The sequence below is a fragment of the Actinomadura montaniterrae genome (assembly GCF_008923365.1).
GTDB classification, from domain to species: domain Bacteria; phylum Actinomycetota; class Actinomycetes; order Streptosporangiales; family Streptosporangiaceae; genus Spirillospora; species Spirillospora montaniterrae.
Genome location: NZ_WBMR01000013.1, coordinates 1 through 55,779 on the forward strand (window position 1 = coordinate 1; position 55,779 = coordinate 55,779).

Consider the following 55,779-nt stretch of genomic DNA (forward strand, 5'->3'; position numbering starts at 1 on the left):
GCGGGCTCGCGTCGGTGGTCTCGGGCGGGGTCTTCACGAGTGCCTCCCGCGGGCCGCCTGCCCGGGCGCGCGGTCCGGTCGCCGTCACGTTCGGTCCCCGAGCAGTCACGCATTCAAGCGTCTCGTGAGATTCTCACGTACGCAAGCGGCTTCATGGAATTGCCCTGCCCTTCGTGCCGGGTTCGCCAATCGCGTTGTGGCGCGGCCCGAGAGCGGCGAGACTTCGCTCCCATGACCTACCGCCCCACCGTTCGTGGCCGCCGTCTGGCGCGGGAGCTCCGCAAGCTGCGCGAGGAGCAGGGACTCACCCTGCAGGAGGTGGCGGACCGCCTCGACTGGTCCCGGGCCACCGTCTCCCGGCTGGAGACCAGCCAGACCCGGCCGCGCCCCGGCGACATCGCCGACATCCTCGACCTGTACGGCGTTCCAAGCCCCGACCGCGACGCGCTGATCACGCTGGCCAGGCAGGCCGGGCAGCGCGGCTGGTGGACCGCCTACCAGGACGTCTTCGCGGGCAGCTACGTCGCGCTGGAGGACGAGGCGTCGCACATCCGCACCTGGGACCCGCAGCTCATCCACGGGCTGCTGCAGACCGAGGACTACTCCCGCGCCGTGATCACCGCGGGCCGGCTGCTGCCCGCGCAGGAGGACATCGAGCGCCGCATCGCGGCCCGCAAGATCCGCCAGGCGCTGCTCGACCGCGACACCGCTCCCCACCTGCAGGTCATCTTCGACGAGGCCGTGCTGCACCGGCACATCGGCGGCCCCGAGGTGATGCGCGCCCAGCTGGAGCATCTGGTCGAGGCGATGAACCGCCCAACGGTGACCGTTCAGGTACTCCCGTACACACAGGGGGGACATGCGGGCCTTGACGGACGTTTCACCATTTTGTCGTATCCGGACCCCGCAGACCCCGATATCGCCTACGTAGAGGGGACCATGGGTGACGTTTACCTTGAGAGCAGCGAGGCAATAGCAAAACATAGAGACCGCTTCGATCTGATCGAAGAGGCCGCACTGTCCCCCGAGGAATCCGCGCACCTCATAGCCGAGGCAGCAAGGAGCAGCCCGTGACCAACCTGCAGCGCGAACTCAACGGAGCCAGCTGGCGCAAGTCGTCCCACAGCGGGAGCGGCGACCAGTGCGTCGAGGTGGCCCCCCTCTCCAGCGATCTGCGCGCTGTTCGCGATTCGAAGGACCCCGGCGGACCGGCCCTCGTGCTGACGCCGGACGCCTGGCAGACCCTCCTCGACTCCATCCGGGAGGTCTGAGCACGACTCCGGAGGGCCGCGGCGCACGTCGCCGCGGCCCTCCCCCGTGCCCGCCGCCGCGCACCCACCGCCGCGCACCCGCCACCCGCCGCCGGGACGACGGCCCCGCCCTTCCCCAGAAAGTAGAACGTGTTCTAGTATCGCCCGTGCGCCGCAGACCCGGCGGCGCGCACCGCGACCGGAGGATGGCAACGTGACCGCGGACCTCAAGCTCGGCATCAACGTCGGCTACTGGCAGAGCGAACCCGAGGACCAGACCGAGACGGTGCTGGCCGCCGAGCGCTGCGGATACGACTCGGTCTTCACCGCCGAGGCCTACGGCTCCGACGCGTTCACCCCCCTCGCCTGGTACGCCGCCCGCACGTCCCGGATCAAGCTCGGCACCGCCGTCGTGCAGATGTCCGCGCGGACCCCCGCCGCCACCGCGATGCACGCGCTCACCCTCGACGCGCTGTCCGGCGGACGGATGATCCTCGGGCTCGGCGCGTCCGGCCCCCAGGTCGTCGAAGGCTGGTACGGGCAGCCGTTCCCCAAGCCGCTCGCCCGCACCCGCGAGTACCTCGACATCGTCCGGCAGGTCTGGCGCCGCGAGGAGCCCGTCACCAGCGAGGGCCCGCACTACCCGCTGCCGTACCCCGGCGGCGCGGGCCTCGGCAAGCCGCTGAAGTCGATCGTCCACCCCGTCCGGCCGGAGATCCCCGTGTACCTCGGCGCCGAGGGGCCGAAGAACGTCGCGCTGTCCACCGAGGTCGCGCAGGGCTGGCTGCCGCTGTTCGTCGACCCCGAGCAGCTCGAGCCGGTGTTCGGAGCGTCCCTCGCGAACCGCCCGGACGGCTTCGAGATCGCCGCGACCGTCACCACGATCGTCACCGACGACCTGGCCTCCGCGCTCGAGTTCGCCAAGATCCCGCTCGCCTTCTACATCGGCGGGATGGGCGCCAAGGACCGCAACTTCCACCTCGACCTCATCGGCCGGCTCGGCTTCGCCGAGCAGGCGCAGCGCGTCCAGGAGCTGTTCCTGGACGGCCGCCGCCCCGAGGCGATCAAGGCCGTCCCCGACGAGCTGGCCGACGCGATCTCGCTGCTCGGCCCGCTCGGCCGGATCAAGGAGCGGCTCCAGCTGTGGCGCGACAGCCCGGTCAGCACCGTGCTGATCGCCGGCGTGAAGGACGAGCCGACGCTGCGCGCGATCAGGGAGATGGTCGACGGCTGAGCAAGAGGTTTGTACCTTTTCGCCCAGAATTATCACGCAACGGAAAGTTCCCGCCGCCGACGCGCGGGTTCTACGTTCGTGATCAGGCCACCCCGAGTTACCGGGGCATGGGGAGGGGCGGTCCGGCGCACGCCGGGCCGCCCCTCCCCATTTCGGGGTGGGCCGCCCGTAACCGATCACACACGGCGCGATGGAATGGAGGCGGCGAACCGGGCGCTGCACCGAAGGCACCCGGAGATCACAGACTGGAGATGGGACACACGATGTCCACGCAGGAAGACGCCGCCCGGCTGCTCGTCAGGACCCTCGAGGCGGAGGGCGTCGAATACGTCTTCGGCATACCGGGCGAGGAGAACATCCACTTCGTCCACGCCCTGAACGACTCATCGATCCGCTACATCCTCGTCCGCCACGAGCAGGGCGCCGCGTTCATGGCCGAGATCTACGGCCGCCTCACCGGCAAGGCCGGCGTCGCCTCCGCCACGCTCGGCCCCGGCGCCATCAACCTGCAGCTCGGCGTCGCGGACGCCACCACCAACAGCACCCCCGTCGTCGCGATCTCCGCGCAGGTCGGCCTCGACCGCATCTACAAGGAGTCGCACCAGATCGTCGACCTGGTGTCGCTGTTCCGCCCCATCACCAAGTGGTCCGAGCTGGCCCCGACCGCCGAGGCGCTGCCGGAGATGGTCCGCAAGGCGTTCAAGACCGCGCAGACCGAACGTCCCGGCGCCGTCTACCTCGCCATCCCCGAGGACGTCGAGTCCGCGAAGGTGTCGGACGCGCTCAAGCCGCTGCCGGTCAACATCGTCCGGCCGCAGGAGCCGTCGCCGTCCCAGATCGCCCGCGCCGCCGACGTGATCGCCCTCGCCCGGCAGCCGATCGTCCTCGCCGGGCACGGCGCCACCCGCGACCGCGCGAGCGACGCGCTGATCCACTTCTCCGAGCGGCTCGGCCTGCCCGTCGCCACCACCTTCAACGGCAAGGGCGTCTTCCCCGACGACCACCGCAACGCCCTCGGCGCCGTCGGCTTCATGCGCCACGACTACGTGAACTTCGGCTTCGACGAGGCCGACGTCCTCATCGCCGTCGGCTACGAGCTCCAGGAGTTCGACCCCGTCAAAATCAACCCGAACGCCGACAAGAAGATCATCCACATCCACCAGTCGCCCGCCGAGGTCGACGACCACTACCCCGTCACCGTCGGCATCCAGGGCGACATCTCCCGCTCCCTGCGCGCCCTCGCCGACAGCGTCCACCGCCGCTGGGACGTCAACGGCACCGGCGAGAAGATCCGCCGCATGATGCGCGACGAGCTCGCCGAGGGCGCCACCGAGGACGGCTTCCCTCTCTCCCCCCGCCGCATCGTCGCCGACGTCCGCGCCGCCATGGGCCGCGCCGACATCGTCCTCGCCGACACCGGCGCGGTGAAGATGTGGATGGCCCGCATGTACCCGACGTACGAGCCGAACACCCTCCTCGTCTCCAACGGCCTGTCGTCCATGGGCTTCGCCGTCCCCGGCGCCCTCGCCGCCAAGCTCGCCCACCCCGACCGCCGGGTCCTCGCCGCGACCGGCGACGGCGCGTTCCTGATGAACTCCCAGGAACTGGAGACCGCCGTCCGCGAGAACATCCCGATCACCGTCCTGATCTGGGACGACTCCGCCTACGGCCTGATCGAGTGGAAGATGGACCTCGACATGGGCACGAGCTCCCACATCAAGTTCGGCAACCCCGACTTCGTCAAGTACGCCGAGAGCTTCGGCGCCCGCGGCTACCGCGTCGAATCCGCCGGCGAGCTGCTCCCCACCCTCCGCAAGGCCCTCGCCGAGGACGCCGTGTCCGTCATCACCGTCCCGGTGGACTACTCCCACAACCTCCAGCTAACGGACAAGCTGGGCGACCTGACCGGCCCCTTCTGACCACTCTCGAACGCGTTGATGGTCTCGAATAATCATTCGAGACCATCAACGCCCCGTGACCGTTCGATCACCGTTAGCTTGCGTTCCATGCCAACGAGCGCACACGAGCTCCCGCTGGAGATGGTCCGCAACCGGCCCGAGCTCGTCCCCACGATCCTGCGGACCGTCTTCGACCTGGACATACTCGGCGACCCCAGCATCACGTCCGAATCCTTCGCCGATCTCAACCCGGCCGAACTCCGATGCGACGCCACTGTCCTGTTCGACAATAGGGACGAACGCACCCACGGCGTCATCGTCGAGTCACAGCAGCGGTTCGACGGCGGCAAGCAGTACAGCTGGCCCGCCTACATCGCGCTGCTCCGGCTACGCCACAAGTGCGGAGCGACGCTGCTCGTCCTGTGCCCGGACGAGAACAGCGCCCGCAGATGCGCCGCCCCCATCGACATGGGACACCCGAACTGGGTGCTCGAACCCCTGACCGTCCACCCCGGCATGCTCCCCCCGATCACGGACCCCGCCGAAGCCGCCCGCATGCCCGAACTCGCCGTCCTCAGCGCCCCCGCGCACGCCGACGGCCCGCACGCAGTGGGGCCGCGGTTGGTCCATGTCGCGGCGGACTTCGCCGAGGTGGACGCGCCGGGACGGGTCGTCCGGCGGGCGGTGGAGGTGTTCGGGGCGGTCGACGTGGTGGTGGCGAACCATGCGCGCAGCGCCGAGCAGACGCTCGCGGAGGTGACGGCGGACGAGCTGGACCGGTGCTGGGCGGTGAACGCCCGGGCGAGCGCGTGCTGCTCGCCCAGGCGTTCGCGGAGGTTCACGACGACGCGCGGCCGGGCGGGCGGATCGTGCTGTTCACCTCGGGGCAGCATCTCGGGCCGATGGGGCGGGAGATCCCGTACGCGGTGAGCAAGGGCGCGATCCACCAGATGACGCTGACGCTCGCCGATGTGCTGGCCGACCGGGGCATCACGGTCAACGCGGTCAATCCGGGGCCGACGGACACCGGGTGGGCGGACGACGCGCTGACCGAGAAGGTCGTGGGGGCGTTGCCGTTTGGGCGGTGGGGGCGGCCGGGCGACGTGGCGCGGCTGGTGCGGTGGCTGGTGTCGGACGAGGGGCGGTGGATCACCGGGCAGGTGATCAACTCTGAGGGGGGTTTCCGGCGGTGGAGCCTCTGAGGAGGAGGCCGCCGGCGGCGAGCAGGGCGAGGACGATCACGGCGCCGCCGTAGATGTCGGCGGTGTCGCGCAGGCCGATGTGCGTGGTGGCGAAGCCCGCGGCGATGGCGGGGAGGCTGAAGGCGAGGTAGCTGAGGGTGTAGACGGTCGCGAAGAGGGCGGCGCGGCGGGCCGGTTCGGCGAGGGACGCGGCGATGCGGAAGGCGCCGAGGAACGCGGCGCCGAAGCCGAGGCCGGAGACCACGGTGGCGGTGAAGAACAGCGGCGTGGACGTGGTGGCGAGCGCGGTGAGGGTGAGGGCGAGGCCCGCGGCGAGGACGAGCGAGCCGCCGATCATCATGGGGCGGGGACGGCGGGCGCCGGTCGCGATGACGGCGGCGGCGCTGGCGGCCATCAGCGCGAAGACGACCAGGCCGCCGACGAGGTGGCTGCGGACGCCGAGGACGCCGGCGGCGAGCGACGGGCCGAGCGACATGTAGAGGCCGACGACGCCCCAGGTGGCGATGAGGCTCGGGACGATCAGCAGGAAGGTGCCGCGGGCGCCGCGGGGGACGCTGACCTGCGGGCGCAGCGAGGCGAGCGCGCCGGGCCGGCGGGCGGACGTCTCCGGCATGGCGAGGATGCCGGCGACGGCGAGGGCGCAGAGCGCGGCGAGCAGCCAGTAGACGAGGGTGGTCGGCGCGGGCGCGTACTGGACGAGCAGGCCGGAGCCGAGGGCGCCGGCGCCGAGGCCGATGCCGGGGGTGGCGCTGTTGACCAGGGACGCGAGGCGCTGGTCGTGCGGGGGCTGCAGGTCGACGAGGCCGGCGCTGATCGCGCCGGTGGCGGTGCCGGTCGCGAGGCCCTGCAGGATGCGGGCGGCGATGAGCCAGCCGACGCCGTCCGCGGTGACGAACAGCAGCATGGCGGCGACCTGGGCGATCAGTGCGGCGGCGAGGACGGGGCGGCGGCCGATGTGGTCGGAGAGGGCGCCGACGGTGACGAGGGCGGCGAGCAGCGCGAGCGCGTAGACGGCGAAGACGACGGTGAGGGTGGTCGCCGAGAACTTCCATTCGGCCTGGTAGACGACGTAGAGGGGGGACGGTGCGGCGGCCGCGGCCATGAAGGCGAGGAGGGTGGCGGCGAGGGTCCAGAAGGCGGCGGCGCGGGGCAGCCGGCGGGCGCGGGGGCCGGCGGCGGGTTCGGCGGCCGGGAGGGCGGTGGTCACGGCGGACTCCTAAAGCAAAAATATTGGCTTTAAGAGACCGTACCCTCCTCGCGACCCTAAAGCAAAGAATATTGCGTTAACCTGGGCGACATGAGCACCGGTACCCGTTCCGCGGCGGCGCGGCCCGGCGGGCGCAGCGCCCGCGTCCGGGACGCGGTGCACCACGCGGTCACCGAGCTGATCTGCGAGCGCGGCGCCGACCGGGTCACGATCCCGCTGGTCGCGGCGCGCGCGGGGGTCAATCCGACGACGGTCTACCGGCGCTGGGGCACCGTCCCCGCGCTGCTGGCCGAGGTGGCGGCCAAGGAGCTGGACGCCGACGCCCCTCCCCCGCCGACCGGCGACCTGCGCGCCGACCTCGCGGCGTACGCCGAGTGGGATCTCGCGCACCTGTCGCGTCCGGGCGGCATCGCGTTCTTCCGCGCGGAGGTCGCGGCGGATCTCGACGAGCGCAAGGCGGGCCTGCGCGAGTGCCTGCGGCAGGTGAACGACGCGCTGGAGGCGATCGTCGCCGCGGCGCGGGCGGCCGGCGAGGCCGACCCGCCGCCGGTCGAGGAGATCATCGACCGGGTGGTGGCGCCGCTGTACTTCCGGGTCGTCTTCTCGGTCCCGGGCACCGATCCCCGGTTCGCCCGGAGGCTGGCCGAGGAGTTCCTCGACGGGCGGTCCTGACCGGGACGCGGCCGCCCCCGGCGCCGCGTCCCGGGAACCGGGTCCGGGTCCGGGTCCGGGTCAGGCGCGGCAGATGATCTCGCCGTGCGTGACGGAGTACCAGCCGTCCTCCGCGGCGGCCCACTCCTTCCAGCCCTCGTAGACGCGCTGCAGCTCCTCGCGGGTGGCGTGGCCGCCGGCGACGGCCTTGTCCGCGACGGACGAGTCCCGCATCCGGCCGCCCCACGACTCGCTCCACCACTCGCGCTCCTCGGGGGTGGCGTAGCACCAGGCCGACGCGGACGCGGTGACGTCGGTGAACCCGGCCTGCCGCGCCCAGGAGACCAGCCGGCGTCCGGCGTGCGGCTCGCCGCCGTTGCCGCGCGCCACCCGGTAGTAGATGTCCAGCCAGGGGGCCATGGCCTCGGGTTCCGGGTACCAGATCATGGTGCCGAAGTCGGCCTCGCGGGCGGCGACGATGCCGCCGGGCTTGGCGACCCGGCGCATCTCGGCCAGCGCCCGGACGGGGTCCGCGATGTGCTGCAGGACCTGGTGTGCGTGGACGACGTCGAACGTGCCGTCGGGGAAGTCCAGGTCGTGGACGTCGGCGACGGCGAACTCGACGTTGGCCGCGCCCTTGGCCTCGACGTTCCGGCGCGCGTCGGCCAGCACGACCTCGGCGGCGTCGGTGGCGACGACGCGTCCGGGCGCGACCAGCTCGGCCATCCCGGCGGTGATCGTTCCCGGGCCGCACCCGACGTCCAGGACCGACGACCCGGGCCGCAGGTGCGGGACCAGGTAGGCGGCGGAGTTCTCGACGGTGCGCCACTGGTGCGCGCTCAGCACGTTCGCGTGGTGGCCGTGGGTGTAGGTCGCGTTCGCGGACATCGGGATCACCTCTCTGTCGGTGCCTGCACCCTACGCCGACTTCTCAAACTTTGAGAACTGAATCTCGGAATATGAGATAGCAGGACATGTGAAAGGGGGCCGGGGCGCGATGCCCCGGCCCCCTCTCGGAGCCGATCCGTCAGGCGGCCGCCGTCAGGCCGCCTTGGTCGTCATGCCGCCAGGGCGATGCGCCGGCCGGCCACGCGCCGCGCCGCGGGCACCGCCGGAACGGGCGCCGCCGGGACGGGCACCGGGGCGGGCAGCGGTTCGAGCACGGCCAGCGCCGGCGGAACCTCGGCGTAGGCGTTCAGCGTCGCGTGGGTGAGTTCGGTGAGCCACGGCTGCACGATGGTCCGCTCCGCGGGCCCGTCCAGCCGTGGGTGGGTGAGATGGAATGTGCCGGTCGCTTCGCTCACTGTCGACACCCCTTCCTTGACCCGGCGGCCCCGCGCCTGTGCGACGGCCACCGGTTGTCACATACCCCTAGGTACGTAGTCACAAGCCACTCGGTTCGGCGGCTGTTCCCAATCGCCCCAGGTTGTCCCCTAAGTCACATCCCAACCTAGAGCCCGCCTCGGACATTCTTCGAACGCTTATTCGGCTAGTCCGGCGTCGGCGCGGGGTCGGCGGTGACCGAGCGGAGGAGCGGCCGGCTCAGCGCGCTCGCGCCCGCGATCCCGCCGAACCCGACCGCCACGAACGCGGCGAGCGTCACCGCACCGGACGCGCCGAACCCGACCGCGAACGGCGCGGCGAAGAACAGCCCGGTCGCCAGCGAGCCGCCGCCCATCACCACGAGCGGGATGAGCGTCTCCTGCCGCCGCGCCCGGTCCAGCACCCGCAGCGGCGTGCCCGCGAGGCGCAGCATCGCGTAGGCCTGCCGCCGGTCCAGCACCGCCGACGCGCCGGTGATGCCCGCGCTGGTGATCGCGATGAGGAACGACACGACCAGCACGGTGAGCGCGCCCGTCCGCAGGTCGGCCAGCAGCTGGTCCCTGCCCCGCTCCTCGTCGGCCGGGGTGGTGGCGACGTGGCCGGGGACGGTCCCGGCGAGCGCCGTCCGAGCCCGGTCGACGGCGCTGGCCCCGCCCCGCACGGTGACCGTCACCACGGCGGCGTCCGCCGACGGCCCCCCGGTGGACGGCGGCCTCACCGCGACACCCGCGTCGATCCCGTCCAGCCTGCCCTTGACCTGCTCGGCGACGGCGGCGGCGCGCTCCGGCGGGACGCTCAGCTCCAGCCGGTCGGACGCCTTCGTCCCGGACGAGGCGCCGCCGAGCAGGGCGAGGAACCCGGCGACGAACCCGGTCAGCGCGACGCCCGCGACCGTCCGCCAGGCCGAGCGCGGGTCGTCGACCAGCCGGCGGCCGGCCAGCAGCCGCGCCGGGGTCCGGGCGAGGGCGACGGTGATCCGGCCGATCAGCGCGACCACCCACGGCCCGGCGAGGTTGATCGCGAGGAACGCCAGCATGAGGAACACCAGCATGATCACCAGGCCGAGCCGGCCGAGGCCGGTCAGCCCGCCGCTCGCCCCGGCGAACGCGGCCATGACCGCGGCGAGCAGCAGCACCCGGACCGCGCGCATCGCGGGCGGCGTCTCGCGGCGGGCGACGCCGAGCGGGCCGACCACGACGCGGCGCAGCCCGGCGACCGCGCTGGCGCCGACGAGGACGGGCACCGCCGCGAGCACCGCCGCGACGACGGGCAGGCCCGGCCACAGGTCGGAGGCGTACCAGCCGCCGCCCGCGATCGTGATGCGGGTGAGCGCCGGGATCGCCGCCGCGTACAGGACGGTCCCGGCGAGCGCGCCCGCCGCCGCGGTGATCACGGCCTCCGCCGTGGTGATCGCGACGACCTGCCCGGGTGTGGCGCCGACCAGCCGCAGCGCCGCGAGCCGGCGGTCGCGGCGCGCGACCGTCAGCCGGGCGGCGGCGCCGCCGAACACCAGCAGCGGCACGGCCATCAGCACCGACGCGATCGCGACGAGCGCCTGGTAAACGCCGGCGAACGCGGCGGCACCGGTGGAGTACCGGGCGATCCGGGTGGGCGCGGCGGTGTTCTCCACGCCGGCGAGGCGGTCGCGGCCGGCCGTCATCGCGGGGTCGCCGGGAGCGCGGCCGACCACGGCGACGAGCTCGTCCGGGTGGATCAGCGCGTCCCGTCCGAGGGTCCCGGCGCGGGCGGGGAAGCGGGCGGCGAGCTGGCCGGACGGCAGGTCCTTCATCAGCCGGGCGAGCGCGGGCGAGGTCCACGTCTCGCCCGGGTTCGGGAAGCGCGGCATGCCGGGCGGCGCGGGCGCGCCCGGCTTCAGCGCCGCGAGGTCCACGACGGTGATCGGCTCGCCGCGGACGTGGTCGGTCGCGAGCGCCTCGATCATCACCGGGTCCGCGCCGGCCTTCCCGGGGTGCCGCCAGGCGTCGGCGCGGGCGCGCTGCGCGAAGGCGAGGTTGGCCGTCACCGCGAACAGCAGCAGCCCCGTGGAGACGGCGACCGCGGCGAGCGCGAGCGCCGCGCCGAGCAGGTTGCGGCGGCCCCCGCCGCGCAGCAACCGCCAGGTCAGGTCCAGGGTCGTGCCCATCACGCGGCCCCGGGGACCGGCTGCTGGACGCGGCCGTCGCGGACCTGCACCGTCCGGTCGCACCAGCGCGCCACGGACGGGTCGTGCGTCACCACGACCAGCGACGCGTCGTTGTGCCGGGTCGCCTCGGTCAGCAGCCGCATCGTCTCGTGCCCGGTGGCCTGGTCGAGCGCGCCGGTCGGCTCGTCGGCGAAGACGACCGCGGGACGCGGCGCCAGCGCGCGGGCGATCGCGACCCGCTGCGCCTGCCCGCCGGACAGCTCGCCCGGCCGGCGCCTCTCCATCCCGCCGAGCCCGAGCGGGCCGAACCAGGTCCGGGCGGCCTTGACGGCGTCCCGGCGCGGCGTCCCGTTCAGCATGAGCGGGAGCGCGACGTTCTCCTCGGCGGGCAGTTCGGGGAGCAGCTGCCCGAACTGGAACACGAACCCGAACCGGGTGCGGCGCAGCGTGCTGCGGCGGCGCTCGCCGAGCGCGTCGATCCGCTGGCCGAGCAGGTGCACCTCCCCCGCGTCCGGGCGCATGATCCCGGCGAGGCAGTGCAGCAGGGTGGACTTTCCGGAACCGCTGGGTCCCATGATCGCGACGGTCTCGGTGCGGCCGACGGCGAGGTCCACGCCGTCGAGCGCGACGGCGGCGCCGAACCGCTTGGCCAGGCCGCGGCCCGTCAGGACCGGTTCCGGTCCGGCGGAGGGAGACGGCCCGCTCACGCCGCGGCCCTCCGCCGCTCCCCGGCGGACCGCAGCTCGACGACCTCGCCGGACGCCGGATCCGACCCGGCAGCGGGGTCCGACGGGCCTCGGGAGCGCCGGTCCCGGATCGACTCGGCGATCTCCCGGGCGGGCATCACCAGCCCGCCGTAGATCACGAAGACGGCGAACAGGACGAGGAGGGGCGTGTAGATCAGTTCCATGCCCCCAGCGTGCGCGCGGCGGGCCCGCGCGCACATCGGGCACAGGTCCGGTCCGCGGTGCCCGGCCCTCGGCCGAACGGCCGATCCGGGAGTCCGCTCAGGGTCGTAACCTGCGTAATCGTGAGCGATACGGGAACGGGGCTGGACCGCGTCCACTCGGTGGGCGGATGCCTCATGCGCGTCGCGTACGGCGGTTTCGCCGCGCTGTACCTGCTGGCCGGGCTGATCGCCGTCCACCACGAGCTGCCGCAGGTGTGGCTGATCGGGTTCGCCGCCGCCGCGAACGCCGCGGCGCTCGCGCCCGCCCGCTGGCAGCTCCGCGCGGCGGTGGCCGCCGGGGCGCTGTCCCTGCTCGGCACCGCCTACGTCAGCGCCGCCGTCGAGCTGCACCAGAGCAACCCCGGCGTGTTCGCCGAGATCGGCGGGCTGCTCATCGTCATCGCCCGGACGGTCTGGAAGGCGCCCCGGGACCGGCTCGTGCCGCTGGCGGTGCTGCTCGGCGCGGCGGTGCTGGCCGTCCCGCTGCGCTGGTCGCCGGTGGCCGCGCTGGTGTTCACCGCGCCGCTCGGCATCACGGTCGCGGTCGCGCTCGGCGTCGGGCTGTACCTGCGCGCGGTCGACGCCCGCCGGGCCCGGTCCCTCGCGGCGGCGCGCCGCGACGAGCGCCTGGAGCTGGCCCGCGACCTGCACGACTTCGTCGCCCACCACGTGACCGGCATCGTCGTCCAGGCGCAGGCGGCGCGGTTCGCGGCGCAGAGCGGCGCCGTGCAGTCGCCCGGGCAGCTCGACACCATGTTCGCCGGGATCGAGAAGGCGGGCACCGAGGCGCTGACGTCGATGCGGCAGATGGTCGGGCTGCTGCGGGACGCGCAGCACACCGGCGCCGCCGACGGCGAGGCGTTCGGCGCGGCGGGCACGACCGGCGGGACGGCGGGCGGGGCGGCCGGTGAGGCCGCGACCCGCCCCGTCGGCGACCTGACCCGGCTGCGCGACCTGGTCGCCGGGTTCACCGACCCGCCCGCCACCCTCACGCTCGCACCCGACCTCGGCCCGCTGCCGCCCGAGGTCGCCGCCTCGGTGCACCGGGTGGTGCAGGAGTCGCTGACCAACGTCCGCAAGCACGCCGCGGACGCCGCGTCCGTCCGGGTCGCGGTCGAGCGGGCGGCCGGCGGGTCGGTCGAGGTCAGCGTCCGCGACGACGGCCAGGGCCGGGGCAGGCGGCTACCGTCCTCGGGCTTCGGCCTCGCCGGGCTGACCGAGCGGGTCGACGCCCTCGGCGGCCGCCTCCGCGCCGGCCCCCGCCCCGAAGGCGGCTGGGAGGTCGTGGCCGTGTTTGATTGCAGTGGCCTTGGCGTCAGGCGCTAGAGCGCCTTCCTACGGCGGCCACTGCGTGCGATCACAGCATCGCTCCGGCTCGGCCCTGGGGGCCTCGCTGCGCGATCGGATTCTCGCAAGCTCGAATCCGGCTTCGCACGCGATCGCGACGGCCGGGTCGGCCGGGGGCCGGGGAACGACCGATGACTCGTCCGCTCCGAGGGCGATGCAAAATATGCTCATGACCATCCGGGTGCTGATCGCCGATGACCAGGAGATGGTCCGGACCGGGTTCCGGATGATCGTCGACTCGCAGCCCGACATGGAGGTGGTCGGGGAGGCGGCCGACGGCGCGGAGGCGGTGGCGGCGGCCCGGCGGCTCCGTCCGGACGTGTGCCTGTTCGACATCCGGATGCCGAAGATGGACGGGCTGGAGGCGACGCGGCTCGTCGCGGGCCCGGACGTGGCGGACCCGCCGCGGGTGGTGATCGTCACGACGTTCGACATGGACGAGTACGTGTACGGGGCGCTGCGCGGCGGCGCGGTCGGGTTCCTGCTGAAGGACAGCGGTCCGGCGCTGCTGGTCGAGGCGGTGCGGGCGGCGGCGAACGGGGAGGCGCTGGTGTCGCCGTCGATCACCGTCCGGTTGCTGGAGCATCTGGCGCGCCCGCCCGCCGCGCCCGCGCCGCCCCGCGAGCAGCTGACGGACCGGGAGCTGGACGTGGTCCGGCTCGTCGCGCGGGGCCGCACGAACGAGGAGATCGCCGGGGAGCTGTTCGTGTCGCTGTCCACGGTGAAGACGCACCTCGGCAGCGTGCAGCGCAAGCTCGGGGCGCGGAACCGGGTCGAGGTCGCGGCGTGGGCGTGGGAGTCTGGCCTGATGGCCTAGCCGCGCCCGGACGGGATGGACCGGGCGGGGCACGGCGCCGCGGGGCGCGCATCGGAGGAGCACGGGGGAAGGGCACTGGCACCGGAGTCGATCGACGGCATCCCCGTGACCGTGGTGGTCGTCTGGGTCCTGGGAGCCGCCGGGTGGGGGGTGGTCCTCGCGGGGCTGCGCCGCGGGCTGCGCGGCCGGGACCGGGGGCCGGCGCTGTTCGCGCACACCGCCACCCCGGCGGGCGTCGTCCTGATGTTCGCGGTGCTCGGATACGGGTCGCTGTACGCGACGATCGCGCTGGCCGCGGAGTGGTGGTCGCTGGCGGCGGTGACGGGGTTCCGGCCCGCCCGGCTGGTGGCCGGTGGCGGCCTGCGGCGGCTGGCCGCGTGGCTGCTGCTGACCGCCGCCGTGACGTATGTGGCGGGACGCCTCGTCCTCGGCCGGTAGCGGCGGGCCCCGCCTGAAGATCCCCTGGAAGACCGTGAACCCTTCGGGGGCCAACCCGGTCAAACCTACGTAGTATCCGAAGCAGCGAACGGTAAAAAAGGGGCCCTCGGAGGTGAAACCATGCCGTGTGCGCTATGCGGCGACATCATCCCGTCCGAGGTCGCCCGGTGCCCGGCATGCGGGGCCTGGGCGCGGCGCCGCGACTTCCGCGCCGTCGGGGTGGCGGTGTTCATGCTGCTGGGCTTCGACGCGTTCGTCTCGCTCGGGTCGGGGATCAGCCTGCTGCGGATGGCGCGTCCGCTGCACGACGCGACCCACGACACCTATGACGCGTCCGTGACGGACAAGGCCCTCGCGCCGTACCAGGACGTGTTCCTGATCGGCGCGATCATGGCGACGGTCACCGGGATGCTGTACCTGGCGTGGCTGTGGCGCGCGTACGGGCAGTCGCCGGGGCCGCACCGCCACCACCGCGCGTGGGTGCTGCTCGGCTGGTTCTGCCCGGTGGTGAACCTGTGGCTGCCGCCGCGCATGGTGTACGAGGTGTGGGTCAACAGCGGCCGGTACCGGACGGCGGAACGGCAGGCGGCGGGCCTCGTCGTGGCCGGCTGGTGGGGGTGCGCGCTGGTCGGCCTGCTGCTCGCCCGGATGTTCGGCCACGGCAGCGTCGACACCCTCGCCGACGCCCGCTTCGACGTGCACGTGGGCGTTGCCGCGTCCGCGTTCCAGGCGCTCGCGGCCGCGCTGTGCATGGCCACCGTCTTCCAGATCACCCGCCTCCAGGTGGGGCGCGACTAGTTCGGGGACGGTCCGGACGATCCTCCGCTGGTGTGCCAGAGCGGCGCGCGCGGGGGCCGTTTGACGGCGGGTCCGGCGTGGCCGATGTCGGAATACGGGGACATCGCGAAACCGGTCGGCTGGACGACGCGGCGCCCGACCGGCCGGGCCTGCGGTCCGCGCCGGGCCATCGCGGTGCGGACGGCGTCCATGCCGCCGTGCCGCCATTCCTCGTAGAGGGTGTTCAGGTCCCAGCAGGCGGTCGCGGTGATGGAGACGGCGCGGGCCCCGGCGTGCCGGACGCGGCCCCGGACGACCAGCAGCCACGAGCCGAACACGGTCGCGGCGCAGCGCTCCTGCACCGACTCGAAGAACGCCAGGTCGACGGGGCCGGTGGAGTCGTCGAGCGTGGCGAAGATGACGCGCTGCCCGGACCGCACCGCCGGGGTCTGCGTCGCGACCTTCACCCCCGCGACCAGCACGTCGGATCCGGTGGGACGGCCCGGCAGGGCGGCGGCGCGGACGATCCCGAGGGCGTCGAGGAGCCCGTCGTAGAAGCCGAGGACGTGTCGGCTGACGTCCATGCCGAGGACGTCCAGCTCGGCCTCGACGATCTCGGCGGGCGTCATCGGCGGCAGCTCGCCGAGCGGGACGGGTTCGGCGAGGCCGACCTCGACGCCGGACAGGTCGCCGTCGCCGTCCTCGTGGCCGAGCGGCAGCTGCCCCTCGACCACGGCGGGACCGGGGCGGCGGGCGGTGACGCGGTCGAGGGCGCCGACGCGGCAGAGCAGGTCGCGGCGCGGCACCGGCGCGCCGCCGGGACCGCCCGGGTACAGCGCGTCGAACGCCCCGGCGAGGACGAGCCGCTCGGCGGTCGGCCGCGAGACGCGGGCGCGGCGCCAGAAGTCGGTCAGCGACGCGTACGGCCGGGCGCCGACGATCGCGCCGACCTCGGCGTCGCTGATGCCCCTGACCTCGTTCAGCGCGACGCGGATCCCGGTGGGGCCGCCCTCGGAGACGGGTTCGGCGTGCCAGTCCGGCGCGGACCGGTTGACGTCCAGCGGCAGGATCGGGACGCCGAAGTGCCGCGCGTCGTCCAGGATGACCCGCTTGGGGTACATGCCGGGGTCGTGGGTGAGGACGCCGGCGTAGAACGCGGCGGTGTGGTGCCGTTTCAGCCAGGCGGACTGGTAGGTCGGCAGCGCGAACGACGCGGCGTGCGCCTTGCAGAACCCGAACGCGCCGAACGCGGTGAGCGTCCGCCAGACGCGTTCGACGGTCGGCTCGTCGTAGCCGCGCGCGAGGGCCTTCTCGCGGAACCAGGCGCCGATGACGGCCTGGCCGCGCTCGTGGTTCAGGCTGCGCCGCGCCGCCTCCGCCGTCGACAGGCCGCAGCCGGTCATGACGTCGAGGACGCGCAGCACCTGCTCGTGGAACACGACGACGCCGAGGCTCTCGCGCAGCACCGGTTCGAGGTCGGGATGCGGGTAGCCGGGTTCGCGGATGCCGGCGCGGGCGTCCAGGAACGGCGACACCATGTCGGAGTTGACCGGCCCGGGGCGGAACAGGGAGATGTCGATGACGAGGTCGTCGAGGTCCCACGGCTGGAGCCGGCCGATCAGCTCGCGCTGGCCGGGCGACTCGATCTGGAAGCAGCCGAGCGTGCGGGACGTGCGGATCAGCGCGTAGGTGTCGGGGTCGTCGCGCGGGACGGCCTCCAGGTCGATCTCCTCCCCGGTGGTCCGGGCGACCTCGGCGACCGCGTGCGCCATCGCGGACTGCATCCGCACGCCGATGACGTCGAGTTTCAGCAGGCCCATCGCCTCGACGTCGTCCTTGTCGAACTGGCTCATCGGGAACCCGAGCGCGCTCTGCTCGACCGGCACGCGGTCACGGAGCGTCGCGTTGGACAGCAGCACGCCGCACGGGTGCATCGCGATGTGCCGGGGCAGGCCGTCGAGGCGCTCGGCGATGCGGAACAGCACGTCCAGACGGCCCTGCGACAGGTTGCTCTGCCGCAGTTCCGGCAGGTCCCGCAGCGCGGCGCCGATCTGGCTCGCGCGGATGTGCGGGAACGCCTTGGCGATCGCGTCGATCTCCTGCGGCGGCAGCCCGACGGCGTTGCCGACGTCGCGGATCGCGCTGCGCGCCCGGTAGGTCTCCATCATCGACACGCACGCGGTGCCGTCGGCGCCGTACCGGTCGAACAGCGCCTCGTACGCCTCCAGCCGCCGCGCCGACTCGACGTCGAGGTCGATGTCGGGCAGGCCCTCGCGGCTGTCGGCGAGGAACCGCTCCATGACGAGGTCGTGCCGGAGCGGGTCGAGGTCGCCGATGCCGAGCAGGTAGTTGACCAGGCTGCCCGCACCGGAGCCGCGGATCGCGCAGCGGATGCCGCGCGACCGGATCAGCGCGGCGGCGTCGGCGACCGTGAGGAAGTACGAGGCGAGCCCCTTGCGGGCGATCACGCCCAGCTCGTCGGCGAGCCGCGCCTCCGCGCGCCGCGACCCGGCGAGCCCGCGCCGGGCCATCCCCTCCGCACAGCGGGCGGTGAGCCGCGCGTGCGGATCACCGGTCACCTCGGGCAGGTGCACCGCGTCCATCCGCAGGTCGCGGCCCGGATCGAGGACGCACCGCTCCGACAGGCGCCGGGTCTCGGCGAGCAGCGCCTCGGCCTCGTCCGGGCCGCAGGCCAGCTCCGCGACGCGCCGCATCTGCGGCACCGACTTCAGGTAGGCGTGCCCGGTGCGGTCGTCGAGGTGCCGGCGGTCCAGCGGGACGAGCCGCCGCGTCACGTCCAGCACCTGCGCCACCGGATGATCGGCCGGCTCCAGGTACCGGACGGCGTTGCCGAGCACCGCGGGCACCCCGGACTCCCGGGCGAGCGCGAGCATCCGCGCCGCCCGGTGCCCGTCGCCCACGTCGTGGTGGTCCACGATCTCGATCACCGTCTCGGCGGTCTCCCGCCACCGCGCCAGCAGCCGGGCCGCCAGGTCGGGACGGCGCGCCGCGACGGCCCGTCCCACGTCGGAGGCGGGGCCGAGCAGGACCACGAGCCCCTCGGCATGGGCACCGACCATCTCCCGCGTCGTCACCGGACGCCCCCGCTCGCCCGCCGCGTGCGCCGCGGTGACGAGCCGGCACAGCGACCGCCACCCGGCGCGCCCCTCCGCCAGCACCACGACCCGCTCCCCGCCGGCGAAGCCGAGGTCGGCGCCCACGACCGCGCCGATCCCCGCGGCGTCGCACGCCCGGACGTGCCGGACCGCGCCGTACAGGCCGTCCCGGTCGGTCAGCGCGAGCGTCTCCAGGCCGAGGTCGGCCGCGCGCGCGGCCAGCGCGGCGGGCGGCGCCACGCCGTACCGGAGCGAATACGCCGAAGCGACGTGAAGGTGCACGTCAATCCCATACCCGGGATAGCAGCCAGCTGTCGGAGACCGCGTCGTAGCGCAGCTCGTAGACCCCGATCTCCCGGTCCGGGGTCGCCTCGACCCGCCAGAACTCCCGCTCGCCGGTGGCCTCGCCGTCGGGATGCTGCTCCCGCCACCAGTCGCGGGTCGTGACCCAGTGCTCCAGCACCCGCCGGACGCGGTAGAGCCGGCCACGCCAGACGAACCGGACCGGACGCCCGTCGCTCGTCCAGACGTCCACCGGGTCGCCGAACACGCGTGTCATCTGCCTCCCCCTCGTGCTCGCCGCACGGGGGAAGGAGCATGCGGCCGTTCGAACATACGTTCGCGGCCGAGTCTAGAGACCCCGCCGACCGACAAGCAAGGCGGGGTCCGGCGAGCCCGGCGCCCCAGAGGGAGGCGGTCAGAACAGGAGGCGGATGCGGTCGGCCACGTCCGGGGCGGTGGCGACGTCGGCCATGCCGCCGCCAGGCCAGAGGTAGGACCAGCCGGCGCCGACCGGGGTGGCGACGACCATGAGCGGCCGGTCCGCGCCCGGCCCGTGGACGCTCAGCACGCTCTCGCTGGGCCCGGCGAGCCGGCAGGACAGGCCGCGCGCCCGGAGCTCGTCCGCCAGTACCGCCAGGTGCCGGCGACGCACCTCGGCGATCTCTCGTCCATCGACTACAGACACCCGCATCAGCCGCCTCAGCATGGACCGGGCCGTCCGCCGGCGACCATGGGCGATCGGACGGCGACGGTTGGTGACCGGCTCTCAGGATGACCCGAACCGGCGGGCCGCGCAGCGGAAACGCCGAGAGTGGGACGCGGGTTTTCCGGGCGCCGCCTTCCGCGGAACGGAACCCGGTTCGGAACCGGAGGGAGCGTCCGTGATAGAAGCCTCTCTGAGACGGGCGTCCGGCGCCCGGCCCGGAGAAGGAGTCAGCCGATGACCGCCGTCCCCGCCGGCGACGAACCGGACGCGCCGGAAGGCGATCCGCCGGAGCGCGAGGACGCCTCGCATCGCGCCGGGCACGAGCTCGCCGGGCTGCGCGAGCGCAAGAAGCAGCGGACCAGGCTCGCGCTGATCGACGCGGCGCTCGAGCTGTTCCTCGCGCAGGGCTACGAGGCCACGACGATCGACGAGATCGTGGCGGCGGTGGAGGTGTCGCAGCGCACGTTCTTCCGCTACTTCGCCACCAAGGAGGACGTCGTCACGAGCTTCCTCGCCGAGCACGACCAGGTGCTGGAGGACGCGCTGGCGGCGCGGCCGCCGGAGGAGCGCCCGTTCACGGCGCTGTTCGAGTCGCTGCGGGTGGTGCTGCGCACCATCGCGGGGAGCGATCCGGCCGACAGCGAGCGGTTCCGCCGGGTGCGGCAGGTGATCGAGGCGACGCCGACGCTGATCTCGGCGCAGATGGCGCGGTACAAGGCCGCGGAGAGCAAGCTCGCCGACGAGATCGCGCGGCGGGAGGGCGTCGACCCGCTCGCCGACCTGCGGCCCCGGATCGTCGTGGCGTTCTACTCGTCGGCGACGCGCGTCGCGTTCGAGGACTGCGCGCGGCAGGACATCTGGGACCCCGAGACGGTCGCGGCCCGGGTCGAGGAGGCGGTGGCGCTCGTCGAACGCACGATGCGCGACTGGGTCTGACGGAATAGCCCGCGCGGGCACCAGGTTCGCCGTTGTCGTAGGTTCCCCGAACGGCAGGAGTGGAAATGCGCGCGATCGTCGTCTCCGAGAGCGGCGGCCCCGAGGTGCTGGTGCCCGGCGAGCGTCCCGACCCGGTGCCCGGGCCCGGTGAGGTGCTCGTCGACGTGGCGGCGAGCGGCGTCAACTTCATCGACGTGTACTACCGGACGGGCACCTACGCGGAGCCGCTGCCGTACGTGCCGGGCGTGGAGGGCGCGGGGACGGTCGCGGCGGTCGGCGAGGGCGTCGGCGACGTCGCGGTGGGCGACCGGGTGGCCTGGTCGAACGTGCAGGGCTCGTACGCGGAGAAGGCCGTCGTCCCGGCCGACAAGCTCGTGCCGGTTCCGGACGCCGTCGGCCTGGACGACGCGGCCGCCGCGCTGCTGCAGGGCATGACGGCGCACTACCTGACGCGTTCGGTGCACGAGGTGAAGCCCGGCGACACGGTGCTGGTACACGCGGCGGCGGGCGGGATGGGCCTGCTCCTCACCCAGGTCTCCAAGGCGGCGGGCGCGCGCGTCATCGGGACCGCGTCGACGCCCGAGAAGAAGCGGACGGCGCGGGAGGCGGGCGCCGACGAGGTGCTCGACTACGACGGCTTCGCCGACCGGGTGCGGGAGCTGACCGGCGGCGAGGGCGTCGCGGTGGTGTACGACGGCGTCGGCGCGCCGACGTTCGACGGCAGCCTGGCGAGCCTGCGGCGGCGCGGCGTCCTCGCGCTGTACGGCGCGGCGGGCGGGAAGGTGCCGCCGTTCGACCCGCAGCGGCTGAACGCGGCCGGGTCCCTGTTCCTGACGCGGCCGACGCTGGCGCACTACACCGCGACCCGCGAGGAGCTGCTGGAACGCGCCGCCGACGTGTACGGGTGGATCGCGTCCGGCACGCTGGAGCTGCACATCGGGAAGCGGTACGGCCTCGCCGACGCGGCCGCCGCGCACGCCGACCTGGAGGCGCGCCGCACCACCGGGAAGCTGCTCCTCGTCCCCTGACGATCGTCCCCTAATGATGATCAGCACGGCGCCGGCTCCCCTAACCTTGCCTCCATGACGACTCAGACCGCCGACCCCCTCGATCAGGACGAGCCCCGCGTTCTCGGGCCCTACCGCCTGCTCGGCCGGCTCGGCCGCGGCGGCATGGGCACCGTGTACCTGGCCGCCGAGCCGGACGGGCGCCGGGTCGCGGTGAAGGTCGTCAACCGCGAGCTGGCCGGGGAGCCGGCGTTCCTCGCCCGGTTCCGCCGCGAGGTCACCGCCGCGCGCCGCGTCCACCGGTTCTGCACCGCGCCGGTGCTGGACGCCGAGCTCGACCAGGACCCGCCGTACGTCGTCACCGAGTACATCGACGGCCCGAGCCTGGAGACGGCCGTCCGGGAGCGGGGTCCGCTGCCCGGCTCCGACCTGGAGGGCCTGGCGGTCGGGGTCGCGACGGCGCTCGCCGCCATCCACGGCGCCGGGATCGTCCACCGCGACCTCAAGCCCGCCAACGTCCTGCTGTCGTCCACCGGGCCTCGCGTCATCGACTTCGGCATCGCCCGCGCCCTCGACGCCCCCGACGGCCCGACCCGCACCGGACAGTTCGTCGGCACCCCGTCGTACATCGCGCCCGAGGTGCTGCACGGCGGGCCGGTCGAGCAGGCGTCGGACGTGTTCGCCTGGGGCTGCGTCATCGCCTACGCCGGGACGGGCCGCCCGCCGTTCCAGGGCGCGTCGGTCGCGGACACGTTCCGGCGGATCGGCGCCGAGGAGCCGGTGCTCGACGGCCTCGACCCGCGGCTCCGCGCGATCGTCGCGACCGCGCTCGCCAAGGACCCGCGCCGCCGGCCGACCGCCGAGCGGCTCCTCGCCCGGCTCGTCGGGCAGGAGGAGGCGGATCCGGCGCGGACCGCGGAGACGGTCTCGGCGACCTGGCGGCGTCCGGACGGCGCCGCGCCCGTCCCGCCGCCGGAACCGGCCCCGACGCCGGAGCCGTCGCCGTCGCCGGAGCCCGTTCCCGCGCCGGTCGCGGACGTCCCGGAGCCGCGTCCCGCCGAACCGCGCGCCGCCGTCCCGTCACCGGTGGAGGCCACCGCGTCCCCTGGTCCGGACGAGGAGACCGTCGTGGTCGACCTGCCGTTCCCGGGAGCGTGGCGGGGGCCGCGGCGCTGGCTCACCCTGCTGCGCGGGCTGCTGGTGATCCCGCACCTGCTGGTGATGCTGCTCATGTACGCCGTGCTGGTGCTCGTCATGCTGGTGAGCTGGCTGGTCATCCCGTTCACCGGCCGCTACCCGCGCGCGCTCTACGGCCTGGTCGTCGGCTGCCAGCGCTGGTCGAGCCGCGTCGTGGCGTACGCGTTCGGCCTCACCGGCGAGAAGATGCCGCCGTTCCGCACCCTGCCCCGCGCACGCCGACCCCGCTGAGCCCGCCGCCCGCGTGCTCGCGAACCCGGCCGCCGCTTCGCGCGTCTGAAACGTCGGCGGCCACTAGGGTGCTACCCGAAACCCCCGGAAACCCCCTCCCCAGGAACTTCACACCATGACCACGCACGCAGGAGAGAACGGCGAGGCCCTGCGCCCCGAGGATCCCACCGGGCTCGGCCCCTACCGGCTGGTGGGGCGGCTCGGCCGCGGCGGCATGGGCACGGTCTACCTCGGCGAGGAGGCCGGCGGGCGGCGCGTCGCCGTCAAGGTGATCAACCGCGAGCTGGCCGGGGAGGCGCCGTTCCGCGACCGGTTCCGCCGCGAGGTGACGGCCGCGCGGCAGGTCCGCCGGTTCTGCACCGCGCCGGTGCTGGACGCCGAGCTCGACCAGGACCCGCTGTACGTGGTCACCGAGTACATCGAGGGCCCGAGCCTGGAGACCGCCGTCGCCGAGCGCGGCCCGCTGCCGGGCTCCGACCTGGAGGGCCTGGCGGTCGGGGTGGCGACGGCGCTCGCCGCGATTCACGGCGCCGGGATCGTCCACCGCGACCTCAAGCCCGCCAACGTCCTGCTCTCGTCCACCGGCCCCCGGGTGATCGACTTCGGCATCGCCCGCGCCCTCGACGCCGCCGACGGCCCGACCCGCACCGGCCAGTTCGTCGGGACGCCGAACTACCTGCCGCCCGAGCTGCTGCGCGGCGAGCCGGTCACCCCCGCCTCCGACGTGTTCTCCTGGGGCTGCGTCGTCGCCTACGCCGGGACGGGCAAGGCGCCGTTCGCCGGGAACACCGTCCCGGAGATCTTCTACCGGGTCGCGCACGACGAGCCGAAGCTCGACGGCCTCGACCCGGGCCTGCGCGACATCGTCGCCGCCGCGCTCGACAAGGACCCGCGGAACCGGCCGTCCGTCCAGGACCTGCTCGGCCGCCTGGTCGGCTCCGGGCGGACGCCGGACCCGGCCGTGCTCGCGCAGACCGTCCAGGCGAGCTGGCACGGCGCCGGGACGACGGACCCGACCGTGCAGGCGCGGCACGCCCAGCCGGGCCCGACCGCGCTGCTCGGCGCGGACGCCACCCGCCGCGACTCCCGCCCCGCCGGCGGCCCGGGCGGTCCGGGCGGTGGCGGGCTCGGCGGCGTGCCGAAGCGCCCGCTGCTCATCGCGGGCGCCGCCGTTGCCGCGCTGGCCGTCGTCGCCGCCGTCGTGGCGTTCACCGTGTTCGGCTCGGACGGCCCGCCGGACAAGCTCGCCACCGTGTTCAGCGACGACTTCTCCAGCCAGGACTCCGGCTGGAGCGGAGGCGCCTACACCAGCCAGTACGGCTACCAGGGCGGCAAGTACTGGCTCGACACCGACACGATCACCTCGGCGCGGTCGCGGGACGTGCCCAAGGACCCCAAGGACGTCCCGGACCCGATGCTGATGACCGTCACGGTCACCGTCTCGGAGGGCGCACCGGACGCGCACTACGGCATGGCGTGCCGGTCGGGCGACGACGGCAAGCAGCAGTACACGTTCCTCGTCCGGCACGACGGCAAGGGCGCGACGCTCCGCAAGACCAGCGCCGCCCTCGGCTCCAAGGAGCTGGCCTCGCCCGACTCCGTCCCCGGCTTCGCCAAGAAGGGGCCGAACAAGGTGCAGGTCGCCTGCGAGGGCGAGGACGGCGGCAAGAAGGTCCGGCTGCGGCTCTGGGTGAACGGCGAGCAGGTCATCGACAGGACCGACGCCGACCAGCCGCTGCCGAACGGCGGCGCGAAGCTGCAGATCGAGCGGGGCGGCAACCAGGCCGAGCGGAGCGTCGTCGGCTTCGACGACTTCGACCTGTCCAAGATCACCGGCTGACGCGGGTCACCCGCCGGCGGGCAGGTAGCCGGCCATCCAGCGGGCCAGCTCGGCGAACACCTCGCCGCGGGCGGGCTCGGCCGACAGCGTCAGGTCGTGCAGCCCGCCGCCGATCCGGACGAGGGTGACGTGCGGCCCGAGCCGGGGCGCCCACTTCGCCATGTGCGCGACGTCGAGGACGGCGTCGGCGCCGGTGACGTCCAGCGCCTTGCGGGTGGGCCGGACGCTGCGCGCCGACGCCATCACCAGGACGGGCACGTCGATGTCCAGCCCGCGGTGCGCGCGGAGCTGGCCGCGGCGGATCGCGGCGAGCCACGCCGCGCGCACCGGGAACCCCTCGATCGGTTTCCAGGCGAGGTCGAAGTCCCATTCGCCCTCGTGGTCGCGGTGGATGCTGCGCGGGTACCGGTCGCTGACCCCGGCGGGCAGCGTCGCCTTCGGGAACCGGGGCCGCAGCGCCCGCGCCAGGCCCGCGCCGATCTTGCGCATCGGCAGGGGCTCGTTGATGTCGAGGAACGGGCTGTTCAGGAACACGCCGTCGATCAGGCCCTTGCCCTTCGCCCGGTCGGCCCAGAGCGCGGCGATGAGCCCGCCGGTGGAGTGCCCGTTCAGCAGCAGCGTGCCGTGCCCGTCCACGTCCCGGACGATCCGGACGGCCTCGTCGATCTCCGGGAAGTACTCCGTCAGGCTCTCGACGTAGTTCGGGGTCTGGTGCGGCCGCAGCGACCGCCCGTACTTGCGCAGGTCGAGGGCGTAGAAGTCGAAGCCGAGGCCGAGGTAGAAGTCGGCGAGGTGGGCCTGGAAGAAGTAGTCGACGAACCCGTGCAGGTACAGCACGGCCCGGCGGGACGGCTCCGCGCCGCGCCGCCGGACGAGGGTCCCCACGACCTCGCCTTCGGCGTCGCGTCCCATCGGCAGCTCGATCGCCTCGTATCCGGGACCGAGCACGTCCTCCGTCACGTCCATCGCGCCTCCATCGCCGTACCTCCGCCGTGCGGGCCGCACCGCCGCCGTGCGGCCCGTCCCACAGCGTACGGCCAGGCTGCGTCCCGTCCGGAGACCTATATTCGGACAACCGATATATGGATCGCAGTGGTCCCAAAGTCCCCTAAGGTGAGTGACGGCCCCGTCACGGGCCGCGACCCCCGGCAGCGGACACTGATTGCAGCGGACACGGACTGCAGCGGACACGGAACCTGGAGCGATGACCGACACCACCACCGACGACCGCTCGACCCGGCTGCGGACGGGGCTGCGCCGCCGCCACATGACGATGCTCGCCATCGGCGGCGCGGTGGGCGCGGGCCTGTTCGTCGGCAGCGGCGCCGTGATCGGCACCGCCGGGCCCGCCGCCGTCATCTCCTACGCGGCGGCCGGCGTGCTGGTGCTGTGCGTGCTGCGCGCGCTCGGCGAGATGGTCGTCGCGCGGCCGGTCGCCGGGTCGCTCGCCGAGTACTCGCGCATGGCGCTCGGCCCGTTCGCCGGGTTCACGATCGGCTGGCTGTACTGGTACCTGTACGTCATCCTCGTCGGCGCGGAGGCGACGGCCGGCGCGGCGATCCTGGCCGGCTGGATCGACCTGCCGCAGTGGTTCCTCGCCGCCGCGCTCCTGGTGGTGATGACGGCGGTCAACCTCGTGTCGGTCCGCTCGTTCGGCGAGTTCGAGTTCTGGTTCGCCTCGGTCAAGGTCGCCGCGATCCTGGTGTTCCTCGTGCTCGGCGTCCTCTGGGTCGCGGGCCTGTGGCCGCACTCCCCCGGCGGGCTGGACGTGCTCACCGGGCACGGCGGCTTCGCCCCCAACGGCGTCAAGGCGATCTTCACCGCGATCGTGGCGGTGATGTTCGCCTTCGGCGGCACCGAGATCGTCACGGTCGCCGCCGCGGAGAGCGAGGAGCCCGGCCGCGCCGTCGCGAAGGCCACCGGCAACGTGCTGTACCGGGTCGCGCTGTTCTACGTGCTGTCCATCCTGCTCGTCGTGTCGATCCTGCCGTGGAACGACGCCAAGGTGCTGACCAGCCCGTTCGTCAGCGCCCTGGACCGGCTGGACGTGCCCGCCGCCGGCACGGTGATGCAGGCGGTGATCCTCACCGCGGTGCTGTCGGTGCTGAACTCGGCGATCTACGTCTCGTCCCGGATGCTGTACGTGCTGACCCGGGACGGCGACGCGCCCGCCGGGCTGGTGCGGCTGAACCGGCGCGGCGTCCCCGTCCGCGCGATCCTGCTCGGCACGGTGGCGGCGTGGGCCGCGGTGATCGCCTCGTACACCTCGCCCGACCAGGTCTTCAAGTTCCTGATGAACTCGATCGGGGTCATCCTGGCGTTCGTCTACCTGGCGATCATGTTCTCGCAGCTGCGGCTGCGCGCCCGGCTCCAGCGCGAGGACCCGGACAGCCTCACCTACCGCATGTGGCTGTACCCGTACCTGTCGTGGCTGGTCGTGGCCGCGCTGCTGGCGGTGCTGGTGTCGATGGCGTTCCTGCACGCGCAGCGGTCGCAGCTGATCGCCTCGCTGGTCAGCCTCGCCGTGGTCGCCGCCTGCTACCCGCTGCGCGCCCGGTTCGGCCGCAAGCCCCCCGTCACCGCGCCCCCGACCCTCACCAAGGCCCCGTAGCCGCAGGCGCCGGCCCGCTCCGCGCGCTAGTCCTTCCGGCCGGTCGCGGCGATGGTGACGCCGAGGCCGATCATCATCAGGCCGCCGGTGCCGCCGATCGCGGCGAGCCGGCGCGGCGACCGGGCGAGCCAGCCGCGCGCGGCGCCGGCGGCGAGCCCCCAGCAGCTGTCGCACAGCAGCGCGATCACCACGAAGATCAGCCCGAACACCAGCATCTGCAGCGGCACGTGCCCGCGCCCGCGGTCCACGAACTGCGGCAGCACCGCGGCGAAGAAGACCGTGGTCTTCGGGTTGGTGGCGCCGACGACGAAGCCCTGCCACAGGTCGCGGGCGCGGCTGCGGCCGGACGCGCCGCCCGCGCCGCCGATCGCCCCGGTCAGCGACCGGCGGTGCCGGAACGCCTGGACGCCGAGGTACACGATGTAGGCGGCGCCCGCCAGCTTCAGCGCGGTGAACACCACGACGGACCGTTCCACGATCGAGCCGATCCCGAGCGCGACGGCGGCGACCAGCGCCAGCGCGCCGATCTCGTTGCCGACGACGCTGGTCAGCGCGGTGCCGCGGCCGTGCGCGAGGGCCCGGCCGACGACGAACAGCACCGTCGGGCCGGGGATCACGATGATGGCGAGGGCCATCGCGGAGAAGGCGAGCAGGTGTCCGGTCGACATCATGGACGAACAGTACGCACCGGACTTCCCGCCCGCCCACCGGTTTTCCCGCCGGCCTCACGCCGGTCTCACGCCGGTCTCGCCGGTCTCACGCTGGTCTCGCCGGTCTCACGCTGGTCTCGCCGGTCTCACGCTGGTCTCGCCGGCCTCACGCCGCCTCGACCCGCCAGGACGCGCCGGACGCCTCGAGGAAGCCGAGCAGGTCCGCCGGGTCGAACGCCTCGGCGGGCGTGCGGGTCCCGGCGGGCGCCCCGTCCGCGACGAGCCGCCGGGCGCCCTCGACCGCGATCACCGCGGTGGTCCCGTACGCGTCCGTCCCGGTCACCTCGCCGCGCACGGTCCGTCCGGACCGGTCGGACGCCTCCGCCACCATGAGCCACCGGGCGGCCGCGCGGGACGCCTCGTCCGGCCGCTCCGGGACGCTCTCCACGGCCTCGGCGCTCAGGCTCCCGAACAGCGCGGCCACCTCGGCGCGGATCGCGCCCCGGACGCGCCGGGCCCGCACGTGGCGCGGGACGGTGACGACGCCGGGCAGCGCGAAGGAGGCGACCTCGGCCTTGTCCGGCTCGCCGGGCACGACGATCGTCCGCCCGGTCTCGTCGGCGGGCGCGGGGGCCCAGCCTCCGTCGCGGTACTCCAGTGGCACCGCGCCCTCGGCCGCCGCCATCGAACGGGCGGTGCCGCGCGACACGGCGCCGGGCCGCCGCAGGTCGGCGACCAGCAGGTCGTCGACGTCGCCGAGGCGCGCGGCGACGAGCGCGGCGATCAGGTCGCCGGGCCCGCCGTCGTCGGCCAGCCCGGGGACGACCGTCACCCCGGCGCGGCGGGCGTCCGCGTCGAACGCGTCGAGGACGTGCCGCAGGTAGCCCTGCTCCCCCGTCGTGTCGACGTAGTGGCTGCCGGCGGCGATCGCGGCCCGCACGACCGGTTCGCCCCACAGCGCGAACGGTCCCGCGCAGTTGAGCACGGCGTCGCAGTCGCGGAACGCCTCGACGAGCGCGGCGTGGTCCGCGAGTCCCGCGATCCGGAGGTCGGCGTCCTGCGCGCCGGCGCGGTCGGCGGACTCGCTGAGGCGTTCCGCGTCGCGTCCCACGGCGACGGCGGCGATCCCCCTCCGGCTCAGTTCGGCGAGCGCCAGGCCTCCGGTGAACCCGCTCGCTCCGTAAACGGCGATTTTCATGCTGTCTCCCTGTCGTGATGCTCTCTGCGATCACCGTAGGGAGAGCGTGCGAGACTACCCATGCCTCAGAATCCATCTGTCATGTCCATTCGTCTCGCTACCTCGTACTTCGCGATACGTTCGGACGCATGGACGTGCTCAGCGACGCGATCTCCGCCATGCGGCTCGGGCGGCCGCACTCCTCGCGCACCGTCCTGGACGCGCCGTGGGGCGTGCGGTTCGAGCCGCAGCCGGGCGCAGGGTTCCACGTCCTGCTCAAGGGCGCCTGCTGGCTGATCCCCGCGGCGGGCGAGCCGGTCCGGCTCGGCGTCGGGGACGTCGCGTTCCTGCCGCGCGAGCTGGGCCACGGCATCGCGGACGTCCCGGACCGGCCGCTGTCCGACGCCCGCTCGCTCACCCGCCCGCAGCAAGCAGACGGCCAGGTCACGGACGGCCGCACGGAGATGCTGTGCGGCGCGTACCGCCTCGACCAGACCCGGGTGCATCCGCTGCTCGCCGAGCTTCCCGACGTCGTCCACATCCCGGCGCGGATCGGCAGGCACCCGTCGCTGCGCGGCGCGATCGAGCTGCTCGGCCGCGAGCTGGACGGCGGCACGCGGCACGGCGGCGACGCCGCGCTGCCCGCGCTGCTGGACATCCTGCTGCTGTACATGGTGCGCGCCTGGTACGAGGACCGTCCGGCGGACGAGGCGACGGGGTGGGCGGCGGCGCTGCGCGATCCGGCGGTCGCCGCCGCGCTGCGGGGCGTCCACGACGAGCCGGGCCGGCCGTGGACGGTCCGGTCGCTGGCCGAGCGGGCGGGCCTGTCCCGCGCCGCGTTCGCGCGCCGCTTCACCGCCACGGTCGGCTCGCCTCCGCTGGCGTACGCGACGTGGTGGCGGATGACGGTCGCCGCGCGGCTGCTGCGGGACACCGATCTGCCGCTGCGGGCGGTCGCGGAGCGGGTGGGGTACGCGTCGGAGTTCGCGTTCGCGAAGGCGTTCAAGCGGGAGTTCGCGCAGGCGCCGGGCCGGTTCCGGGAGGCGGTGCGGGGAGATGACCGGCCCTGGCCGGAGTAATGATCGTGACGTAGGCCACATTCGCGACATACGTTGACCGCATGTCCGCTCCCGCGTCCGCCGCGTCCGGGCCCGTCGACGTCACCTCCGCGGACGGTCCGGCACCGGTGGCGTGGAGGCCCGTGCTGCTACTGGCGGGGGTGCTCGGCGCGCTGCTCCTCGCGGTCGCCGCCCGCTACGGCTACCACCGCGACGAGCTGTACTTCCGCGTCGCCGGACGGCACCTGGCCTGGGGCTATCCGGACCAGCCGCCGCTGCTGCCGCTGCTGACCCGCGCCGCGACGGCGGTGTTCGGCGACACGCTGGTGGCGCTGCGCGTCCCGGCCGCCGTCTTCGCCGCGGCGGGCGTCGTGGTCGCCGCGCTGACGGCGCGCGAGATGGGCGGCGGTCGCCGCGCCCAGCTCCTCACCGCCGCCTCCTACGCGGTGTGCCCGTTCGCGGTCGCGGTGGGCCACAGCTTCTACACCGCGACGCTCGACCTGCTGCTGTCGACGGCGCTGGTGTGGCTCGTCGTCAGGTGGGTGCGGACGTCCGACCAGCGGATGCTGCTCGCGGCCGGCGCGGTCGCGGCGGCGGCGCTGAACGTCAAGTACCTGGCCGGGTTCCTGCTCGCCGCGATCGTCGCGGGCCTGCTCGTCTCCGGCCCCCGGGACTTCTTCCGCCGCCCCATGTTCGCGGCCGGGGCCGCCGTGGTCGTGGCCGCGCTGCTGCCCGGGCTGGTGTGGCAGGCCCGGCACGGCTGGCCGCAGGTCGACATGGCCGGGCAGATCGCCGGCAGCGGCGACTTCGCCGGACGGCCCGGCTTCGTCCCGTTCCAGATACTGATGACCGGGATCGTGCCGTCCTGGCTGTGGATCTACGGGCTGTGGCGGACGTACCGGTCGGACGCCCTGCGCCCGTTCCGCTTCCTCGGCCACGCCTACCTATTGCTGAACGTCCTGTTCATCGCGACCGGCGGCAAGCCGTACTACCTCGCCGGGCTATGGGCGGCGCTGTGGGCGGCCGGCGCCGTCGAGGTCGAGCGGCGCGGCGCACCGCGCGGATGGGGCTGGGCGGCGACCGTCCCGGCGTACGCGGTGACGGCGGCGAGCAGCATCGCGCTGACGCTGCCGGTGTACCCGGTGAAGTGGCTGGCCGACACGCCGCAGCCGGTCATCAACGCCGACTCCGCCGAGACCGTCGGCTGGCCCCGCTTCGCGCAGGACGTCGCGCGCGTCTACCGGGCGCTGCCGGCGGACGAGCGCGCCAAGGCCGTGATCGTGACGGGCAACTACGGCGAGGCCGGCGCGCTCGACCGGTACGGCCCGAAGCTCGGCCTTCCCCGCGCCTACAGCGGGCACAACGGCTTCTGGTACTTCGGCCGCCCGCCCGACACCGGCGGCCCGGCCATCGTCGTCGGCCCCGACACCGTCGCCGACGGCGCCCGCCTGCACCGCTACTGGACGGACGTCCGCCCGGTGAGCCGCATCGACAACGGCGTCGGCCTCGACAACCAGGAACAGGGCAAACCGGTCTGGGTCTGCCGCGGGCAGCGCGCCCCCTGGACGCGCCTGTGGCCCGAGTTCAAGACCCTCGGCTGACCCGGGGCGTCAGCACGGCACGCGGCTCGCCTCGGCGGCGGGAGCGGCCGACGGCACCGTCCGGTCGCTGTGCTCGCGGCGGTCGCGGCGGTCGCGGCGGTCGCGGCGGTCCAGGGCGCCGCCCGCCAGCGCGGCCGCGAACCCGGCGGCGCCGAGCAGGGCGGCCACCCAGAGCGCGGAGGTGTAGCCGAGCCCGGCCCCGATCGTCAGCCCGGCGAGCGCGGGGCCGACCGCGTTGCCGAGGTTGAAGGCCGAGACGTTCGCGGCGGACGCCATGGTCGGTGCGGCGGCCGCCCTCTCCACCACCCACACCTGCAGTGGCGGGATGGTGGCCGAGGCGACGACGCCGAAGACGGTGAGCGTCGCCACCGCCGCGATCCGGTCGTGCGAGGTCACCAGCAGCACCGCCGACAGCACGGTCAGCCCGGCGAGCGCGGCGAGGACCGTCGGCAGCAGCGCCCGGTCGGTGTAGCGGCCGCCGAGCGGGCCGCCGACCAGCATCCCGGCGCCGAGCAGCGTCATCACCACCGGGACCGCGCCCTTGCCGAACCCGGTGACGTCGGTGAGCAGCGGCGCCACGTAGGTGACGACGGCCAGCACCGGGGCCCAGCCGAGCGCGGTGGTGGCGAGCGCCAGCCACATCCGGCCGCCGCGGAACACCGCCATCTCGTGCCGCAGCCCGCCCTGCGGTCGCGGGCCGGACGGGACGAGCAGCGCGATGCCGGCGAGCGCGACGACGCCGATCCCGGCGACCGTCCAGAAGGTGGCGCGCCAGCCGAGCTGCTGGCCGAGGAACGTGCCGAGCGGGACGCCGAGCACGTTCGCCAGGCTGATCCCGGTGAACATCAGGGCGACGGCCCGCGCGCGGCGCTCCGGCGCCACCAGCTCGGCGGCGACGACCGCGCCGACGCCGATGTAGGCGCCGTGCGCGAACGAGGCGACGATCCGCGCCGCGAGCAGGACGCCGAAGCCCGGCGCGAGCGCGGACAGCAGGTGCGCGGCGACGAACAGGCCCATCAGGCCGACGAGCATGGTCTTGCGGGGCAGCCGCGCGCCGAGCGCGGTGATCAATGGCGCGCCCACCACCACGCCGAACGCGTAGCCGGACACCAGCAGCCCGGCGGCGGGGATCGAGGTGTGGAAGTCGGACGCGAGGTCCGGCAGCAGACCGGCGATGACGAACTCGGTCGTGCCGATGCCGAAGGCGCCCAGCGCGAGGGCCAGCAGCGCGAGGGGCATGAGGGGTCTCCTCGGGTAGAGTAGGCGGCGCCTGCAACAGCCAGCGCATGCATTTATTGCACGAGCATGTATTTGCAGACGCCTGCTATATCACCATGCAAGTACCTGGCGCGCAACACGAGGAGGCGTGAGCCATGTCACCCGCCGAGCCGTCCGGCGCCCCCACCGGCACGGCCGACCGCGCCCAGGGCTGGCGGACCCTCGCCGCCCTGCACGCGCGCATCGAGGACGAGATCGAGCGCGCCCTCCAGCGCCGGCACGGCCTGAGCGTCAACGAGTTCTGCGTGCTGCACCACCTCGCCGAACCGGACGGCCGGCACGTCCGGATGCAGCAGCTCGCCGACAAGCTCGTGCTCAGCCAGAGCGCGACGACCCGCCTGGTCGCCCGGCTGGAGAAGCGCGGCCTGCTCACCCGCGTGCTGTCGGAGGAGGACCGCCGCGGCATCTGCGCCGAGGCCACCCCCGAAGGGCGCGAGCTGCACGCCGAGGCCGCCCCGACGCACAACGCCGCGCTCGACGACGCGCTGGCCGCGGCGTCCCGGCTGCCGGAGCTCGCCCCGCTGGTCGCGGCACTGGAGGGACTGGCGAACCTGAAGGTGTGACGGGCGAGCGCCCGGAGGCGGAACGGGCGGGCGCCGGAAGGTGAGGGGCGGGTCAGCCCGCCAGGATCTCCCAGGTCGTGCCGCGGCGGACCAGCAGGTCATGGGTCAGGAGGCTGCCCGCCGGGACGTCCCACGCCGGATCCGAGACGCCGTCGCCGCGGTTCTCCGCCCACACCTGGCCGACCGCCCAGCGCAGCTTGTCGACACCGTCCGGGTGCCCGGTGCCCGACGCCACGAACACGTCCCGCGCGGGGGCCGCGACGACCAGGTCGCCCTCCACGTCCTGCGCGAGCTTGTCGAGGAACCCCTCGTCCAGCAGCAGCGCCGCCTCCAGGCCGCCGCGCCGCGACGGCGCGCCCATCGGGCCCGGCTCGCCGAGCGTCACCGTCACCGCCCGCACGTCCGGGTACCAGCTGAGCCCGAGCTCCGGCCTGCGGTCCCGCAGGTTGATCACCGCCTGGCGGCGCAGGTCCGCGGCGGCGACGCCGAGCTCGGCGCAGTGCCGCGGCGCCACGTGCTCGTAGCGGCGGCCCGCCACCGCCGACTCGTCGGCGATCTCCAGCGCGTAGGTGACGTACAGGTCGCCGGCGAACGCGTCGCGGACCGGCTCCTCGTCCGGCGGCAGCGGGAACTCCAGCTGGATCTCCGCCGGAACCCGCGCCTTCATCAGCGGGACGATGAGACTGGACCGCTCCTCGGTCACCGACATTCCTCCGTACTCATTGCTTCGCACGCGATCGCAACGCTGAGGTCGTTGAGGGACGAGCTTAGTACGGGTGCGAGCGGGGCCGGACTGCCCCGCGTGACGCGGGTGTGATCGGGCGGGGACGGTGGGTAGTGATCACGGCGGAGGGGACGTGAACTTCTGGGAGTATCTGGACAGCCGGCGCGAGCGGCTCCAGTTCGAGACGTGGCAGCACGCCAGCATGGTGTTCCAGTGCGTGCTGGCCGCGCTGGTGCTCGGGCTGCTGATCGGGCTCGCCGTCTACCGCAGCGGCCGGCTGTCCGCGGTGGCCACCAGCACCGCCGGGGTGATCTTCACGGTGCCGTCGCTGGCGCTGCTCGGCCTGCTCATCACGCCGCTCGGGCTCGGGGTGGCGCCGAGCGTCGTCGCGCTGACCCTGTACTCGCTGCTGCCGATCGTGCGGAACACGATCGTCGGGCTGGCCGGCGTCGACCGGACGCTGGTGGACGCGGCGCGCGGCATCGGGATGACCCGCACCGCGATCCTGCTGCGCGTCGAGCTGCCGCTCGCGTGGCCGGTGATCCTCACCGGCGTCCGGGTGAGCACGCAGCTCGCGATGGGGATCGGCGCGATCGCCGCGTACGTGTCCGGGCCCGGGCTCGGCGAGCAGATCTTCTCCGGGCTGGCCCGGCTGGGCGGCGCCAACGCGATCAACATGACGCTCGCCGGGACGGTCCTGATCATCATCCTGGCGCTGCTGTTCGACGGCTGCTTCGTGCTGATCGGGCGGCTGACGACCCCGCGGGGCGTCCGTGTCTGACGGCGGCGCGCGGGAGGCCGGCGGGGCGCGGGAGGCCGGCGGCCCGGCGACGGCCGCCGAGGACGACGGCGCGGGCCGCGGCGGGATCCGGCTGATCAACGTCACCAAGCGGTACCCGGGACAGGGCACGCCCGCCGTCGACGACGTCACGATGACGATCCGCAGCGGCGAGATCGTCGTGCTGCTCGGCCCGTCCGGCAGCGGCAAGACCACGATGATGCGGCTCATCAACCGGCTGATCGAGCCGACCTCCGGGAAGATCATCGTGGCCGGGCAGGACGCGATGGGCCTCGACCCGACCGAGCTGCGCCGGCACATCGGCTACGTGATCCAGAACGCCGGGCTGTTCCCGCACATGACGGTCGCGACGAACGTCGGACTCGTCCCGCAGATGCTGAAGTGGGACAAGAAGCGGATCGCGGAGCGCGTCGACGAGCTGCTCGAACTCGTCGACCTCGACCCCGCGCAGTACCGCGACCGGTATCCGCGCGAGCTGTCCGGCGGCCAGCAGCAGCGCGTCGGCGTCGCGCGCGCGCTCGGCGCCGACCCGCCCGCCATGCTGATGGACGAGCCGTTCGGCGCCCTCGACCCGATCACCCGCGGCAACCTGCAGGACTCGCTGCTGCGGCTCCAGGAGGAGCTCGGCAAGACGATCGTGTTCGTCACCCACGACATCGACGAGGCCCTCAAGCTCGGCGACCGCATCGCGATCCTCGACAAGGGCTCGCGGGTCGCGCAGTACGCGACGCCGCAGGAGATCCTGCTGAACCCGGCGGACGCGTACGTCGAGCAGTTCCTCGGCGGCGGGCAGGCGATGCGGCTGCTGCAGTTCAGCCGGGTCGCGGACGTCCCGCTGCAGGACGTCCCGCGGGCGCGGACCGGCGACGACGCGGCGGACGTCCGGCGCCGGATCGAGGACAGCGAGATCGGCTTCGCGATCGTCCTGGACGAGCGGGACCGTCCCGTCCGGTGGGCGCACCCGGAGGACGTGGAGGGCGTCAGCGGGCCGATCGGCGAGCGCGGCATGGCCGTCGCGCCGCCGATCCGGGCCCGCGACACCCTCCAGCAGGCCCTCGAGACGCTGATCCAGATCGAGCACGAGTGGGTGCCGGTCGTCGGGCCGCGCGGCGTCTACCGCGGCACGGTCACCCTCGGCACCCTGCAGAACGCGATCAAGGACATGAAGGACCGCGCGCGGACCCGGCGGCGGCCCTCGTGAGCGGGGGCCCGCCGCCCGCCGCCGCGGCGCCGTCCGGGGAGGCGCCGGCGGAGAACCCGGCCGCCGCCGGGGAGCCGCGCGAGTCGCTGCACACCCCGACCGGGCGGTCCTGGCGGTCGTGGCTGGAGCCGGTCGCGATCGTCCTGATCGGCGCCGCGTGGCTGCTGTACGTGGAGAACTCGGACCTCGACAGCATCGCCCGGCGCAGCCTCGCGACCCGGTACGTCGGGCAGAAGACGTGGGAGCACATCGAGCTGACCGTCGTGTCGACGCTCGCCGTCCTGGTGATCGCGATCCCGCTCGGCGTCCTGCTGAGCCGCCGGTGGGCGCGTCCGGCGACGCCGTTCGTGCTGGCGGTCGCCAACATCGGGCAGTCCGCGCCCGCGATCGGCGTCGTGGTGCTGCTCGCCGTCATCTGGGGCATCGGCTTCTGGACGGCCGTCGTCGCGCTCGTCGCCTACGGGGTGCTGCCGGCGCTCCGCAACACCATGGTCGGCCTCCAGCAGGTCGACCCGACCCTCACCGACGCGGGGCGCGGCATCGGGATGTCGCCGGGCACGGTGCTGCGCCGCGTCGAGCTGCCCCTCGCCGTGCCGGTCATCCTCGCCGGGATCCGCACCACGCTCGTGCTCATGGTCGGGACGGCCAGCATCGCCGCGTTCATCAGCGGCGGCGGCCTCGGCGACCTCATCACCAGCGGCGTCAGCACGCAGCGCACCCCGGTGCTGCTCACCGGCTGCGTCCTCATCGCGCTGCTCGCGCTGCTCATCGACTGGCTCGGCGGGATGGCGACCCGGCTGCTGGCGCCGAAGGGGCTGTGATGCGGCGGCGGCTCCTCGCGGCGGCGCTGGCGCCGGTCCTCGCGCTCACAGGGTGCGGGCTCAAGCCGGCCTCGGCGTTCATCCCGCACATCGAGCCCGCCGGCATCCGCCCCATCCCGGACCTGAAGGACGCGACGATCCGCGTCACCTCGAAGGAGTTCACCGAGCAGATCATCCTCGGCAAGATCGCGGTGCTGGCGCTCACCGCCGCCGGCGCGAACGCGGTCGACCACACCAACGTGCAGGGCAGCGTCACCGCCCGCAAGTCCATCACCAGCGGCGACAACGACCTCGCCTGGGAGTACACCGGCACCGGCTGGATCACCTACCTCGGGCAGGAGAACCCGATCCCGGACCCGCAGAAGCAGTTCGAGGCCGTCCGCGACCTGGACATGAAACGCAACCACATCGCGTGGCTGGCGCCTCCGGCGCCGCTCAACAACACCTATGCGATGGCCGTCACGACCGCGAACCAGAAACGGTTCGGGCTCACCGACCTGTCCGACATGGTGAAGGTGCCGGCGGGGCAGCGGACGTTCTGCGTCGACCCCGAATTCTTCGCCCGCAACGACGGCCTGCGCGGAATGCTCAAGGCGTACGGGCTGTCCTACGGGTCGAGCGTCCCCGCCACGAACGTGCGGCAGATGTCATCGGGCGTCGTCTACAACGCCACGTCGAGCGGGAAATGCACCTTCGGCGAGGTGTTCACCACCGACGGCCGCATCCAGGCTCTCCACCTGCACGTCCTCGGCGACAGCAAGCACTTCTTCCCGAACTACAACCCGGCCATCACCGTCCGCGACTCGGTGCTGCGCGCGCATCCCGAACTCACGGGCCTCTTCGCGAAGATCAGCCCGAGGCTGACGACGACCGTCATGCGGAACCTCAACAGCAAGGTCGACGTGAACGGAGACGACCCGGTGCTCGTCGCCCGCGACTGGATGCGCGAACAGGGACTCGTCAAATAGCCGGTGCGCCGCCTGGCGGCACCACGGGCAGATCGCCCGGCGCGCCCTTCTCGATGAGCCGCCACACGGCGTCGGTGTCGAGATGCTCCTCGACGAGGTCGCCGAGCGCGTCGAAGGTCGCCTCCCGCAACGCGGCGAACCCGACGTCCGGCGCCGGGGTGAAATCGCGCCCGGCCGTTTCCGCGACGTCCTTCAGGAACGCCCGCCGGAATCCGTCGTTCTCCATGGTGCCGTGCCACGTCGTCCCCCAGACGGCGCCCACACGGCACCCGTCGAGGAATGGCTCGCCGCCTTCCACGGACACGATGCCGTGGTGGATCTCGTAGCCGTCGACGTTCTCGCCATAGGCGCTTCCTCGCGGCCGTCCGAGCGTCTTGTCGCTCTCGAAAACGACCCTCGCAGGCAGCAGGCCGAGCCCTTCGACGAGCCCGGTCCCCGATTCCACGGGGTCCTCGATCCGCTTCGCGAGCATCTGGTGGCCGCCGCAGATGCCGAGCACCGGACGCCCTTCCCGGGCCCGCCGCACGACCTCGTCCGCCATTCCGCGCTCGCGCAGCCACGCCAGGTCGCTGACCGTCGCCCGCGTCCCCGGCAGCACGACGAGATCGGCCTCCGCGAGATCCCCCGGGCTGGCCGCATAGCGCACCACGACGCCCGGCTCGCACGCCAGCGCGTCCATGTCGGTGAAATTCGAAATGCGCGGGAACCGCACGACCGCGATCCGCAGCGTCTGCCTCCCGAAAGGCGCGGCGGCGTCCGGACGCGGCGCGTCCAGGGCGAGCGTGTCCTCGGAATCCAGGTAAAGCCCGAGCGTCCACGGCAGCACGCCCAGCACGGGACGCCCGGTGAGCCGCCGCAACTGCTCGAGCCCCGGCTCCAGCAGTTCCTTCGCGCCCCGGAACTTGTTGACGACGAAACCCGCGACGAGCGCCTGATCGGCCGGCTCCAGCAGGGCCACGGTCCCGAACAGCGACGCGAACACCCCGCCCCGGTCGATGTCCCCGACCACGACGACCGGCAGGTCCGCCATTCTCGCGAGCCCCATGTTGACGATGTCCCCGGCCCGCAGATTGATCTCCGCCGGGCTCCCCGCGCCCTCGCAGACCACCACCTCGTACTCGCTCCGGAGCTCGTCCAGGCTCTCCTTCACGACGCCGCGCAGCCATTCCTTGTGGTCGCCGTACTGGAGCGCGTCCACCTCGGCGACCGGCCGGCCCAGCACCACGACCTGGCTGCGCCGGTCGCTGCCCGGCTTCAGCAGCACCGGGTTCATCACCGCGCGCGGCTCCACCCCGGCCGCCTGCGCCTGCATGTACTGCGCCCGCCCCATCTCGGCGCCGTCCGCCGTCACCATCGAGTTCAGCGACATGTTCTGCGCCTTGAACGGCGCCACCTTCACGCCCCGCCGCGCCAGCCACCGGCACAACCCGGCGGTCACCACGCTCTTCCCCGCGTCGGACGTCGTCCCCGCGACCAGCAGACCGCCGCTCACCGCAGCCCCCACACCAGCGCCGCCGCCGCGAACGTCACCGCCGCCGACAACCGCACCGCCCTGCCTATATCGCGGACCTCCGGAGCCCGCCCGTCTCCCATTTCCGGCCGATGCTCCACCGCGCCTCCGTACGAATTCGTCCCGCCCAGCCTCACACCCAACGCCCCCGCGAACGCGGCCTCGCACCGTCCCGCGTTGGGGCTCGGATGATTGCCGCCGTCCCGCCGCAGCACCCGCCAGGCGCCCCGTCCCGAGCAAAGGACGACGAGCATTCCCGTCAGCCGCGCCGGAACCCAGTTCGCCGCGTCGTCCAACCGCGCCGCCGCCCACCCGAACCGCTCATAGCGCGGATTCCGGTAGCCGACCATCGCGTCCAGAGTGTTGACGGCCCGATACGCTAGCAGCCCCGGAACACCGCCCACGGCCCCCCACACCAGCGGGGCGATGGCCGCGTCCGACGTGTTCTCCGCCACCGATTCCACGGTCGCCCGCGCCAATGCCGCCTCGTCCAATCCCTTGGGATCCCGCGCGCACAAATGCGAAAGCCGCCCCCGCGCGGCCTCCAAGTCGCCGTCCTCCAGAATCCGCTCCATGGCGATCCCTTCACGCCCCAAAGACGTCCCGCCCAGAACAGCCCACGTGGCGGCAGCCGTGACCACGATCCTCAAAGGCCCCCGCGCCACCCGCTCCAGCAGAACCCCCGAAGCCACGGCACCGCCCACCAGAACCCCGGCATGAACAACGCCCGCCGCCCGCGAATCCCGATAAACGACCCGCTCGAACCTCGCCGCCAATCGCCCGAACCCCGCGACCGGATGCCCCCTCCGCGGATCCCCCAGAAGCGCGTCCAGCGCCACCCCAAGAACCAGCCCCTCAGCAGAGCCGCGCATCAAGCTCATCCCAGTGACGCTCCAACCAGTCCTGCGCCCGCCGGATCCGCGGGCCCGCCCCACCCTGCCAGATCCGCGCCCAGCCGCCGCCTCCGGCCGCCCTCGCCCGCATCGCCTCGTACGACCGCTCGAACCGCACCCGCGCCGCCGGCAGCACCTCCCGCCGCCGCTCCCGGTCCAGCCCGTACGCGTCGCAGAAGATCCGCACCCGCCGCGCGACGTCCGCCCCGTAGAGCAGCGCGTCCCGGTCCGCCGGATCGGCGATCGGCGCCCAGTGCCGCAGCGCCGTCACCACGTCGTACAACCGCGTCGTCGGCCGCGCCAGATCGAAGTCGATCAACGCCGCCGGCGTCCCGTCCCGGAACACCACGTTCTCCGGCGTCACATCGCAGTGCCCGATCAGCTCCGGAGGCCCGTCCAGATTGGACGCCTCCCGGTCCCAGCCGTCCTCGGGCACCCCGTACGAGACCACCGCCTCGTGATACCGCCGCAGCAGCACCGCGACGCCCCGCAGCGCGTCCTCCGACACCGCGTACTCCGGCAGCGGCCGGTGCGGGACGTCCCCCGGCACCCAGCCGAGGATCTCCCGCCCGCGCCCGTCCACCCCGAGCACCCGCGGCGCCCCGTCGAACCCGGCCCCCTCCAGGTGCCGCAGCAGCCCGTGCACCGCCGCGCTGTGCGCCCGAAGCGGCCTGCGCACCGTGTCCCCCACCCGCACCACGCCCTCCGTCACGTCCCCGCCGGAGAGCGGCACCTCACTGTCCACCGCCACAGCACCCCAAGATATGACCCTTCGCCCACCGCCCCGTCCCGACGCGTCCCCTGGTGGCACCGTTATGGATGTGGAGCCGGAGGACGCTCAGCCTTACACTGTGTCCCGGCGTCCCGCCGGGCCGCCGAGCGCCCGTAGCTCAGCTGGATAGAGCATCGGTCTTCTAAACCGACGGTCGCGGGTTCGAATCCTGCCGGGCGCGCCACCCCTGACCAGCACAAACGCACACACAACCCAAGATCCACACCCGCCGCGCCTTCTGGTGACCATCCTCGGGTTCGACGCCATCACGGCCGAACCATTGCCGCGAACGCGAGGCCAGTACCGCGACGGCCCGTTCCGGCACACCAGTACCGGTCGTTGCGTGCAAGGGCGCTGGACCCTTTCCACGGTCCGACAGGAGCCGTTGCCGATCGCGCCTGCAGTGCGGGGGCGTCTCAGATCAGGTTGGACGGCCTTGGCCTCCACCGGGGACAGACCGGGGACCTTGGACGCGTCGAAGCGGCAGCGGCGCGGTTCGGCGATCCCTCCGTTGACAACGCCGTCATCACGGTCGCACGCGGTCACGGCGGCGGCATTCGCCAGCGCACTCTTGAGCGTGAACAATCCATCGGGCCCGAGCAGTTCGTTGACGACTACAGCGGGCCATGCCCCGGTGATGACCAGTCGCTTCCAGTTGGCGGCAGGTGGAAACCCGTCGAGCGCTCCACCAACCAGACCTCGGCCTGGTCCGCTCTGGCTTCGGCGAAGCCGCATGGGCGACCAGTGCGTTGCCAGCTCAGCCGGTGAAGGTGTGCCAGTCGATGTCCAGGGGGTTGAGCAGGCCGGGGTGGGTGGCGGCGACGCTGACCCAGCAGTCGTCGATGTCCGGGGCGCTGTGCTCTGGTGGGCCGGGATACAGGCAGGCGATGCGGCCGGGCGCCACGGCGAAGGTGACCGGTTCCCGCTCGGCCGGCAGTGGTTGCAGCGGAACACGCTGCCAGCCACCGACCAGCGCCAGGGCCTGCCGCCGCGAGAGCGTGGAGGCCACTCCCCGATAGGGCCCGTGGGCGGCGGCCGCGTACAGCGCGAACTGCAGTAGGAAACCACTCAGAGGCTCCCGCTCACGCCACGGCGCCCTCTGGTGGATTCCGCTCAGCCACCCGTCCCGGTCGTCGCGTATCTCCTCGTGCTGGACCGCCAATACCGGCGGATCATCCCCTTCGGGCACAAGCCGCCAGCCGGGCCCGTGGTCACCGTCCCTGCCGAGCCGGATCCTTCCGCTCTGGTCGACCTCCAGTTCGGCGGACGGATACAGGAACCCGCCGTGGAATCTGCGGCCCAGCAGATCAGGATGGTGGTGGGCAAGCCGGTAGAAGTCGGCCAGCACCGGAGGCACCGCGATCTGCGGCGGAGCTTGAAACTCGGGCCGCCAGGCGGGACGCAGCCGGCGCGGGAACCAACCCGCCACGAACTGCCACAGCGCTCGGCGCCGATCGGTCAAGGCGTGCTCCAGCCATCCGACCGGTGCCGGCTCGGCCACGGGAACCAGCAACGACCGCTGCAGATCCAACTCCTCCCAGTCCACCGGTCCATCAAGGACGACAACGGCCGCGCGGCCGGGCAGGGGATGGGTGGACCTGAGCGAACCCCGCCCCCACCCCAAGTCCGCCAAGCCCCCGGGCATCCACAACAGCACTCGGCACCGCAGATCGTCGAAGTTCTCCAGGAGCAGCCCGGTGTGTTCGTCGAACGCGACCGGCTGCCACGGCAGGACGACCTCGCGCGCCTGCCACGGATGTTCGAGGCGCTCCGGGGCCTCGGTGATCAGGACGGCCGTGCCATCAGGCTCCATCAGCACCTGGACGCCACCGGCCACGAACCTCTGCGTGCCGGGCCCGGCCAGCCGATACGCGGCGTCCTCGCCGATGATCTTCATGACCGTGACCGTAGCCGTCCCACCCAGCCTCGGGGGTACATACCGGGTTAGGCGAGACGCCCGCTCGTCGGCGCCCGGGACCGGTCACCCGCCGCTGGCGCTTCCCCGAACGACCGACGAACCCCGTTCACCACTCGGCACCGATGTGGTGCCGGACATAGATTCGTCGGCCAGCCGCGTCCGCGTCCGAGGAGAGCAGGACGGTCGTTGTCAGTGACGCCGTGAAGGATGCGATGGAGACCGGGACAGCAGACGAAGGGGGCAAGTGTGGTGGCCGTGACGAACCAGAAGGTGCTCGAACACGAGTTCCTCACCGGGATGTACAACGACGGGTACTTCCCTGATCACCTCGTCGATAAGGGCGAGGCGATCCTGCTGAGTCTGTGCGAGCGGATCGAGGTCGGCCGGCCCGCCGATCTGGCGGCGCTTTACACGCTGACGCACGCCGCGACCGAGCAGTTCAACGCCCTGCAGACGGAGTTCGAGGCGGCCGGCAGCGAGATCGAGACGGTCGCCCGCGATGTGATCGGCGAAGAGTTCTGGTTCGTGGCCACCGCCTACGACTTCGACGGAGCCGACATCGAGGAGCTGATCGCCACCCGGGACTGGTGAACCCACGCCCGCCGACCTCGCTCTGGACCATCGCGCCCTCGGCAGCGCCCAGGCTCAGCAGCGCGCCTGCCAACCGCAGCAGACAACGGCGCCGAACCGGCTGTGAGCGACACGCATCATAAGTCGCATGATCTGGACCAGAGTTCTGCGACGGTGGCGATGGCGGTGGATTGCCGCGCTGGCCCTGTCTCCCGTCCTGGTCGCGTCGGTGGTCGTGGGGATCGCGTACGGGAAGGGCGGCTGGTACGCCGTCAACGTCATGCTGCGCCGCGGCGCCAATGTTTGGGGCGACGTCAGCCCGGACGACTCCCGGCTATCCCCGGGGATCCGATTGTCGCTGGCAGGACGGCGCACGCCTGACGCATCCGAGCCGGTGCGCTGGCACCAGGTCGCCACCGGGCTGGAAGTCGCCGAGCTGCCCGTCCGGGTGAGCGGGCAACCCGTGGACGCCCTGCTGCTCAGCCGGATCGACCCGGCCCACTACCGGTTCCGTGTGCTCAATCGCCCGGCAGGCGACCGGGGCGTCGGTGACTGGATGGCGGCGACCGGGGCATCGCTGGTCGTCAACGGCAGCTACTACAGCCGTCACGGACACCCGGATACCCCGGTCGTCAGCGATGGCCACCGACTCGGTCCTGCTTCCTACCAGGCCACGCACGGGGCGTTCGTGGCCGACGGGTCGGGTGGCCCGGGCAGCGCCCGGCTGGTCGACCTGGCCGGTCTCGACTGGCGGCGGGCCATCGGCGGCACGAGGCAGGCGATGGTCTCCTACCCGATGCTGCTGGGAGCCGACGGTCATGGCCGGGCCGGAGGCAGCGACGAGCGATGGCTGGCCAACCGCAGTTTCCTCGGGCAGGACGGTGCCGGACGGATCATCGTCGGCACCACCCGCGATGCCTACTTCTCCCTGCCCTCGCTCGCCGCGTTCCTGCCGCGGGCCGGGCTCGACCTGCGCCTGGCCCTGAACCTGGACGGCGGGCCGGTCGCCTGCCAGAAGGTGTCGGCCGGCGGCTACCGGCGGGACTTCTGCGGGCGGTACGAGCTGGCCGTACACGGCGGCCGGCTTCAGTTGCTCTGGCCACTGGTCGACTTCCGGCGTTCGGCCCTGCCGATGGCACTGGTGGCCGTCCCCCGCTGAACCGCCGCCTTTCGTATCGGGGGTTGTCAGGTCGTGCGAGGAGTCGTGGTCTCGGCGCTCATGGGGGAGGTCATGGGGCGGTGTAGAGGCAATACGCGGTGGCGCGGGCGACGATCCGGTTGGTCGTCTGCTCCTTCACCTCGGCTCTTACGTCGTAGGACAGGTAGTAGTGCGGCGAGACGGTTTGGGTGTAGGCCGTGTTGACCCAGCTTCCGTCGTCCGCGGCCGTGAAGTTCTGCTGAGCGGCCAGGTAGGCCGAGGTGCTCCACCGGAGACTATCTGCGGTGTCCTGGGAGACGGGAGTGTTGTAGTACTCCACCTTGAGTTGCTGTCCGGGAAGGAAGTTCTGGCCCTCCAGGCGCGCGGCGAATGTGTTGGTGCTGGGATCGCACGTCAGGGTCAGATGGGTTCTGGTGTCGTAGGTGCAGGTGCCGTCCCTGTAGCCGGAGTACTGCTGGGTGCCGTCGGCGGTGCGGAAGGTGACCCGGACGGTTTCGGTGAAGAAGCTGTAGGCGGCGGGGTTCCAGGCCTTGGTGTAGCCGTTGACGTTGACCGTCCAGTCGGATCCGATCGTCGTCGGGACGCTGGCGAGCCGCTTGCCAAGGTCCGGGTCCTGAGCCGATGTGCCCCCGGTGGTGACCGAGGAGCCGGCCACAACGGTGAAGTCCACGATGACAGGGGTGCCCTTGGCCATCGTCGAAGCTGCGCCGGACAGCCGGGCGGAGATCGTGCCGGTGGCCTCGTCGCAGGTGAGGGTGGCCGTCAGCGGCGTCGCGGCGTTGGCGGAGCCCACGGGGGCCAGCAGGGCCGCTAAGGCCACGAGCAGGACGGCGAGGATACGAGAGCGCACGTGCCCTCCTAAGAATGAATGGCGTGTCAAAAAGATCATCGAGCAGTAGGGGGAGATTGCTCGCACTCTGGCCGATATTGGACGGCGCTGTGCCGTCCCCCGGTCGCTGCGCCTGGCCAATCACGCCGTTTCCGGGACCGGAAACCGTCCGGTCGGCGCGCCGTCGGGGTGACACCGCCGCGCCGAGTGAGATCGGCTTTGAACCGGTCAGCGGGGGTCAGGCCGGGGAACGGCTGCCGAGGCGCGACGAGGTGGCGGCAATGCCCCGTCGCCGGAAATGCCCCGTCGGCGGCAAGGTGGCCTCCTCCAGGATGCCGGGCCGGTCGGCGACCGGCAGGTATGCATTTCGGGACGTACTGGGACCAGGTGGCACGCGGGTGCTCAGGCCGTCCGTCGTGACCACGAGGGCCTCGCCGTGTTCGCCGGGCACCGGGTGACCTGCGGGGGTACGGTGCGCTCATGGGTGCGCGAATCGCTGTCCGGGTCACCGCCGTGATCGTCGAGGACGGGCGGATCCTGCTGCTCGACCAGGACACCGGCACCGGCCGGTCCTGGTCGCTGCCCGGCGGGAAGGTCGAGCACGGGGAGACGCTGAGCGCCGCGCTCGTCCGTGAGGTGCGTGAGGAGACCGGACTCGAGGTCGTGCCGGGCCGGCTGCTGTACGTGTGCGACCACCTTCCCGGCGGCGACACCCATGTCGTGCACATGACTTTCACCGCCCAGCGCGTCGGCGGCCGCGTCGGCGACGTCGAGAGCGGCGCCGACACCCGCCCGATCCGTGGTGTGGAGTTCGTGGCCATCGACAAGCTCGGCGAGCTGGGGTTCAGCGACCGGTTCGTTGAGCTGGCCCGCTTGGGCTGGCCGGGCGCCGGCTCCTACATGGGGTTCAAGTCAGCCATCGGTTTGTGAGGTCCCCGGCGGTCGGCTGCCCTTGGTGCGAGGGGCCTGTCTGATATCCGCACGGGTCAGAGGCGGGCCTTCGCTTTGCGTTTGGTGACGGGTTCGGCGAGGCGTTGTTCGTCGCAGGCGCGTTGGAGGGTTTCGAGGGTTTCGTCGAGTCCTGGGCCGAGTCTGGGGCCGGGGGTGAAGGTGGCCGGGAGGTTGCGCATGCCGTTGATGATGCCGATCGTCTCGTAGTGCACCGCGCCCCCGGGTTCGCAGACGAAGTCGGGCATCCGGTCGAGCACCTGCGTGAGCATCCGCTTGAAGACGGTGCGGGCGACGTTGGAGCCGATGCAACGGTGGATGCCGAGGCCGAAGCTGGCGTGCCGGTTGCCCGTGCGTGCCAGGTGGATCGTGTGCGGGTCAGGGAACGCGGCCGGGTCGCGGTTCGCCATGGCCCACGACAGCCACAGGCGCTCTCCCTCTTTGAAGCGGGTGCCGGCGACCTCGCAGTCGGCGGAGATGGTGCGTCCGTCCCCGGGAGCGGGGGTGTAGAAGCGGAGGAACTCTTCGGTCGCCGAGTCCAGCAGGGTGTCGCGTTCGTCGTTGAGGCGCTGCCGTCCGGCGGGGTTCTCCGACAGCCATTCCAGGGCGTGGGCGGTCAGGGCGGTGGTGGTGTCGAAGCCGCCGCCGATGAGCAGGGTGAGGACGCCGACGAGTTCGTGGTCGGGCGGGTTCTTGCCGTTGATGTCGGCGTTGATGAGCGCGTTCACCAGCCCGGGACGTGGGTTCTCGCGGATTTCCGCGAGGGTGGCCACCAGGTCCTGGTGCATCTCGATGAGCATTTCCAGGACCCGATGCATCGCGGGCGAGTCCGGTGGGGTGTAGATGGACGCGTGCGCCGGCTCGTTGTACAGCGCCCATTTCTTGAGCGGGATCCCCATCATGGCGAGGGTGAACACGGCCGGGACGACGTTGGCGAGGTCCTCGACGAAGTCGATGCGGCCGTCCTCGATCTTCTCGTCGAGGCAGGCGCGGACGACCTCGTCGATCAGCGGGATCCAGCGCTGCACGGCCGCTGGGGACAGGTAGGGGTTGAGGGCCTGCCGGTAATGGCGCTGCTCGGGCGGGTCCATCTCCAGGAACCCGCCCTGGGACGCGAACTCAGAGGTGGGAATGGTGATCCCTTTGTATCCGCGCCGTTCGTTGCGGACGTCATGGTCGTTGGACAGGTACTCGACCGACCGCGCGGCCAGCTCGAACACCTCCCGGTTGCCGGCCGCCACCCAGTGCCCGCCGTAGGTGTCCGACCAGGCGATGGGGCACCGGTCGTGCATCTCCCGGGTGATCGCTTCGAACCGGTGCCGGTACTCGGGTGCGTGCCGGTCGAACCTGTACCGGTTCCTCTTGCGGTCGTCGTCAGGGATCTCCGTGCTCATGTCGATCGCCTCCTCGGTGCCGATCGCAGGCCGGGTCAGCGCGCACCGTTCCTGTACAGACGTACAGTCTGAGGGCTTGATTTTTACACGAGAGGCCGATTCTCACAAGCGAGACCCTTATTCTAAGCCTCCGCGATGCGCCGGTCACGCAGACGAAAGCGAGGCGTCAAGCGACCTGCCGGTCTGTAAGAATGTCGGTGCAGCGTGAGAGCGAGGTCGTGCATGGCATCCCCCCGGCGCGTGGGAACCGAGACATCCAAGACGCGGGATCTCATTCTCAACTGCGTCGAACGGCTGATGCTGGAGGCGGGCTACGCCGGCGTCACCTACCGCGCCATCGCCGCCAAGGCCGGCGTCACTCCGGGGCTGGTCCAGTACTACTTCCCGACCCAAGACGAGGTGTTCGTCGCGGCCATCCGGCGGCGGTCGCAGCAGAACCTGGAGAAGCTGGCCGAGGCCCTGCGCGCCCGCCCCGACCAGCCATTGCACGTCCTGTGGGAGTACAGCCGGGACGAGTCCGCGGCGGCGCTCACCACCGAGTTCCTCGCGCTGGGCAACCACCGCAAGTCGATCCGCGCGGAGATCACCGAGTGGACCGAGCGGGTGCGGCGACTCCAGATCGACGCGCTCGACGAGGCGATCCGCAAGCGACCCGTCACCCTGGGACCCCTGTCCCAAGGGACGCTGCTGTTCCTGGTGACGGGCATCCCGAAGCTGATCCGGCTGGAGGAGGGCGTCGGCATCGCGTCGGCGCACGCCGAGGTCGTGAAGGAGTTCCAGGAGTTCCTCGACTCGGTGGAGCCGGTCACCCCTGGTTGATGATCGCGGGCATCGCACCGCGGAACCGGCCGGGACGGTTACGGCGTGCCGTTCTTCGCCTCCGACGCCTCCGGCTTCTGCTCCGTCCAGACCCTCTACATCCACGTTGGTCCGGGTCGGTCGGCATTTTAGCGAGAAGCTTGCTCTCTTGAAGCGGCGAAAGCATTCTTATACGGTCGTACAGCTACCTTGGAGGTGCGATGACCGCTGCGTTCACCCCGCTCAGCCCGTTCGGCATGGAGATCACCGGCGCGTCCGGCGACCAGCTGGTGCATCAGGAAGCCGCCGACCGCTGCCGGGAACTCCTCAACGAGCACGGGGTGATGATCTACCGCGAACTCGACATCGGCGACGACGACCTCGTCGCCTTCACCCGCCTGCTCGGCGAACCCGAGGTCGCCAAGACCAGCGAGCACCGCCACCCCGAGATCGACACGATCACCCTCGACCCGGCCAAGACCAACGCCGTCCTCGCGGGCTACCGGCGCGGGAACTTCCACTGGCACATCGACGGCGCCACCATCCCGATCCCGCAGAAGGCCACGCTGCTCACCGCCCGCGAGGTCGACCCGGCCGGCGGCGACACCGAATTCGCCAGCACCTTCCTCGCCTACCAGGCCCTGCCCGAGGCGGAGAAGGCACGCCTCGACGGCCTCACCGTCGTACACAGCTTCGCCGCCGCACAACTGCGCGCCAACCCCACCCCCACCGACGAAGAACGCGCCGCCTGGAACCGCGTGCCCTCCCGCACCCACCCGCTGGTCTGGACGCGCAGCAACGGACGCAAGTCCCTGCTCGTCGGAGCCACCGCCGGCGAGGTCATGGAGCTTCCCGGACAAGAAGGCCAGGCGCTACTGGAACGGCTCCTGGACTGGGCCACCCAGCCGCAGTTCGTCCTCCGCCACCAGTGGCGGCGCGGCGACCTGGTCATCTGGGACAACACCGGGATGCTGCACCGCGCCCTGCCCTTCGAGCCGACCTCCCGGCGGCTGATGCACCGCACCACCCTCGTCGGCGAAGAGGCGGTCGCCTGATGACCGACGACCTGGAAGCGCTGCGCCGCGACGTGCGCTACCTCAAAGACCGCGCCGAGATCCTCGACTGCGTCGCCCGCCACGCCCGCGGCTGCGACCGCCACGACGACGCCCTCATCACCGGCGCCTACCACCCCGACGCCACCGACGAACACGGACACACCACCAACTCCGGCGCCGACTACGCCGCCTGGGTCAACCCCACCCACGCCGCGACCTCGCACACCCACCTGCACAACATCACCACCCACACCTGCGACATCGACGGCGACACCGCCCACTGCGAGAGCTACTCCCTCGTCGTCCTGCTCGGCAAGGACGGACGCACCGCGCAGATCATCAACGGCCGCTACCTCGACCGCCTCGAACGCCGCGACGGCCGCTGGCGGATCGCCCTGCGCCGCTCCACCGTCGAGGTCATGTTCACCGCCGACGCCTCCGTCCTGAAGTCGCCGTTCTTCACCGACCAGGGCTACCTCAAGGGCACGCGCGACACCACCGACCTCTCCTACCAGCGCCCGCTCACCCTGGAGCAGGCCGGGTCCCGCTGGTCGTCCACGACGCAGGCGAACTCCCGGTGACCGGGCTCCGCGCGCTCGCGACGGGCAGCGTCGTCCTGCTGGGCGCGGTAGCGGTGCCAGGCGTGTCCGCATCGGCCGCCGCGCCGCCGCAGTGCGCGCAGCCGCAGCCCAACGGCCCGATGCAGGTCACCGCCGACTGCGTCGACCCGCTCTATGCCCGGCCGGTCATCGACGGTGAGAAGGACCAGACCAGCCCGGTGCCGCACCACCAGGTGTCCGGGCATTTCGAGGGAACGAACGTCAAGTTCAACCTCTACCTCCCGCCGGCGAACCGCTGGGACGGCAGGTTCTTCCAGCTCGTCTACCCGCTGCAAAGCGAGAACGCCGACGCGCAGTCCATCGCCTTCGGGGCCGACAGCGGCGCCTACACCGTCCAGACCTCCGGGACCGAGGGCTACCGCGCCGACGCGGCCGCCGCCAAGCTCTCCCGCACCGTCGCGGCGACGTACTACCGCTCGTCCCGCCGGATCCACGGCTACGTCTACGGCGGCAGCGGCGGCTCGTACATGACGATCGGCGCGATGGAGAACACCACCGGCGTGTGGGACGGCGCGGTGCCGTTCATCCCCGGGGTGCCGACCTCGATCCCGAACAACTTCTTCGTCCGCGCCTTCGCCCGGCTGGTGCTGCGCGGCAAGGCACCGCAGATCGCCGACGCGGTGCGTCCCGGCGGATCCGGGAACCCCTACGCCGGTCTCACCTCCACGCAGAAAGCGGTGCTGCGCGAGGTCACGCGGATGGGCATCCCGCTGCGGGCCTGGGAGAACCACTCCTACGTCCTCGGCCTGGACGACCCGCAAGGTCTGCTCGGCTTCGCCGGCACCGTCCGCGCCATCGACCCGAGCTACGCCGACGACTTCTGGAGCAAGCCCGGTTATCTCGGCACCGAGCGCTCACCCCTCGGCGACCTGACCCGCAACGCGCGCATCGACCAGACCGCCACCATCACCGAAGTGGAGCGGGACGACCACAACGTCCCAACCAAACTCACCCTCGACAAAGCACCGGCCGACCCGAACAAGCTCGGTTTCGACGTCACCGCCTCCCGCGCCGACGGCACCACGATCGGCGCGGTCACCGGCTCGCTCGACCCCGCCACCAGGACCTTCACCATCGGTACCGGCAACTCCTCCGAGACGCTCGACGCGATCGCCGCCGGTGGCGAGCTGCGCATCGACAACCGCTGGAACCTGGCGCTGCTGACCTACCATCGCCACCAAGTCCCGGCGCGGCCCGGGTTCACCGCCTTCGACCAGTTCCGCGACCCCACCGGCAAGCCGATCTACCCGCAACGCGCCGTCGAGATCGGCCCGGTCATCTCCGGCGAGGTCAGCGGCGGCGGCACCCACACCGGCAAGATCACCGGCAAGGTCATCGAGGTCGCGAACCTGCTCGACACCGACGCGTTCCCCTGGGACGCCGACTGGTACGCCCAGCAGGTGAAGAACGCCCTGGGAACCCGCTACGACGACGAGTTCCGCGTCTGGTTCAACGACAACGCCGACCACATCGGCGCCCACGAGACCAACCTGCTCGACTACACCGGCATCCTCCAGCAAGCCCTCCGCGACGTCAGCGCCTGGGCCGAAAAGGGCATAGCGCCCCCGCAATCGACCCGCTACAGCGTCACCGGCGGCCAGGTCACCGTGCCCGCAGCACCGGCCCAGCGGCATGGGATCCAGCCCGTCGTCACCCTGACCGTCGACGGACGCCACCGGATCGACGTCCCCGCAGGCAAGCCCGTCACCTTCACCGCCACCATCCAGACGCCGCCCGGCACCGGCAGGATCGTCGCGACCGCATGGGACTTCACCGGCGGCGGCACGTTCACGCCCGCACGCTTCGGCGGCCCGCCCCGTCCCAGCATGCGCGTCCGGCAGACCTACACCTACACGAAGCGCGGCACCTACTACCCGGCCCTGCGCGCCACCGCCCAACGCGACGGCGACGCCGCCACCCCCTTCGCCACGATCCCCGACCTCGGACGCGTCCGCGTCGTCGTCCACTGACCGCCTCGCCCCACCCGGCGGAAAGCCTTCCGCACGGGGCGCACCGGCACCGGAGGAACCCCGTGCGCATCGGCCTGACCGGCGGCGCGTCGACCCCCGACAAGATCGTCCACCAGGCCCGGCGGGCCGAGGACGACGGCTTCACCTCGCTCTGGTACGCCAGCAACGTTTGCGGCGACCCGCTCACCCCGATGGCCCTCGCCGGACGCGAGACCTCGGCGATCGAGCTCGGCACCGCCGTCCTGCAGACCTACCCCTGCCACCCGCTGCTCCAGGCCAACCGCGCCGCGTCCGCCGCCGCCACCATGGGCCGCCCCGGCCTCACCCTCGGCATCGGCCCCTCCCACGCATCGATCGTCCGCGACGCCTACGGCATGAGCTACGACCACCCGGGCCGCAACGCCGAGGAGTACACCCGGATCCTCGCCCGGCTCCTGCGCGGCGAGGACGTCGACTTCCACGGCGAGGACTGGACGACCCGCAGCACCGACCGCATGGCCCCTCTCCCCCACCCCGTGCCCGTCCTGCTGTCGGCCCTGTCGCCCCGGCTGCTGCGCGCCGCCGGGCGGCACGCCGACGGCACCATCCTGTGGATGGCGCCGGTCAAGGCGATCGACGGCCACATCGCGCCGCACATCCACGCGGCCGCCGCCGAGGCGGGACGGCCCGCGCCCCGCATCGTCGCCGGACTCCCCGTCGCCGTCCACGACGACGTCACCGAAGCCCGCAACGCGGTCGCCGCGACATCCGCCGCCTACGCCGACGCACCCAACTACCAGCGCATCCTCGCCCTCGGTGGGGCCGCCACCCCCGCCGACGCCGCCATCGTCGGCACCGAGACCTCCGTCCGCAACCAGCTCCGGTCCCTCCTCGACGCCGGCGCCACCGACGTCTGGGCCAACATCGTCCCCGCCGGCCCCGACCCCGCCGCGTCCCGCAAGCGCACCCGCGACCTCCTCCGCGACCTCGCCACCCCACCGCCGGCGGCGCGGCGGGGTCAGCGCCCGACGTAGCGGGCGGCGCGCTTCTTGAGCGCGGCGACGGCCAGCGGCGGGTTCGCGGCGATCCGTCCCGCGAGCTCCACCGCCGACGCCAGCACGCCGTCATCGCCCACGACCGGCTGACCAGGCCGATCCGCCCGGCGCGCGCGGCGTCCACGATCTCGCCGGTGAACAGCGGCGTGCGTTTCCGGAGAGGTGCCGATGGCGCGATGAGTTTGGGGGGGACGGCCGGTCTGAGTGTGCGAGTGATCGGCCGCTGAGCACGCGCCGACCGGCGATGAGCCCGGGCGAGCGCCCCCGAGAGGAAGAAGCGAATGGACGCACCGATGCGGAAACTGATCCTGGGCTTTTACGTCTCGCTCGACGGCAAGAGCGCCGACGGGGACAACGGAATTCGGGACGTCATGATGAGCATCGACGACCCCGAGCAGGAGGAGTACTTCGTCGGCCGGCTGTGGGAGGCCGGGGCCTTCCTCATGGGCCGCAACACCTACGCGAGCATGGCCGCCTTCTGGCCCGGCTCCGACCATCCGTCCGCGCAGGCCATGAACGAGATCCCCAAGGTCGTGTTCTCCCGCACTCTGACCTCGGCCGACGAATGGCCCGGGACGCGGATCGCCGGCGGCGACACGGCGGAGGAGATCGCCAGGCTCAAGGCCGAGCCCGGCAAGGACCTCGTCGCCGCCGGCGGCACCGCGTTCCTGCACTCCCTGATCAGGCTCGGCGTGGTCGACGAGTACCGGTTGTGGGTGCTGCCCGCCGCCGCCGGGAAGGGCGCGCCGCTGTTCCCCGAGCTGGACCGGCCCTTGAACCTGCGCCTGGTGAAGAGCACGGCCTTCCCGTCCGGGGTCCTCGAACTGGTGTACGCGGCGGCCGGCGAGCAGGCGCCCGGCGAGTAGCCGCCGATCATTGCGCTGGTCGATCTATCGTCGGCCTTCATCACCGGTGCCTATAGTTGGCGCATGTCCGTCGATCGCCTGCTGGTCAACCTCGACCTGAACCTGCTCGTCACGCTGGACGTGCTGCTGCGCGAGCGCAACGTCACGCGGGCGGCGGAGCAGCTCGGCTGCAGCCAGCCGACGGTCAGCGCCGCGCTGGCGCGGCTGCGCCGGCACTTCGGCGACGAGCTGCTGCACCGGGCGGGCAGCCGCTACGAGCTGACGCCGCTGGCCGTGCAGGTGGCGGCGCGCACGCCCCCGGCCGTGGAGGGCATACGCCGCGTCTTCGACGTGCGGGCCGAGTTCGATCCGGCGACGGTCGAGCGCGAGTTCACGATCATCACCTCCGACTACGCGGTGGCGGTGCTCGGCCCGATCGTCGCGCGGCTGGTGGCCGAGCGGGCGCCGGGCGTGCGGCTGCGGATGCAGCAGACCGGCCCGCACGTGGTCGATCACGCGACGGAGACCCTGCGCACCGTCGACGGCGTCATCCTGCCGCACGGGTTCCTCGCGGACATGCCGTACACGGATCTCTACGAGGACCGCTGGGTCTGCGTGGTGGCACGGGACAATCCGGCGGTCGGGGAGCGGCTCACCCTGGCGCAGCTGAGGGAGATGCCCTGGGTGATGCTGTACCACCGGCCCACGGCCTTCGCTCCCGCGGCGCAGCAGCTGCGCATGATCGGCATCGAGCCGCGGGTCGACATCGTCGTGGACGGTTTCCTGCAGATGCCGTTCCTGATCGCCGGCAGCGACCGGATCGCCCTCCTGCAGGAGCAGCTGGCCCGCAGGATCGCGGACGCCGGCGGAGTGCGCGTCCTGGAGTGCCCCTTCGACGCGGTGCCGCTCGCCGAGGCGTTCTGGTGGCATCCGATGTACCGCAGCGACGTCGCGCACGCCTGGCTGCGCGAGCTGCTGATGGAGGCCGCCGACGAGTTGAAGGCCGCCCGCTGAGCCTTCGCGCCTTGGACGCAGGCGACCTCGCGGGTCACTGGGCGGCGGGCATCCGGGGCGAGCCCGCCGCCAGCCAGGTCTCCAGGCTGGCGGCGGAGAAGACCTCGTCCAGCGCGAGGTGCACGGCGCCGGTCACGCCGGAGAGCTCCTCGGGCAGGGCCGCCACGTCGATCCGCAGGTTCTGGGTCGCCAGCGGCAGCGCCCGTCGGCGGATGGCCTCCCGGATGGTGTCGAGCACGTGCTCCTTGGCCCGGACGATGCCGCCGCCGAGCACCAGTTCCGCGGGGTTGTAGAAGCTGACCAGGGTGGCGAGCGTGCCGCCGAGCAGGACCGACGTGCGTTGCAGCAGCGCCCGGGCTGCCTGGTCGCCTTGAGCCGCCGCCTGGGTGACGTCGATCGGCCGCACCTCCTGGGACGTGGCGAGGATGGCGGCGAGGGCGGGGCTCTG

General features: G+C 72.8%; 54 protein-coding genes and 1 tRNA gene (1 of these 55 only partly in view). 34 read left to right on the top strand and 21 right to left on the bottom strand.

The genetic code is table 11. The features are described 5' to 3' along the window. The first annotated feature begins 231 nt into the window (after positions 1-231). The 6 genes from F9B16_RS07115 (at position 232) to F9B16_RS52495 (ending at position 5,584) form a co-directional block, all read left to right on the top strand. Positions 232-1,074, top strand: a complete 843-nt coding sequence (locus F9B16_RS07115; protein WP_151539177.1) for a helix-turn-helix domain-containing protein — start codon at positions 232-234, stop codon at positions 1,072-1,074. After that, on the top strand, positions 1,071-1,271 hold the full coding sequence (locus F9B16_RS07120) for a DUF397 domain-containing protein (protein ID WP_151539178.1): 201 nt from the start codon (positions 1,071-1,073) through the stop codon (positions 1,269-1,271). Before F9B16_RS07115 ends, F9B16_RS07120 begins: the two co-directional genes overlap by 4 nt. 193 nt (positions 1,272-1,464) lie before the next feature. Then, a complete protein-coding gene (locus tag F9B16_RS07125) occupies positions 1,465-2,484 on the top strand; it encodes an LLM class F420-dependent oxidoreductase (RefSeq protein WP_151539179.1) in 1,020 nt (339 codons plus the stop codon). Between the two features lie 263 nt (positions 2,485-2,747). After that, positions 2,748-4,403 carry an acetolactate synthase large subunit gene (locus F9B16_RS07130; RefSeq protein WP_151539180.1) on the top strand — a complete coding sequence of 552 codons (1,656 nt, stop codon included), beginning with the start codon at positions 2,748-2,750 and terminating at the stop codon, positions 4,401-4,403. Positions 4,404-4,490: 87 nt separating this feature from the next. Next, entirely contained in the window at positions 4,491-5,312 is an 822-nt protein-coding gene (locus F9B16_RS52490) for a hypothetical protein (RefSeq protein WP_225991431.1), read from the top strand. Next, positions 5,252-5,584 (top strand): SDR family oxidoreductase, encoded by a 333-nt coding sequence (locus F9B16_RS52495; protein ID WP_264159686.1) that lies wholly within the window; start codon positions 5,252-5,254, stop codon positions 5,582-5,584. The genes F9B16_RS52490 and F9B16_RS52495 overlap by 61 nt, the downstream gene beginning before the upstream one ends. Here F9B16_RS52495 and F9B16_RS07140 read toward each other — a convergent pair. Beyond that, entirely contained in the window at positions 5,547-6,791 is a 1,245-nt protein-coding gene (locus tag F9B16_RS07140; RefSeq protein ID WP_151539181.1) for an MFS transporter, read from the bottom strand. The genes F9B16_RS52495 and F9B16_RS07140 overlap by 38 nt on opposite strands. Before the next feature lie 90 nt (positions 6,792-6,881). Between F9B16_RS07140 and F9B16_RS07145 the strand changes: the two genes are divergently transcribed. Beyond that, positions 6,882-7,463, top strand: a complete 582-nt coding sequence (locus F9B16_RS07145) for a TetR/AcrR family transcriptional regulator (protein WP_151539182.1) — start codon at positions 6,882-6,884, stop codon at positions 7,461-7,463. A gap of 60 nt (positions 7,464-7,523) precedes the next feature. Here F9B16_RS07145 and F9B16_RS07150 read toward each other — a convergent pair whose 3' ends face one another. The 5 genes from F9B16_RS07150 to F9B16_RS07170 form a co-directional block, all read right to left on the bottom strand. After that, the gene (locus tag F9B16_RS07150; protein ID WP_151539183.1) at positions 7,524-8,330 is read right to left on the bottom strand and encodes a methyltransferase domain-containing protein; all 807 of its coding nucleotides are present in this window, start codon (positions 8,328-8,330) and stop codon (positions 7,524-7,526) included. Between the two features lie 170 nt (positions 8,331-8,500). Continuing rightward, on the bottom strand, positions 8,501-8,746 hold the full coding sequence (locus tag F9B16_RS07155; protein ID WP_151539184.1) for a hypothetical protein: 246 nt from the start codon (positions 8,744-8,746) through the stop codon (positions 8,501-8,503). Between the two features lie 185 nt (positions 8,747-8,931). After that, positions 8,932-10,908 carry an FtsX-like permease family protein gene (locus F9B16_RS07160; protein WP_151539185.1) on the bottom strand — a complete coding sequence of 659 codons (1,977 nt, stop codon included), beginning with the start codon at positions 10,906-10,908 and terminating at the stop codon, positions 8,932-8,934. Beyond that, entirely contained in the window at positions 10,908-11,615 is a 708-nt protein-coding gene (locus F9B16_RS07165; protein WP_151539186.1) for an ABC transporter ATP-binding protein, read from the bottom strand. The genes F9B16_RS07160 and F9B16_RS07165 overlap by 1 nt, the downstream gene beginning before the upstream one ends. After that, positions 11,612-11,818 carry a hypothetical protein gene (locus tag F9B16_RS07170; RefSeq protein ID WP_151539187.1) on the bottom strand — a complete coding sequence of 69 codons (207 nt, stop codon included), beginning with the start codon at positions 11,816-11,818 and terminating at the stop codon, positions 11,612-11,614. Before F9B16_RS07170 ends, F9B16_RS07165 begins: the two co-directional genes overlap by 4 nt. 120 nt (positions 11,819-11,938) lie before the next feature. On the opposite strand from F9B16_RS07170, the gene F9B16_RS07175 reads away from it, so the two are divergent. From F9B16_RS07175 to F9B16_RS07190, 4 genes are all read left to right on the top strand, one after another. Next, on the top strand, positions 11,939-13,183 hold the full coding sequence (locus tag F9B16_RS07175; RefSeq protein WP_225991432.1) for a sensor histidine kinase: 1,245 nt from the start codon (positions 11,939-11,941) through the stop codon (positions 13,181-13,183). A gap of 190 nt (positions 13,184-13,373) precedes the next feature. Next, positions 13,374-14,021 (top strand): response regulator, encoded by a 648-nt coding sequence (locus F9B16_RS07180; RefSeq protein ID WP_151539188.1) that lies wholly within the window; start codon positions 13,374-13,376, stop codon positions 14,019-14,021. A gap of 105 nt (positions 14,022-14,126) precedes the next feature. Next, positions 14,127-14,459: a hypothetical protein gene (locus F9B16_RS07185; RefSeq protein WP_225991433.1), complete on the top strand. Its 333-nt coding sequence runs from the start codon at positions 14,127-14,129 to the stop codon at positions 14,457-14,459. Between the two features lie 120 nt (positions 14,460-14,579). Further along, complete coding sequence (locus tag F9B16_RS07190; protein ID WP_151539189.1) at positions 14,580-15,257, top strand: DUF4328 domain-containing protein; 678 nt, start codon at positions 14,580-14,582, stop codon at positions 15,255-15,257. Here F9B16_RS07190 and F9B16_RS07195 read toward each other — a convergent pair. From F9B16_RS07195 to F9B16_RS07205, 3 genes are all read right to left on the bottom strand, one after another. Continuing rightward, entirely contained in the window at positions 15,254-18,634 is a 3,381-nt protein-coding gene (locus tag F9B16_RS07195; protein ID WP_264159687.1) for a DNA polymerase III subunit alpha, read from the bottom strand. The two genes, F9B16_RS07190 and F9B16_RS07195, sit on opposite strands and share 4 nt — an antisense overlap. Position 18,635: 1 nt before the next feature. Beyond that, on the bottom strand, positions 18,636-18,911 hold the full coding sequence (locus F9B16_RS07200) for a DUF6504 family protein (protein WP_151539190.1): 276 nt from the start codon (positions 18,909-18,911) through the stop codon (positions 18,636-18,638). A 138-nt stretch (positions 18,912-19,049) separates the two neighbouring features. After that, positions 19,050-19,325, bottom strand: coding sequence for a hypothetical protein (locus F9B16_RS07205; protein ID WP_151539191.1), 276 nt, complete (start codon positions 19,323-19,325; stop codon positions 19,050-19,052). Between the two features lie 249 nt (positions 19,326-19,574). Between F9B16_RS07205 and F9B16_RS07210 the strand changes: the two genes are divergently transcribed. The 4 genes from F9B16_RS07210 (at position 19,575) to F9B16_RS50715 (ending at position 24,551) form a co-directional block, all read left to right on the top strand. Next, a complete protein-coding gene (locus F9B16_RS07210) occupies positions 19,575-20,276 on the top strand; it encodes a TetR family transcriptional regulator (protein WP_151539192.1) in 702 nt (233 codons plus the stop codon). Between the two features lie 65 nt (positions 20,277-20,341). After that, the gene (locus F9B16_RS07215) at positions 20,342-21,304 is read left to right on the top strand and encodes a quinone oxidoreductase family protein (RefSeq protein WP_151539193.1); all 963 of its coding nucleotides are present in this window, start codon (positions 20,342-20,344) and stop codon (positions 21,302-21,304) included. A gap of 54 nt (positions 21,305-21,358) precedes the next feature. Then, on the top strand, positions 21,359-22,711 hold the full coding sequence (locus tag F9B16_RS07220; protein ID WP_151539194.1) for a DUF4389 domain-containing protein: 1,353 nt from the start codon (positions 21,359-21,361) through the stop codon (positions 22,709-22,711). Positions 22,712-22,826: 115 nt separating this feature from the next. Continuing rightward, complete coding sequence (locus tag F9B16_RS50715) at positions 22,827-24,551, top strand: serine/threonine-protein kinase (RefSeq protein ID WP_192808652.1); 1,725 nt, start codon at positions 22,827-22,829, stop codon at positions 24,549-24,551. Positions 24,552-24,557: 6 nt separating this feature from the next. Here F9B16_RS50715 and F9B16_RS07230 read toward each other — a convergent pair whose 3' ends face one another. Next, positions 24,558-25,517: an alpha/beta hydrolase gene (locus F9B16_RS07230; protein WP_151539195.1), complete on the bottom strand. Its 960-nt coding sequence runs from the start codon at positions 25,515-25,517 to the stop codon at positions 24,558-24,560. A gap of 238 nt (positions 25,518-25,755) precedes the next feature. Between F9B16_RS07230 and F9B16_RS07235 the strand changes: the two genes are divergently transcribed. Beyond that, positions 25,756-27,162 carry an amino acid permease gene (locus tag F9B16_RS07235; protein WP_151539196.1) on the top strand — a complete coding sequence of 469 codons (1,407 nt, stop codon included), beginning with the start codon at positions 25,756-25,758 and terminating at the stop codon, positions 27,160-27,162. A 26-nt stretch (positions 27,163-27,188) separates the two neighbouring features. On the opposite strand, the gene F9B16_RS07240 is transcribed toward F9B16_RS07235, so the two are convergent. Both F9B16_RS07240 and F9B16_RS07245 read right to left on the bottom strand, forming a co-directional pair. Next, the gene (locus F9B16_RS07240; protein ID WP_151539197.1) at positions 27,189-27,833 is read right to left on the bottom strand and encodes a LysE family translocator; all 645 of its coding nucleotides are present in this window, start codon (positions 27,831-27,833) and stop codon (positions 27,189-27,191) included. Between the two features lie 145 nt (positions 27,834-27,978). Continuing rightward, a complete protein-coding gene (locus F9B16_RS07245; RefSeq protein ID WP_151539198.1) occupies positions 27,979-29,010 on the bottom strand; it encodes a saccharopine dehydrogenase family protein in 1,032 nt (343 codons plus the stop codon). A 128-nt stretch (positions 29,011-29,138) separates the two neighbouring features. On the opposite strand from F9B16_RS07245, the gene F9B16_RS07250 reads away from it, so the two are divergent. Next, a complete protein-coding gene (locus F9B16_RS07250) occupies positions 29,139-30,068 on the top strand; it encodes an AraC family transcriptional regulator (protein ID WP_151539199.1) in 930 nt (309 codons plus the stop codon). A gap of 41 nt (positions 30,069-30,109) precedes the next feature. Continuing rightward, positions 30,110-31,648, top strand: a complete 1,539-nt coding sequence (locus F9B16_RS07255) for a glycosyltransferase family 39 protein (RefSeq protein ID WP_151539200.1) — start codon at positions 30,110-30,112, stop codon at positions 31,646-31,648. A gap of 9 nt (positions 31,649-31,657) precedes the next feature. Here F9B16_RS07255 and F9B16_RS07260 read toward each other — a convergent pair whose 3' ends face one another. Next, a complete protein-coding gene (locus F9B16_RS07260; RefSeq protein WP_151539201.1) occupies positions 31,658-32,887 on the bottom strand; it encodes an MFS transporter in 1,230 nt (409 codons plus the stop codon). Between the two features lie 134 nt (positions 32,888-33,021). Between F9B16_RS07260 and F9B16_RS07265 the strand changes: the two genes are divergently transcribed. Beyond that, on the top strand, positions 33,022-33,489 hold the full coding sequence (locus tag F9B16_RS07265; protein ID WP_151539202.1) for a MarR family winged helix-turn-helix transcriptional regulator: 468 nt from the start codon (positions 33,022-33,024) through the stop codon (positions 33,487-33,489). A gap of 52 nt (positions 33,490-33,541) precedes the next feature. Here the strand turns inward: F9B16_RS07265 and F9B16_RS07270 are convergent, their stop codons facing one another. After that, positions 33,542-34,192, bottom strand: coding sequence for a DUF1444 domain-containing protein (locus F9B16_RS07270; RefSeq protein ID WP_225991434.1), 651 nt, complete (start codon positions 34,190-34,192; stop codon positions 33,542-33,544). 154 nt (positions 34,193-34,346) lie between these two features. On the opposite strand from F9B16_RS07270, the gene F9B16_RS07275 reads away from it, so the two are divergent. From F9B16_RS07275 to F9B16_RS07290, 4 genes are read left to right on the top strand one after another with little or no spacing between them, the layout of a single operon-like run. Beyond that, positions 34,347-34,994 (top strand): ABC transporter permease, encoded by a 648-nt coding sequence (locus F9B16_RS07275; RefSeq protein ID WP_151539204.1) that lies wholly within the window; start codon positions 34,347-34,349, stop codon positions 34,992-34,994. After that, a complete protein-coding gene (locus tag F9B16_RS07280) occupies positions 34,987-36,213 on the top strand; it encodes an ABC transporter ATP-binding protein (RefSeq protein WP_318839219.1) in 1,227 nt (408 codons plus the stop codon). Before F9B16_RS07275 ends, F9B16_RS07280 begins: the two co-directional genes overlap by 8 nt. Then, positions 36,210-37,034, top strand: a complete 825-nt coding sequence (locus F9B16_RS07285; RefSeq protein ID WP_151539205.1) for an ABC transporter permease — start codon at positions 36,210-36,212, stop codon at positions 37,032-37,034. The genes F9B16_RS07280 and F9B16_RS07285 overlap by 4 nt, the downstream gene beginning before the upstream one ends. Beyond that, positions 37,034-38,002, top strand: coding sequence for a glycine betaine ABC transporter substrate-binding protein (locus tag F9B16_RS07290; protein WP_151539206.1), 969 nt, complete (start codon positions 37,034-37,036; stop codon positions 38,000-38,002). The genes F9B16_RS07285 and F9B16_RS07290 overlap by 1 nt, the downstream gene beginning before the upstream one ends. On the opposite strand, the gene F9B16_RS07295 is transcribed toward F9B16_RS07290, so the two are convergent. From F9B16_RS07295 to F9B16_RS07305, 3 genes are read right to left on the bottom strand one after another with little or no spacing between them, the layout of a single operon-like run. Beyond that, complete coding sequence (locus tag F9B16_RS07295; protein WP_151539207.1) at positions 37,995-39,494, bottom strand: cobyric acid synthase; 1,500 nt, start codon at positions 39,492-39,494, stop codon at positions 37,995-37,997. The two genes, F9B16_RS07290 and F9B16_RS07295, sit on opposite strands and share 8 nt — an antisense overlap. Then, complete coding sequence (locus F9B16_RS07300; RefSeq protein WP_225991435.1) at positions 39,491-40,393, bottom strand: cobalamin biosynthesis protein; 903 nt, start codon at positions 40,391-40,393, stop codon at positions 39,491-39,493. Before F9B16_RS07300 ends, F9B16_RS07295 begins: the two co-directional genes overlap by 4 nt. Next, positions 40,368-41,156 carry a phosphotransferase gene (locus F9B16_RS07305; protein ID WP_225991436.1) on the bottom strand — a complete coding sequence of 263 codons (789 nt, stop codon included), beginning with the start codon at positions 41,154-41,156 and terminating at the stop codon, positions 40,368-40,370. Before F9B16_RS07305 ends, F9B16_RS07300 begins: the two co-directional genes overlap by 26 nt. A gap of 128 nt (positions 41,157-41,284) precedes the next feature. Between F9B16_RS07305 and F9B16_RS07310 the strand changes: the two genes are divergently transcribed. Beyond that, positions 41,285-41,361: transfer RNA gene (locus F9B16_RS07310), tRNA-Arg, on the top strand. 573 nt (positions 41,362-41,934) lie between these two features. Here the strand turns inward: F9B16_RS07310 and F9B16_RS07320 are convergent. After that, positions 41,935-43,074, bottom strand: a complete 1,140-nt coding sequence (locus F9B16_RS07320; RefSeq protein WP_151539208.1) for a hypothetical protein — start codon at positions 43,072-43,074, stop codon at positions 41,935-41,937. Between the two features lie 276 nt (positions 43,075-43,350). Between F9B16_RS07320 and F9B16_RS07325 the strand changes: the two genes are divergently transcribed. After that, positions 43,351-43,686, top strand: coding sequence for a DUF5713 family protein (locus tag F9B16_RS07325; RefSeq protein ID WP_404800478.1), 336 nt, complete (start codon positions 43,351-43,353; stop codon positions 43,684-43,686). Between the two features lie 127 nt (positions 43,687-43,813). Then, positions 43,814-44,824: a phosphodiester glycosidase family protein gene (locus F9B16_RS07330; RefSeq protein WP_151539209.1), complete on the top strand. Its 1,011-nt coding sequence runs from the start codon at positions 43,814-43,816 to the stop codon at positions 44,822-44,824. A gap of 70 nt (positions 44,825-44,894) precedes the next feature. Here F9B16_RS07330 and F9B16_RS07335 read toward each other — a convergent pair whose 3' ends face one another. Then, entirely contained in the window at positions 44,895-45,674 is a 780-nt protein-coding gene (locus F9B16_RS07335; RefSeq protein ID WP_151539210.1) for a hypothetical protein, read from the bottom strand. A 459-nt stretch (positions 45,675-46,133) separates the two neighbouring features. Here F9B16_RS07335 and F9B16_RS07340 point away from each other — a divergent pair, with 459 nt between their 5' ends. After that, entirely contained in the window at positions 46,134-46,583 is a 450-nt protein-coding gene (locus tag F9B16_RS07340; RefSeq protein ID WP_151539211.1) for an NUDIX domain-containing protein, read from the top strand. 56 nt (positions 46,584-46,639) lie between these two features. Here the strand turns inward: F9B16_RS07340 and F9B16_RS07345 are convergent, their stop codons facing one another. After that, positions 46,640-47,995: a cytochrome P450 gene (locus tag F9B16_RS07345; protein WP_151539212.1), complete on the bottom strand. Its 1,356-nt coding sequence runs from the start codon at positions 47,993-47,995 to the stop codon at positions 46,640-46,642. A 240-nt stretch (positions 47,996-48,235) separates the two neighbouring features. On the opposite strand from F9B16_RS07345, the gene F9B16_RS07350 reads away from it, so the two are divergent. From F9B16_RS07350 to F9B16_RS07380, 7 genes are all read left to right on the top strand, one after another. Next, a complete protein-coding gene (locus F9B16_RS07350) occupies positions 48,236-48,814 on the top strand; it encodes a TetR/AcrR family transcriptional regulator (RefSeq protein ID WP_225991437.1) in 579 nt (192 codons plus the stop codon). 200 nt (positions 48,815-49,014) lie between these two features. Next, positions 49,015-49,848 carry a TauD/TfdA dioxygenase family protein gene (locus F9B16_RS07355; protein ID WP_151539214.1) on the top strand — a complete coding sequence of 278 codons (834 nt, stop codon included), beginning with the start codon at positions 49,015-49,017 and terminating at the stop codon, positions 49,846-49,848. Next, entirely contained in the window at positions 49,848-50,429 is a 582-nt protein-coding gene (locus F9B16_RS07360; protein ID WP_151539215.1) for a nuclear transport factor 2 family protein, read from the top strand. The genes F9B16_RS07355 and F9B16_RS07360 overlap by 1 nt, the downstream gene beginning before the upstream one ends. Further along, positions 50,426-52,438, top strand: a complete 2,013-nt coding sequence (locus F9B16_RS07365; RefSeq protein WP_225991438.1) for a PKD domain-containing protein — start codon at positions 50,426-50,428, stop codon at positions 52,436-52,438. Before F9B16_RS07360 ends, F9B16_RS07365 begins: the two co-directional genes overlap by 4 nt. 62 nt (positions 52,439-52,500) lie before the next feature. Next, positions 52,501-53,451, top strand: coding sequence for a TIGR03564 family F420-dependent LLM class oxidoreductase (locus F9B16_RS07370; protein ID WP_151539216.1), 951 nt, complete (start codon positions 52,501-52,503; stop codon positions 53,449-53,451). Between the two features lie 314 nt (positions 53,452-53,765). Further along, positions 53,766-54,338, top strand: coding sequence for a dihydrofolate reductase family protein (locus F9B16_RS07375; RefSeq protein ID WP_151539217.1), 573 nt, complete (start codon positions 53,766-53,768; stop codon positions 54,336-54,338). A 63-nt stretch (positions 54,339-54,401) separates the two neighbouring features. After that, positions 54,402-55,331, top strand: coding sequence for a LysR family transcriptional regulator (locus F9B16_RS07380; RefSeq protein ID WP_151539218.1), 930 nt, complete (start codon positions 54,402-54,404; stop codon positions 55,329-55,331). Positions 55,332-55,365: 34 nt separating this feature from the next. Here F9B16_RS07380 and F9B16_RS07385 read toward each other — a convergent pair whose 3' ends face one another. After that, a protein-coding gene (locus tag F9B16_RS07385) for an ROK family protein (RefSeq protein ID WP_151539219.1) crosses the window boundary here: on the bottom strand, positions 55,366-55,779 show its 3' portion. The gene runs 18 nt beyond the window's last position; 414 of the gene's 432 nt are visible here — the last part of the coding sequence; its start codon lies beyond the right edge, outside the window; it ends in the stop codon at positions 55,366-55,368.

Bases quoted from the DNA above. Each gene is read 5' to 3' on its own strand.
- F9B16_RS07130 (WP_151539180.1), top strand. From the start codon at position 2,748: ATGTCCACGCAGGAAGACGCCGCCCGGCTGCTCGTCAGGACCCTCGAG.
- F9B16_RS07220 (WP_151539194.1), top strand. From the start codon at position 21,359: ATGACGACTCAGACCGCCGACCCCCTCGATCAGGACGAGCCCCGCGTT.
- F9B16_RS07345 (WP_151539212.1), bottom strand. From the start codon at position 47,995: ATGAGCACGGAGATCCCTGACGACGACCGCAAGAGGAACCGGTACAGG.
- F9B16_RS07205 (WP_151539191.1), bottom strand. From the start codon at position 19,325: ATGCGGGTGTCTGTAGTCGATGGACGAGAGATCGCCGAGGTGCGTCGC.
- F9B16_RS07145 (WP_151539182.1), top strand. From the start codon at position 6,882: ATGAGCACCGGTACCCGTTCCGCGGCGGCGCGGCCCGGCGGGCGCAGC.
- F9B16_RS07330 (WP_151539209.1), top strand. From the start codon at position 43,814: ATGATCTGGACCAGAGTTCTGCGACGGTGGCGATGGCGGTGGATTGCC.
- F9B16_RS07250 (WP_151539199.1), top strand. From the start codon at position 29,139: ATGGACGTGCTCAGCGACGCGATCTCCGCCATGCGGCTCGGGCGGCCG.
- F9B16_RS07360 (WP_151539215.1), top strand. From the start codon at position 49,848: ATGACCGACGACCTGGAAGCGCTGCGCCGCGACGTGCGCTACCTCAAA.
- F9B16_RS07255 (WP_151539200.1), top strand. From the start codon at position 30,110: ATGTCCGCTCCCGCGTCCGCCGCGTCCGGGCCCGTCGACGTCACCTCC.
- F9B16_RS07150 (WP_151539183.1), bottom strand. From the start codon at position 8,330: ATGTCCGCGAACGCGACCTACACCCACGGCCACCACGCGAACGTGCTG.
- F9B16_RS07180 (WP_151539188.1), top strand. From the start codon at position 13,374: ATGACCATCCGGGTGCTGATCGCCGATGACCAGGAGATGGTCCGGACC.
- F9B16_RS07190 (WP_151539189.1), top strand. From the start codon at position 14,580: ATGCCGTGTGCGCTATGCGGCGACATCATCCCGTCCGAGGTCGCCCGG.
- F9B16_RS07265 (WP_151539202.1), top strand. From the start codon at position 33,022: ATGTCACCCGCCGAGCCGTCCGGCGCCCCCACCGGCACGGCCGACCGC.
- F9B16_RS07380 (WP_151539218.1), top strand. From the start codon at position 54,402: ATGTCCGTCGATCGCCTGCTGGTCAACCTCGACCTGAACCTGCTCGTC.
- F9B16_RS07355 (WP_151539214.1), top strand. From the start codon at position 49,015: ATGACCGCTGCGTTCACCCCGCTCAGCCCGTTCGGCATGGAGATCACC.
- F9B16_RS07290 (WP_151539206.1), top strand. From the start codon at position 37,034: ATGCGGCGGCGGCTCCTCGCGGCGGCGCTGGCGCCGGTCCTCGCGCTC.
- F9B16_RS07210 (WP_151539192.1), top strand. From the start codon at position 19,575: ATGACCGCCGTCCCCGCCGGCGACGAACCGGACGCGCCGGAAGGCGAT.
- F9B16_RS07160 (WP_151539185.1), bottom strand. From the start codon at position 10,908: ATGGGCACGACCCTGGACCTGACCTGGCGGTTGCTGCGCGGCGGGGGC.
- F9B16_RS52490 (WP_225991431.1), top strand. From the start codon at position 4,491: ATGCCAACGAGCGCACACGAGCTCCCGCTGGAGATGGTCCGCAACCGG.
- F9B16_RS07340 (WP_151539211.1), top strand. From the start codon at position 46,134: ATGGGTGCGCGAATCGCTGTCCGGGTCACCGCCGTGATCGTCGAGGAC.
- F9B16_RS07235 (WP_151539196.1), top strand. From the start codon at position 25,756: ATGACCGACACCACCACCGACGACCGCTCGACCCGGCTGCGGACGGGG.
- F9B16_RS07215 (WP_151539193.1), top strand. From the start codon at position 20,342: ATGCGCGCGATCGTCGTCTCCGAGAGCGGCGGCCCCGAGGTGCTGGTG.
- F9B16_RS07245 (WP_151539198.1), bottom strand. From the start codon at position 29,010: ATGAAAATCGCCGTTTACGGAGCGAGCGGGTTCACCGGAGGCCTGGCG.
- F9B16_RS07240 (WP_151539197.1), bottom strand. From the start codon at position 27,833: ATGATGTCGACCGGACACCTGCTCGCCTTCTCCGCGATGGCCCTCGCC.
- F9B16_RS07230 (WP_151539195.1), bottom strand. From the start codon at position 25,517: ATGGACGTGACGGAGGACGTGCTCGGTCCCGGATACGAGGCGATCGAG.
- F9B16_RS50715 (WP_192808652.1), top strand. From the start codon at position 22,827: ATGACCACGCACGCAGGAGAGAACGGCGAGGCCCTGCGCCCCGAGGAT.
- F9B16_RS07260 (WP_151539201.1), bottom strand. From the start codon at position 32,887: ATGCCCCTCGCGCTGCTGGCCCTCGCGCTGGGCGCCTTCGGCATCGGC.
- F9B16_RS07200 (WP_151539190.1), bottom strand. From the start codon at position 18,911: ATGACACGCGTGTTCGGCGACCCGGTGGACGTCTGGACGAGCGACGGG.
- F9B16_RS07115 (WP_151539177.1), top strand. From the start codon at position 232: ATGACCTACCGCCCCACCGTTCGTGGCCGCCGTCTGGCGCGGGAGCTC.
- F9B16_RS07300 (WP_225991435.1), bottom strand. From the start codon at position 40,393: ATGAGCTTGATGCGCGGCTCTGCTGAGGGGCTGGTTCTTGGGGTGGCG.
- F9B16_RS07170 (WP_151539187.1), bottom strand. From the start codon at position 11,818: ATGGAACTGATCTACACGCCCCTCCTCGTCCTGTTCGCCGTCTTCGTG.
- F9B16_RS07320 (WP_151539208.1), bottom strand. From the start codon at position 43,074: ATGAAGATCATCGGCGAGGACGCCGCGTATCGGCTGGCCGGGCCCGGC.
- F9B16_RS07375 (WP_151539217.1), top strand. From the start codon at position 53,766: ATGCGGAAACTGATCCTGGGCTTTTACGTCTCGCTCGACGGCAAGAGC.